The organism is Mesorhizobium sp. M0243, assembly GCF_040321775.1.
Taxonomy (GTDB): Bacteria; Pseudomonadota; Alphaproteobacteria; order Rhizobiales; family Rhizobiaceae; genus Mesorhizobium.
This window is the reverse complement of the sequence record NZ_JAMYSF010000001.1, coordinates 344,513-402,183: the sequence shown is the minus strand read 5'-3', so window position 1 is coordinate 402,183 and position 57,671 is coordinate 344,513. Positions and strand designations below refer to the sequence as shown.

Here is a 57,671-nt window from a genome sequence, read left to right as displayed (position 1 = left end):
TCTCCTCGGCCGACCGCGCTTTGGCACCTTCGGGAAATTGTTTTGCGGAGCCGCACAGAGAGCGCCGTAACAAACCTTCACACCCCTGTAGGTGGCGAGGGCCTGCAGCAAATCCGATAGAAGGTGCTCTTTCAATTCGTCCGGGACAGGCTCCGGACCGTCCAGCGACTGCAGTGCCAGTTCGACCAACTCGATCGCGCGATCGTTGTTGCCGTTCTCGTAATAGTACCGGGCGACCGCGGGATAAGACCGGAACTTAGGGCTGTCGCCTTGCGGGGGATTCAGTGCCAGAATGTGTTCGGACAGCTCCTTGCCCATCGCGAAGCGCTCAGCGGGGGGAAGGCGCGAATGGTCATTGGCCGGATGGAAAAGCTGGTCTAGCGCCGAAACCATCCAATCCTGGGAGTTCTTGTCGATCGCGTCGCGCACGAATTCGTGCATAACGGGCAAGCCGGTCCACATATCTTGTATTTTGTGAAGCAACAGGTGCGCATGAGCGAGGCGGAAATTGATGTCGTCGGGCATCAAAGCGATGCCCTCTTCGATCGCCCAGAGCGCCGTCTTCCAATCTTCTAACTTGACGGCCGCCCAGAATCTGTCATCGATCGGCTGCTTCAACGCTTGTTTGCGCGCCATGGGTTCGCTTGTGGCGATCCGCTCCGTATCGGCGGCTTTAGCTTTATCGCTGATGCGCCAGCTGCCGTTGAGCACTTCCGGCAAAACCTCATCGAGTTGGCTGGGATGACCGATAAAGGCGATATGGCCGTCTCGGTCGACCACGTACGAAGTCGGGATCCCGGCGGAAAAGCTGGGTTTCATCCAAAGCTTGTTCATTTCACCTGTGTGGTCGAACGCGATCCGATAGCTCAGATGGGAGCACTTTTCGGTCAACCACGCGTCCAACTTAGTGCGACCCTCAACGGCCGTTGGAGCGTCTTCATTAGCCGCGACGCCGACGACCTCAAGTCCGCTGTCCCTGTATTTTTCCTGGAGCCGCATCAGATCGAGCATCTCCGCCATGCATAGTTCGCACCAAGTTGCCCAAAATTCGACGATATAGACTTTGCCGGGCTGGAAGTTCGCAAGGGGCTCGCCACGCAGCCAGTCCTCCACTTTGATCGAAGGAGCCGGTGACCCCAGCTGCACTACCATGTTGCTCTCCAAAGCTGTTGCCAAAGGTTGGGTGACCTTATGCGCGAGCTTGTTCCCTCTTTGAGACGGGGCACGAGGGTTCAAGGAAGGGAGAGCATCGCTCGTCTTGCGCATCTGCGTGCAGTCAGCCTTCACTCAGTGTTGCTGACTCTCAAATCGCAAAGGCCGTGCCAACGCGCTAAGCGCGCAGTAAATGCTTGATTCCACTTTGAAAACGTCCGGGTGCCCAAGATAGCCGGTTGTATTGGACGCGACATGTTTTCTGCCGCTGTCCGGTTTTGGACACGCATCTGGCGCTTCGGGCCGGCACGAAAGCCTGGCCACGGACGACTCAACATGTATTCGGGCTGAGGGACCGAGCAGATGGACATCATGACTGCGTTGGCTGCCGCCAGGCCCGTCATCATCGTCCGCTTCAAGCCACCGGCTTGAGCGTCTTGCCGTTCCGGTCCCTCAGGCGGTGCGGATCTCGCCACTTGCGATTGCAAAGGCTGCTCCATCCGAGCGCGGCCTGTGCCCCCTCGCCCGCCTTGCGATTGAATTCCTGGCTGGCGACATGGGAATTTTTCACGACGAAGCCGGTCCAGCTTCGGCTCGCCAATACCGCCATCGTCAGCTCGAAGATTATGATCCTGGCGAAAAAGGCCAGGATGAGTGCCGGCGTGTGCGGCCGGTGAGCTCTCCGGGGTTCCTGCTTTGTGCCGATATTTTCTGTGTTCCCTGTGCTCAGGCGCTACAGGGACCGCCTGGTGCGAATGTGAGCGTTGTCGGAATTGACCAGCCTTAAGGCCGCTCGGTCGCCACGCGGTGGGCCGGGCAGACTGAAAACGCTGAAGATGCGGCCGCCGTCCTCGCCGCTAAGCCGGCTACCATCCCAGACGATGGTAACGTTATTGATGCTATCAATTCCCCCCCGACACCGGCAAGAGCCCGACCGTCCGACTCGAAGGTCGGTGCCTTGGCCGCTGCACGGTCGTTGCGGTGTTCAGCTCCCGGCCAGTGGTGAGGGAAATGGTGATAACACCAATACGATGGGGCCACGGTCCGAACGCGGCCTGCCGCGCTGAAACGACTCTCTTTCTCGACCTGACGCCGACCCGAGTATCGGTGTTTTGAGCGCATCGAGGACGCCTGGGCCTCTGCCCGGCCGTTGGTCTGCGCGTTACGGATTTTCTCGGCGAGCAGACCCCGAGCGCGCGTTAGAGGCCTCCGGTGAATGTTCTTCGCGACGGCGCTTACAAGTTGCTCGAGGAGCTTCGCGTTGCCGCGGCCTTTCTCCGACTTGGCATCAGGATAGGTGACCCAGGCGAGTAGAGCTTCGAACAACATCGGTGCTGCTTTGGAACCCGTCAGCGAGCCAAAAACAACGGCAATGACGGCTTCCCAACTATCGATCTCGTCACACCGCCGAAGAGCCGCTCGCGCAGCCGGCGATTGCCATAAGCGCCCATGACTATCATGTCGGCAGACGTGTCGATTGCGTGCTGCGCGAGCACCGTGGCTGCCGATTTTCCGGCGCTCGCCAGCAGGTCAACGGACACCCGAGCACCGTGCCGAGTGAGATAGGCAGCGATGTCGGCTCCCGGCTCAGCGCCGTTTCCGGCGCAGGTCGTCTCCGGATCGACGAGTGCGACACGAACTTCCTCAGCACCGGCTAGCAGATTCAGCGCTTCCCGAACCGAACGGGACGCCTCCACTCGCGAATCCCAGCCGACCAGCACGCGCCGTGGACACAGAGTTGCCTCAGCGCCCTCCGGCACGACAAGCACCGGCTTTCCGGTGTCGAACAGGCTGCCGTTGATAACAAGGGGACCGACGTTAATGTCGTTGAGAAGTGCGGGGCCGACGATTGTCACGTCGTTGCAGAGCGCCCGCGCTCGCACTGCGTCACCGACGCTGGCCTGATCGCAGTTGACAACATCGACATCATAGCACCGCCACGTGGCTCTCAGCAGTTTGTGAATTTGCCTAGACGTTTTTTCCAGACTGGCCGCGTCCTGTGAAAATCTCTCAATTGGCCTGTAGGGTTTTTCCCCTGCGGCAATGGCGTGTGCGCGTTGTCTAGGCCACTCGGGGATGCCATCGCCTAGCAGCGAAGGCGACACAACGAGCGGCGGAGGCGACATGATCAGGACGGACAAATGTGCGCCGACTTCGGCGCACAAGCTTGCAGCTGTTCTGACGTCACGATCGGAGTGGTCAGCTCCCGCTACACTGAGTAGGCTTTTGAAGGCCATCTGACTGCTCCCCTGAGTATGTCGCGCCCGTAGCGCGTTTCGAAGCCGCAAGACTTGCGTTCCAAAACGAAGATGGACAGTGGCACACCATCCGTTCGCTATTCAGTCGTCCGGCTTCTCGAGCGAGTAGCCGGCAGACCTGACAGTACGAATGACGCTACCTGGCGAGGCCGCCTTCAGCGCCTTTCTGATCCGGCTGATATGGACGTCGACAGTGCGTTCACCGATATGGATATTGTCCGGCCAAGCCGCGTCGATCAGCTCGTCTCGGCTGAAGACCTTGCCGGGAGCCTCAAGAAATTGCCGCAGCAGGTTGAATTCGAGAGGTCCGAGATGGATGTCGTGGCCATTACCTCGAACCCGGTGAGCATCGAGCTTCATCTCAAGGCTGCCGCAACAGAGCCAGCTGCCGTTTTTTATCCCGTTTGAACCCGGCTGTGGCAGCGCCAGCTTCGTGCGTAGACAGTCAAGCAGCTTGGCCGGTGCGAAGGGCCGCACAAAGCTCTCGTCAATACCTGCCTTCAAGAGATCGAGGTGCTGGTTCTCGGCGCCGGGCGCGATCAACGCAATGACGGGCAGGCGGCCGGTCCGGGGCTCCCCCTTGAACCGGGCGCAGATTGTGGAGCCTGCCGCGCTTGATGGCCCGCAGTCCAGCACGACCGCCTGGAGCTCCCGTTGATCGGCCAATGCAAGTGCTTCCTTGACGCCGCCTGCCGGCTCACTCGTGAAGCCGTCCACCCCCAGAATGTGGCTGAGGAACAGATACAACTCCGCATCTTGCGAACAGATCAGTACCACTGGCTTCATCAGCGCTACCCCAAGAACCACATCGGCCTCGACCGCCTCGATTGAGAGGGCTGGCCATCGCATGTCCTCAAGGCCTGACATGATCCCCGCGATCGAAAATCGGTTCCATCACGCCCGCGCCACCTCGGGATGAGCCTCAATGGCTGCGGTCGCATCGCCGGCCAGTTTGGTACCGGCCGCGGCCAGTTTCCAGAACGTCTCGAAGCCGAACCGGTGGACGTCGCGCAGGGTCTTTGACAGAACGACCAACCGCCCGGCCGTGAAGAGCACGCGCCCGAAGCCCTCATGGCTCATCTCCATCATCGGCGATGCCATCAGGCCCGTGCGCTCCTCAATTGCAAGCCCGACGGCGGTGTAGAACTTATCGAGCCTCCACAGCACGTCCGGATCGGGATCGCCGATGATTGGAATTGCACGGCGCTGTTCCCTGGTGATGATGAAGTCGCCCAGCAGCTCGGCGTCGGATTTGCCTTCCCATGACCCGTGGGAATCATTGGCACGGATCAGCCGCACGAGGCATTTGACGAACGGGGTGGCAAGGGCCGCCTCGTCCTCGGTGGCGGCAGGGCTAACCTCGGCGTCAGACATTTCGCCTTCTCCTCATTTCAGTCCTCGTCCTCGAAGGAGGGTTTCTGTTTAGCGACACCTGCCTGCGCCAGCACCTTGCGCAGCCAAGGGGGAGGACACGTCCTGAGCATCATTTGCGTGCGCAACAGCACCTCCTGGATGGTCTGGGGCTGCGGCACTTTGATCGGATGGATCTTTGCGGAAACAAGTTTGGCTGCCGAAGGTCCGCCGATCGCCAGACAAAACAGCAGATGACAGCCCTTCAGCGCCTCCACCTTCGGGGTGATGCGGTCATCGCCCTCAGTTCGGTGCTTCCCGCTCTCGTCGGAAACGTCGTCAAAGGCCACGGCTTCGACGAGATTCCACTCCTCGCGCATCACGTCGTAGACAGCAAAGCGCCTGGCCGACCCGAAATGGGCGTTGAGGTTCTTCATGTCCTGCGTGGCGATTGCCACGCGCAATGCGCCGGCTTGGCGTTCCGGCTTCGGTGCGTGAACCTCGTCAGTGACGAGCGAGAGGCGACGAACGGAGCTCATCTGGCATTTCTCGCGTAAGGAGTGGATCAAACGCCTCAGGCGTCGGCGCGCGCCGGTTGGCTTCAAAAATGTTGGCAACCTCGAAGATCAGGTCGCGGGTCCCCTGGTAGAGGATTGTGAGCTTGTTCTGGGCCCCGAGCCGGTCGAAGATCGGGAAGCCGACCCGCATGAGCGGAATGCCGAGACGCTGCGCCGCCTGGCGACCGTGGGAATGAGTAACGAGAAGATCAGCGCCGGCACCGAGAGCTTCCAAATCGCCGAGGTCGCCGATTTGAACCGACTGCGCCGGTACTTCCTCCAGAATTTTCGACATAGCGGCCGTTGTGACCGCCGCCGCGATTTCGGAGCCCATAGCGATGAAGAAGCTCGCGAGTTGGTAGAGTTGGTCTGGTTCAGCAGCGATCGCAATTTTCTTGCCTCCAAAGTGGAAATGTCCGTCGAGCAACGCGTCCTGCAACTGCGCCCGCCGACGGCGCACCCCAGCCGGCGCCGCCGCGCCCGAAATCGCACAGAGAAGCGAGACGAACCGGTCGGCGTCCTTCAATCCAGTCAGCGACCGGAACAGCACGTAAGGCACGCCGGTCAACCTCTGCAGCAGCTCGGCCGGGCGGCGCATATGCTCACCGATGGCGACGCATTGCACAGCCGTGCCAAGCTCGCGGATATCCTCGACGCTGGTGCCGCCATAGGTGGTCGTGATCCAGCGGTCGGGCACCGTACCGTCGAGCGAGCCGGAGACGTCCGGAAGAATCACCGGTTTGAGTCCAAAGCTTTCAATCATCTCACGCAAATGCTCGATATCAGCCACAGTGAGGTTCCAGCCAGGCAGGATCACGATCTTGTTGGACTGCCGCGCCTGCTCGCCGGGCCGCGTAATCCTTTCGATCATCGCGGTGACAGCCTTGGCCCAGCCCTCTTCGATCGCGCCGTCGAAATCCGGTGTGTTGGCCAGCACCACCTCCGTACCTGCGAGTTCTTCCCTGCGCTTCAGCCTGATATTGGCGATATCGCCTGCGGAGTCTTCGCCCCGGGTTTCCACCAGCGCCGTGGTGCAGACCCCGATCAGCGTTGGCTTTGTGCGGGCCTTAAGATTGAGGATCGCCTCTTCCAGATGGTCTGCCCCGCCGAGGATCGTCGCCACCTCGTCCATCGCCGTCGTCTGCAAGGGGATCGCTTCCTTGAAATGTCGCACGAACAGCACGAGCGCGAAGCTGGTGCACCCCTGGCTGCCGTGGAACAATGGCATCGCGCCGTCGACGCCAAGAAAGGCCAAGGCGGCACCCAATGGCTGCGATGACTTCAGCGGATTGACCGCCGCCGCTTTGGTCTGGGGAAGGATGCGGACCATCTGCTTTCCTCAACACTCGCCGAAATTGCCGGCCGTCGTGCCGGCGAATTCCTGGACAGCATGCAAGGTCGCGGTCTTGTTTTTCGTGCGCGGCAGTTCCTGCCTCACCGCAGGCTGGCAATCCCATGGTGCCGGTTCCCGCACCTGGCGCCAGATCGGGTTATGAATAGCGAGGTCGATCTGGCGTACGAGTTCCACCATGCCGTGATAGCCGGCGTAAGGATGTTGGCGCTCCTGGTTGATATCGAGCCAGGGTGTCTTGGCCTTCAGCGCGATGAACTGCGTGCGCCCGCCCGACAGCAGTATATCGGCCTTGCGTTCCGAGAGCATGGCGTAAAGCTCGCGCGGCGCCATCTGCTCGAACATGTGGTTGTCGTTCTTGAGGATCTGCTTGATGCGTTCCTTGTCTTCGACGGTCGACTTCTTGACAGAGGTGCCGACGATCTCGATGCCGATCTCCATCAGCGCATGGACGACCGACCAGGACTTCACGCCGCCGGTGTTGAGCAGCACGCGCTTGCCTTCGAGCCTCGGCCGGTAGGCAGCGAGCTTCTTCCAAGCGATCGCCTCCTCCTCTGCAATCAATGCCTCGGTGCGGCCGAGGATCTCCGGATCAGCACCCTGCTTCACGAGCAGCTCAGCTATGTTCCGGAGTGCATCCGAGGTATCGGTGATGCCGTAGAAGGAGCCTTCGAAGAATGGGATGTCCCATCGCTCGTCCATCTTGCGTGCCAGATTGATGAGCGCGGTCGAGCACACCATCATAGCCGCCCGGGCGCGGTGCGCGCCGGCAATGTCCAAGTAACGTGCGTCACCTGGAATGCAGGCGCGCACCCGGATCCCGAGCCGATCCAGCAGCGGCTTCACCAGCCAGAATTCGCCCGAGAGGTTGAATTCGCCAAGAATGTTGATGTCGTAAGGGCCGGCATCGTCGGGCTCGACCGCGCCGATGACATGCTCGAGCAACGCCTCGCCGGCAAGCTTGTTGCCGAGATTCTTGGAACCGACGAAGCCCGGCGCATTGACCGGTACAACGGCCAAGTCGAACTTTGCCGCCGCGCGCTTGCAGACAGCCTCGATGTCGTCGCCGATCAGCGCCGTCACGCAGGTCGAATAGACGAAGATCGCCGGCGGCCCATACGCTTCCTTGATCTCGCGGATCGCTTTGAAAAGCTTGCGCTCGCCCTGCCCCATCACAACATCGAGTTCGGTGAGGTCGGTCGTGAAGCTTGTGCGCCACAGCGTTGGCCCGGACGAAGCCGCACCGCGGTTGTCCCAGGAATTGCCCTCGCAGGCGAGCGGCCCATGGACCAGGTGTGCGACGTCGGCGATCGGCTGCAGTACGATCTTGGCGCCATCGAAGGCACAGCCACCGGCCGCCGCTCCGGGGGTCAGTGGTTTGGAACAGCCCTCCTTGCGCGCCTTGGCATCCTTGCCGCGGTTGTTTTCGCAGGCAGGCTCGTTGAAGACATCCTGGATTTTCGCTCTGAGCGAGGACATTGCGTCAGTCTCCAAAGTCCCTCGAGAAGACGACCGGCCTAACCGAAGAGCCGGCCGCCATGCTTAGCGGGTAAGGTCATACGAATAGTCCGTCACGCCCGTCTCGCTTGTCTCGCGATCGAGCTTGTCGAAGATCTTGTCGAGGATCGTCGTCAGGACGCGCAATCCGCCTTGGTAGCCCATGAGCGCAAACCGATGGTGATGGTGGCGGTCGAAGATCGGAAACGTCAGCCGGATCAGCGGCGTGCCCGTGTCGCGCTCCAGATACTTGCCGTAGGAGTTGCCGATCAACAGGTCCACCGGCTCCGTGAAGAGCAGTGAGCGCATCGCCCAGAGGTCCTTGCCCGCCCAGACTTGAGCACCCTTGCCGAAGGGCGATGATGCAAGCAGCTCCTTCAACTCCGCTTCCCATGCCGAGGTGCCGTTGGTGGCGAGGCAATGGGTGGGCTCGCCGCCCGTCTCCATGATGAAGCGGGCCATGGCATAGACAAAGTCAGGATCGCCGTAGATGGCGTATTTCTTGCCGTGCAGCCAGGATTGGCTGTCGGCCATGGCGTCAACAAGTCGACCGCGCTCAAGGCGGATTGCCTCGGGGATTTGCTTGCCGGAAATCGCGGAGACCTCCATCAGCAAGTCGTCGGTCGCCTGGACTCCAAGCGGGTAATGAAACGAGGCAGTCGCCTGCCCTACTCCCTCGCAATACTCCAGTGTTTTTCGGGTGTTGTAATGCTGTAGCGAAAGTGTCGCCTCGGCGTTGAGTGCCTTCCTCACGTCTTCGATCTTCGTGCCGCCGTCATACATGCGGTATTCGCCGTCGGACGGCGTGTCGAACTGGTCAGAGGCGTCTTGGATGAAGGTATAGGACACGCCTATCAGATCGAGCAGGCGCTTGAGTTCCCGGTTGTTGCCGACACAGAACCCGTCGAAGCCCGGAATGATGTTGATGGTTCCCTCGGCTTCAGTTCGCTCCTCGCCCTTCCAGAAATGCTCCAAAATGCCCTTGACCGCAACGTCATAGCCGTCGACATGGCTGCCGACAAAGGCCGGCGTGTGGGCGAAGGGCACGTCGAAGTCGCGCGGGACCGAGCCTTCGTCCTTGGCGTTCTCGATGAAGCTGTGCAGGTCGTCGCCAATGACCTCCGCCATACAAGTGGTCGACACGGCGATCATCTTTGGGTCGTAAAGTTGGTACGTGTTGGCGAGCCCGTCGACCATGTTCTTCAGGCCGCCGAACACTGCCGCGTCCTCGGTCATCGAGGAGGAAACCGCCGAAGCAGGCTCCTTGAAATGGCGCGACAGGTGCGAGCGGTAGTAGGCCACGCAGCCCTGGCTGCCGTGGACGAAGGACATGGTTCGCTCGAAGCCTGCGGCCGCGAACACCGCGCCGAGCGGCTGGCAGGCCTTGGCGGGGTTCACGACAAGCGCCTCGCGAGCAAGGTTCTTTTCGCGGTATTCCCACGTCTTGGTGAATTCGCCTTGGTCGGTAACGATCTGGTCCGGGTGAGGACATTCGAAATTCAGCCTCTTCTCGGCTAGCATCTGCCTGTATTCCGGCTCGCGGAACAGGGGCGCGTGGTCGAGAACTTTTTCAGCCGACTGCGGCATGGGTGGTTACCTCTTTCCATCTGGCCCGCCATAGGGCGGCACAGGGACGTCGAAACGTTTCAGGTCTCCCGCGGACAAGCGGCCACAGGCGTTCACGGCCTCCCGGCTTCCGGGAGGCCAGGGTTTCATTCGGCTGCGATCGCCGCCGACGGCTCGGCTTTTTTCTTCCAGGGGGCGTCGTAGAGGTTCCAGACCGGGTTGTTGATGGCCAGATCCATGTCGCGGGCGAAGATGGCGAAGCCGTCGTAGCCGTGATACGGGCCGGAATAATCCCAGGAATGCATTTGACGGAACGGTATGCCCATCTTCTGGACCGGGTACTTTTCTTTGATGCCGGAGCCCACGAGATCAGGACGGATCCCTTCGATGAACTTCTCCAGCTCGTAACCAGTCACGTCGTCATAGATCAGGGTGCCCTTCTTCACGTAGTGGCCGGTGCGCTGATAGTCGTCGTTATGGCCAAATTCGTAGCCAGTGCCGACGATCACCATGCCCAGGTCCTCATATGCCGTGACGACGTGACGGGGGCGCAGCCCGCCGACATAGAGCATCACCGTCCTGCCTTCGAGGCGCGGCCGGTACTTGGCGATTACGGCATCGATCAACGGCCGGTATTTGGCGATGACCGCCTCGGCCTTGGCCTCGATTTCCGGCCCGAAGTGCTTGGCTATCTTGCGCAGAGAGACTTCAGTCTGGGAGGGGCCGAAGAAATTGTACTCCATCCAGGCGATGCCATACTTTTCCTCCATGTGCCGGCAGATGTAGTTCATCGACCTGTAGCAATGGATGAGATTGAGTTTCGCCTTTGGCGCTCGCTCTATTTCGGCCAGCGTAGCGTCGCCCGACCAGTTGCCGACCACCCGCAGACCCATCTCTTCGAGCAGGATGCGCGAAGCCCAGGCGTCGCCGCCGATATTGTAGTCGCCGACCACGTTGACATCGTACGGGCCGGCCTCGAACTCGATGGCCTTTTTCTCGAACACCCAGTCGCGGATCGCGTCGTTGGCGATGTGGTGGCCGAGGGATTGCGACACGCCGCGGAAGCCCTCGCAGCGCACCGGCACGATTGTTTTTTCGTGCTGCTTGGCCTTGTTGCGGGACACGGCTTCCGTGTCGTCGCCAATCAGGCCGATCGGGCATTCGGATTGCACAGTCATGCCCTTGTTCAGCGGAAACAGTTCCTCGATCTCGTCGATGATCCGTTCGAGCTTCTTGTCGCCGCCGAAAACAATGTCCTTCTCCTGGAAATCGGAGGTGAACTGCATCGTGACGAACGTGTCGATGCCGGTCGTGCCGACGTAGTAGTTGCGGCGTTGAGACCAGGAATATTGCCCGCAGCCGACCGGCCCGTGCGAGATATGGACCATATCCTTGACTGGACCCCACACCACGCCTTTCGAGCCGGCATAGGCGCAGCCGCGAATCGTCATCACGCCGGGGATGGACTTGATGTTCGATTTGACATCGCATTCGGAAAGGACCTCGCTTTCCTCGCCAGCCTCGTCGCCGCTCTTTGCAACGCTGAGGTGCTTTTTGCGGCGCTTCGCCGACTTGTCAGGATATTGCGACAGCACCTCCTCGATAAGCTTCGCATGGAGGGCACCGTCATTTTCGTATTCGAGGCTCATGGGACCCCTTTCAAGGTTCAGGGTGACGCCTCACCGACGAGGCGCCGTTCTTTGAAAGGCGCACCAGGTAAGGCGGCGCCTCATGTCGGCAGCAGTCGCTACTGTGCGGCAGTCTTGGCCGCTTCCTTGCCCTGAAGCTCGGCAAGCATCTGCTCGTCGGTCTTCATGATGCCGAAGTCGAGCAGCATGTCCTCGAGCTCCTCCATGGTGATCGGGGTCGGGATGGTGCCCTGGCCCGAATTCCCGTGAATCTTCTCGGCCAGCGCCCTGTATTCTCCGGCCTGCTTGGAGTCCGGCGCATACTGGATCACAGACATCTTCCTGAGCTCGGCGTGCTGGACGATGTTGTCGCGCGGCACGAAGTGGATAAGCTTGGAATTGAGCCTGGAAGCCAGCGCTTCGGCGAGGTCGAGCTCGCGGTCGGTTTGGCGCTCGTTGCAAATCAGGCCGCCGAGCCGCACGCCGCCCGAATGGGCGTATTTCAGGATACCCTTGGCGATGTTGTTGGCGGCATAGAGCGCCATCATCTCGCCGGACATGACGATATAGATTTCCTGGGCCTTGTTCTCGCGGATCGGCATCGCGAAACCGCCACACACCACATCCCCGAGCACGTCGTAGGAGACATAGTCGACGTCGTCGTAGGCGCCGTTCTCCTCGAGGAAGTTGATCGAGGTGATCACGCCGCGGCCGGCGCAGCCGACACCTGGCTCGGGTCCGCCCGACTCCACGCATTTGATGCCTTTGTAGCCGACCTTGAGCACGTCCGCGAGTTCCAGGTCTTCCACCGAACCTTCCTCTGCCGCGAGATGCAGGACCGTATCCTGCGCCTTCGCGTTCAGGATCAGGCGGGTGGAGTCGGCTTTGGGGTCGCAGCCGACGATGAGGATTCTCTGCCCGAGGTCGACCAGGGCGGCGAGCGTATTTTGGGAGGTGGTGGACTTGCCGATGCCGCCCTTGCCGTAAAAGGCGATCTGACGCAAACCTGACATGTAGCTTTCCTTCCTTCGTTCCCATTCATCGCGGCTGCCGCGACTTGAATGCCGGTCGGGCAGCTCTAGCCGCCTCGCACCTAAGGATCTCAAGACTCATGCCAATTTGGCTGATCCAACCGAAGAATAATTTCATGGTTGCTTTTCAGGGGTTTAGCTTGAGTTCCAAGAAAGGATCGTCGGAACAGCCCGTGTAGCGGACGCGACATTGGCGACACAAAGCGTCGGATCGCGATCCTCAGTCACCGCATTCGGTTGAACCGCATCGTTGTATTGAGGTGGCCGAACAGCATCTCGACCCTCTGCGGGATGCTGCGAACTCTTCTGTGCCGCGAGCTGACGTGCTTGCTGAACGCGTGTCCAAGTGGACACTCCGCCCACTTTGGGCGCGATCCTAGCATACCACCGATCCACGGCCACACGGGCGAATAGTTCCGCTATATCAACCCGAGGGACTCGGTTTACTTCTCGGCGCAGGAGTTCAGTATCGGAGTCATCGCCTTCACATGTCCGTCGATCCGCTCGAGCACTTTGGCTGCGACAAGGTCGCGCTCAGGCAGATGCCACCAGTGTTCGTTGACGAGTTTGACCGTCTCGACCACTGCCTTCAGGACTGCTGGCTCCGGAAGCCGTGCACGGTTCGCAAATGCTTTCCATCGCGGTGCTGCTAGCGCCTTGAACGAACGCTCTCCTCCAAGCGACAGCGCCATGGCGTCGGCGGGAATATATGGCACGGTGGATAGGAGGTCGTAAATTGGTGCAAGCGCCGGCTGGTCGCCCTTACCGGGATAGATCAAAGACCAGTTCTTCAGGTGCATGTCGCCATTGCCGGTGATGACGGTCAGTGCCAGGCGGCGGACGAACTCGAGAGCCGCCGTAGGCGAGACGGCTACGCCAAGAGCCAAGGCGATGTCGTGATAAGCAGCTCCCTCATATTTGCGCGAGGGGTAGACACCGAAGACCTGAGCGAAATCCTCGATGTGTATCCTCTCGCCACCGGCGCCGCGATCGAAGCGTTTGACGAGAAGGACCTTGCCGTCAGATGACGTGTTGAATTCTTCGGGAACGCCCTCAAAATCGGACTTCTCGACCAGTTCGCATTCAGGAACGTCCATGCCGATTGCTGCTGCCAGCGCCAGGTTTGCGAATTCGTTCTCGGAAACGCCCGCAAAGGCCGTCGAAGGGAACTTGGCAATGTACCGGCCCTGCTCGTCGTCCATCGGCAAGGTAAGGCCGCCGCCTTTTCCAATGTTCTTCATGACCGACAGCTTCATCTGCACGCCGGCAAGCGAGAATCGTGCCTTGGGCTGATCCTTTGAAGCATCCTGCGAAACCGCTATCGCGCCGTCACTAGGCAACGCCCGTACGGCTCCCGGCAGATCGGCGCCTAATGCCGCTAAAAGATCGAAGTCATTGCCTGGCCGCACATTGCCTTCGTGGTGCCTTTCCATCGCCTCGCGCAATTTCTCCTCCGGCAGGAGGTTCGCGAAGAAAACGGGCAAGGCGCTTGCCAGAGGCTTCGGATCTTTCCGCAATCCTCCCGTCGCTGCCCGGAACGACAGGCTGAGAACCGGAAAGCCGCCCGTCGCGCGGTAGGCCTCATCGAAGTTGAATGCATTGAAATCGCCCGGCGTCCTGACGATTGTGCCGATCTTCACTGCGTTCAAGAGCACGTCGAGCGACGGGATCGTCTTAGGTGCGCGAAAGACTGGGGCCATGATCGTCATCGTCAGGTTGAGAAACAAAGGCGGGTCGATCGTCATCATCATGCGGACGCAATAGAGCCTGGACAGCCGGCACCATGAATTGCGGAACCAGCATCATTTCCAGGCCGAGCGCGCGAGCGATATTCATGAGCGTTGTTGCACGCGCGGCTGCGGCTCCCGTTTCGATGTCGCGATATCGGGGACGGGATATACCCGCCAAATGAGCGACCTGCTCCTGCGTCATGGCAGCGGCCAGCCTCGCCTGCCTGAAAAGCCCGCCGATTTCGCGCAGAATATCTGATTGAGAGTCCATTATGATACGTATACGACCCATTTCAATGCACGATGATATGGCAGGGTATCTTATCCAGCGATCGAGTCAACAACTTATGATCTGTTAGCATATCTACCATAGGTACAATGATACGCAAAGAGATCAATCTTCCTGCCTTAGCGTCCCCCGACCGTGGAGGCCGTCCGAAGCTGACGCCCGATCAGCGCTCCGAAACATCGGAATGTTAAATCAAGAGGTCCGGCGGCTGAAATCGCTCGTCTCTTCTGGTTCATACGGCCGGCCGCGCTGACTGGGGGTCAATGTGATCGCCACTCCTTGATGGCAATGGCTTTGTACCATCTGCTCCTGCCGGTCTCCCGCCGCACCTGGTGTTCCGACCCTTTTAGGGGCTTCTCGCTCTGCGTGACCGGTCACCCTGATCAAGCATCGACATAGCCGTCGAATACCGCTTTACTCTCGGCTGTCCGTTCGGGGCATGGCGGGGTGCCTCCCCGATCACGATGCAGCACCCGAACAACCCCGCGACCAGGCAATCCTCCCGCTTCCGAGACTTTCTCACTCAGTAAGACTAGCGCCCGCCGCACGTACGGGCGCCGCCGGCGTCAACCGGTGGGCAGGTGCGCCGAGGGCAACAAGCGCGCCTGACGCAACGCCACCAGATCAGCCGAGCCGGTGCAGAAGCAGGCGACGGCCAACTGGCGGATAACGATCTCGAAATGCGCGACAACCGCCTCGCTGGATTGCGTAGCCGCGCGCAGCACGCCGGCTGCCTGCCCGGCGATGTCCGCGCCCAAGCGGATGGCCTTGGCCACGTCGACGCCGTCGCTGATCCCGCCCGACGCGATCAGCTTCACCGCTGGCAGCGCCCGACGTACCGCCTGCACGCTGGCCGGGGTCGCAATCCCCCAATCCGCGAATGCCATTGCCACTGCGCGGTCGGCGGCATCGGGAGCGCGCTCGCCCTCCACCGCGGCCCAGTTGGTGCCGCCGGCGCCGGCGACATCGATCACCGCCACGCCCGCCTCGACGAGCGCACAGGCCACCGAGGCGGACAGGCCCGACCCCACTTCCTTGGCTACGATCGGCACGCCGACGCTGCGCGCGGCGCGAGCGATCTGCGCCAGGACGCCGCGCCAGTCGCGGTCGCCCTCCGGCTGTACTGCTTCCTGCAGCGGATTGAGATGGACGATGAGTCCATCGGCCTCCAGTGCATCCACCGCCCGGCGGGCAAGGTCCAGGCCGTCGGGCTGACGCAGTTGCGCGGCGCCGATATTGGCCAGCAAGGGAACGTCTGGGGCCAGGCGGCGCAGCGCGCGCGTCAGCCCCTGGGAGTTGCGGGATTGCAGGCTCACGCGCTGCGAACCGACGCACATGGCGATCCCCAAGGCTTGCGCTGCCTCGCTCAGATGGCGGTTAATGGCCTCGGCACGTGGCATGCCGCCGGTCATGGAGCTGATCAGCAGAGGCGCGCGCATGGTCTTGCCCAGCAGCGAGGCGCTGAGGTCGATCTGCGTCAGGTCCAACTCAGGCAATGCACAGTGTTCGAAACGAATGTACTCCCAGCCAGCGGCCTTGGCCCGTGCCGTTCGCCGATCCAGCACGATGTCCAGGTGGTCGTCCTTGCGCCGGCTCAGGTTGGTGTCGCTGATGCTCGCTCCTTCCGCGTCATCGGGCGAGGGCGTTGCGTCGGATCGGACCGACGGCAGCGCGCGGACGCCGCCGTCTCCCGCGCGTTCAGGCCGGCGCACGCTCGCCTCCGCCCGCAGCGTCGCTGCGGTAGCGACTGGTTGAGGTCTCGTAGTACTGCGCGCGGATGGCCGCCATGGCTTCGATCAGCGGTCCCCACGGCGGGGGAAAGCGTTCTTGCGCCATCACCCGGTGCAGCATGCGTGTGTGGCCGGCCAGCTCGTCGTTGAGGAACTCCACCACAGGCATGGCCGGATAGCGCTGCAGCAGCAGGATCGCCGCGTTGTCGGCCTCGCCGGCCGATCTATCCTTTTCGCGTCCATGCAGGTCGTTCTGCAAGCGCCCTATCGCGGAGATGAGCCGCAGAACCTGGCGAAACGCCGGACGCGCGCGCAAGGTCGCCATGTCCAGCCCCCACAGCAAGGACAGGCAACAGAACACGTTCGTGTAGGCGATCGAATCGATGCCGTTGTGCAAGTACTCGGCGTAGGACCAGCGCTGCGCCCCTGCCGCCTGCGCGTGTCCGGCGCGCAGCGCCGCGCAGTAGCACCGGGTATCGTGGAGAAGCTGAGCATAGTCGCGACGATCGTAGGCGAGCGCGGCGAGCGAAGTGCGCAGCACAGCACAGCCCTCGAATCCGGGAAGCGCGCACGGCACACCCTGCCCCAGCGCCTGCTCCACCGCGGCGAGCTGCTCCGGCGCGATCAGGCCAAGGTCGTTACAATCGTCGAGCCAGAAGAGCAGCGCCAGTTCGCGATAGAACGCCACGATCAGCGTTTCGTCCAGCGGATCGCGGCCGGTGCGGGCGCTGGTGTCGCGCAGGCTCGGCTGGATGCGCTGCAGGATGTACTGGCCGCCCCTGACCGCTTCTATGGCATGCTCGTCGGCGAACCCGGTCAGGGAACGCCCCCACTCCAGCACCTGCTGCAGCGCGCGATCGGTCTGGATCATGGCCCCGCTCCTGCTCCCTCGGCCGAGACGTGCCGCCCCCAACGAAGCGCCAGCCACAACCCGGCGAGTTCGGCCACGCGCACCACCCGAGTGGGGCAATACAGTTCCTTGCCGATCCACAGCGGTGTCTGGGGCAGTGCGTGCGCTGCGTGGCGGGCGAGCATCCACTTGAGCGCACGCGCCACCGCCTGCGCAATGCTCCGGCGCCCTGCCGGCTCTTCGCTCCCGTCCATCACGTGGAACGCGAACAGCGCATACGCGGTTTCCTCGAATGTGGACGCGCGACCAGCGCCCCAGCCGCCGTCGTCGCGCTGCGTCCGCAGCAGCCCGGCCAGCGCGCGCTCGTCGCGCCAGTGGGGGTTGCCTTGCGCGAGCGCAGCGACCGCATGCGCGGTTGGATACAGCCACGAAACGTGCCATTTTTCGTTGTCCCATACACCGTGGGCGTTGCGATTGGCCTGGACGTAGGCGCTGGTGCCGGCCGCGGGTTTTCCCAAGATTCGCAACGCATGCAGGGCATGGATGTTGGTCGACACCGAGGCATTGCGCTCGCCCGGGAAGGTGACGAACAGCTCGCCGGTGTCGAACTGGCGCAACGCGTCGGCCGCCGGGTCGCGGCCTGCAAGGCGAAGGACGCACAACGCAACGGCGGTGTCGTCCGCATCGGCCGCGAAGTGCAAGGCAGGGCCCAGACCGCGGACTCCGAGGCGGGCGTCGAGTTGCGCGATGATCACTTGCACCGCCTCGGCGAGCGCGGGATGCGCGAACAGACCGGCCAGATGCAGGGTGTACAGCGACCAGCATGGCTCGAACACATTGATCGGCCAGACGTTGGGAACGACACCTTCAATGCCGGTGCGCGTTGCCCGCGATGCAGCCTGCAGATACCCGTCGGTGCGCCCGACGTGCGGCGTTCTTCCCTGTGTCACGGCGTGCGCACGCCACGCGGCGGTGGCCGCTGGACTGATGCCAATGCTGCCGTCGTCGTCCGGGCATGCGGTGGCCGGCGACGTCCCCCAGGCTTCCCAGGAGTGCAGCAATGGATGGCCGCTCGGCAACGTCCCAACTGCCCCCAGCTTGGCCAGGCGTGCTTGCCGCAACGGCAACAGCGCCGGGTGGCGCGGAAACGCCACGCCACCCAGCAAGGATGCGGCCTCGTCCCACAACTGCTGCAGGATCAGCTCCGCGCCGATGGGCGCGTCTTCCGGCACCGCATGCGCGTAGGGATCGGGCTGGCGCTCGAGGAACCGGGTTGCAGCGTGGACTGCGTCGGCAGCGCCAGGAAGAGGATCGGCACGCTGCAATGCCAGCAACGCCGCCCAGGTAGGCGCATGGCGAAACAGCGGGAAGTCCGCACTTCCCCATCCGCCATCGGCCTGTTGCTGCGCGATGAGCCACGCGTATGCGTCCTGCCGACCGGTGACGTTGCCGTGGAACTGCAGAGCTCGCGCCGTATCGTAGACGGACGGACCGACACTGCCGCCGTCGCTCATATCGCTCAGCAGGTGGCGCATTTCGGAAAGGATCTGTTCGGACAAGTTCACGCGGGATGTTCCTTCTGCAGAAGGCTAACGAGAACAGAAACGGGCAGACGCCGCGCACGTCGCCGCCGACACGGACACAGCGCAGCATGCAGCGCCCGCCGGCCGATCGCAGCAGCACAGGGGCGAGTCCTTACGGATGCGCACGCTCATGCGTATGGCGCGGACAGATAGAGGTTGGCCCGCTGCAGCATCTGCGCCAACCCTTCCGCACGCGGCCCCAGAGGGGCGATGGCCTCCCCGGCGTCGTGCAACAAGTACAGGGCGAACTGGCGCGCAGCCTGCAGCCCCATGATCGACGCGCAGGTCGGCTTCTGCGCCGCCGCGTCCTTGCCGGGGGTCTTGCCAAGAGTCGCGGTATCCGCCGTCGCGTCGAGAATGTCGTCGGCCACCTGCAAAGCCAGGCCGAAACAGGCGGTGTAGCGATCGAGCGCATTATACAGCGCAGCGTGCGCGGCATCCTCCGCGATGGAGTATAGCGCGCCCATGCGAACCGACGCGCGCACTAGCGCTCCGGTTTTCATCCCATGCATCGCCAGGATCCTGTCCAGCCCGGCAGGCTTTCCGACCAACGACAGATCGATGGCCTGCCCGCCTGCGGCACCCTCGGCGGACACCGCCCGCGCCAGTTCGCGCACGAGCGCGATACGGTTGTCGCCCGGCGCATCCAGGCTCGCCAGGGTGAGGAAGGCGTGGGCCTGCAGCGCATCGCCGACCAGGATCGCAGTGGCTTCGCCAAACTTTACGTGCACGGTCGGAAGGCCGCGGCGAAGCACGTCGTCGTCCATCGCGGGCAGGTCGTCGTGGACCAGGGTACAGGCGTGCATCATCTCGATGGCGGCGCAGACGTCGTCGAGCATGTGCGCCGGCGTGCCCGCCAGTGCGCCGGCAGCCAGACAGAGCAAGGCGCGGGTGCGCTTCCCGCCATGCAAGGTGGCGTAGCGCATGGCCGCCATCAGCTCTGTCTTACCGTCGTCTTCGGCGCAGAGCAGACGCCCCAGAGCCTGTTCGACCCGCTTTGCGCCGTCCTGCATCCAGATCTCCGGGAGCAGCCCGCCAGAGGCGCCGCGCGCCTGCGCGCCCAATCCGCCGAATGCGGAAACGCCAATTCGGTCGCGTGGAGTGGAACCGGTCTGCATGTTGTTGATGTCCTTGTAGCTGAGACGGCCACGGCGAGCGCAAGTCGTCACGGTGTTGCCGGCGTCACACGAGTGCGTGCGCTGAGTGCAGCAATGCCGCGCCCCGCCGGCGCCGCTGCCTTGCCACACAGGGCATGCGATGCCAGCTCATGAAAAGCCTATTCGAATTTTCATTGACGGATGTGCGGTCGGGTAATAGCGCCGGCCCTTTTCGACGTCGCTCAGCAACTGCGGCCGCACCCCGGCCTTGTGCATGGTCAGCGCCAAGGCGATGCAGAACTGCACCATTTCCAGCCATACCAGGTGGTAGCCGATGCAGACGTGTGGGCCGGTACCGAACTGCAGCATGTCAACCGGCCGGATCGGCTCCGTGCGTAGCAGCCACCGCGCCAGGCGGAACTGATCAGGCGCCTCGTGCAGCAGCGCCGAGGTCGAGAAATGCAGCAGCGGGATGCATAGATGGGTGCCCGCGGGAATGCGCCGTTGGCCGAGTTGCAATTCCTGCAGCGCGCGACGCGGCAGGAGCGTGGTCGCCGGATGCAGGCGCAGTGTCTCGCGAAACAGCGCCTCGGCGACCGGACACTGCGCCAGGTCCGCGTGCAGGGTCGGCACCGCGCCCACGCGTTGCGCCTCCTCGACCAGGGCGTCCCACAGCACAGGCTGCCGCGCCAGCTCGATCACAATCCAGGCCATCGTCGAGGCAGTGGTGTCGTGACCGGCAAGCAGCAGCAAGCGAATATTCGCGATCAGGACGTCATCGGAGAGCGGACCGTCGCTGCGGTCGAAGGCGCTCACCATGTCGTTAATCAGCCCGGTGCGCGCGGCATGCGCGCGCGCATCGCGGACGAACCGGCGCAACTGCGCGTCGATCCAGTCGCGGGCGGCACGGCCGCGCCGCAAGGGCAGTCCGGGCAGGTCGACCGGGGGGGCTACGATCAATTGCAGCAATTGCCGGTACTTGCGATGCCATCCCGGCAGATCCTGCGCGGGGATTCCCATGAGGCTGAAGATGAGCTTCAGCATCAGGTCCCCGGTTTCGCGCAGGATGGTTACCTCGCCGCGGGCGCGCCACGCCTGCACCCGCGCCTGGATGACGGGCGCGAACAGGTCGCCGATCCCGGCCTGGGTCAGTCCCTTGGGCAAGAACGCTGCCTTGATGGCATCGCGCGCCTGCCGGTGCGCGCCGCCGTCCAGGGCAACCAACGTTCCGCCAAGCAATTCGGGCGCGATCTCTTCGATCAGCGCCGAGGACACGTCCTTGTGCTTGAGCAGTGAGAAAGCGTCCGGATCCACACAGGTCATCAGATGTCCGGCAGGGCCGAAATCCAGCCAGAAGTGGCTGCCCAGCGTCCGTTCTGCTCGCTGCAGCAGCCGCGGCAGGTCGCAGACAATGGCGGGAAGATGCCCGACCAGGGGGAAAGCGCCAGGCATGACCGGGATGTCGCACCGCAGCCGGTGCCGACGGTTCAGCGGGTTGAGCAGCATGTCCATCAGCAGCGCGCCGCCGCCGCCGATTCGGTGTCGCCGGCAGGGCGCGCGGCGCAGCTGTTGCCACCGTCGGCGTATGTCGGCACATGCGCCAGCATGCCGCCGTCGATGCACACGACCTGGCCGGTGATGAACGCAGCATCGTCGGAGAGCAGGAACGCCACGAGTGCGGCAACGTCCTCGGGACGGCCGACGCGCGGCAGGAGCTGGTGCCGGCGCAGATGCCGTTGCATGCACTCGTCCAGCTTGGCGAGGAGACGCTCGGTCATGATAAGACCCGGCGCAACCGCGTTGCAGCGGATCTGAGAGTGACCGTACTGGGTGGCGAGCGAGGCCGACAGCATGTTCATCGCCGCCTTCGACGCGGCGTAGGACGTCTGCGCCGTGTCACCGCTGAGCCCCTGGCACGACGACATGTTGACGATCGCGCCACCGCCGCGGGCGATCATCCGTGGGATGGCCTGCCGGCAGCAGAGCAGCGTGCCGCGCAGATTGGTCGCCATGGTCTGATCCCATACCGCCAGGTCCAGGTCGAGGATGGCGCGGTCGCGCGGGGTCAGATGCATGGCGCTCGCATTGTTCACCAGCAGGTCGACCCCCCCGAAGTGCCGCTCCGCCGTCTCGAACAGCGCTGCCACCGCCTGCTCATCAGCGATATCCATGGCTATGGGCAGCGCGTGGCCTGCTTCGGCCGCGATCTGCGCGGTGCAGGCGATGGCCGCCGAGCCATCAATGTCGGCCACCACCACTCTGCCGCCCCCGCGCGCGATGGCGAGAGCGCATGCCTTGCCGATGCCGGCGCCGGCGCCGGTCACCACGGCCACCTTGCCTTCAAACCGTCCCATCGTGTCTCCTGAATTGCACTGGTCTTTCGCAGCATGCCGCTCGGCCTCCACCGGAGAAGGCGCAGGGTCGGCGCTGGCGCGCTCGTCATGGCCAGCGTCGCTCTCGATGACACGAATGGCGGCGACCGGGCACTGGTTGGCCGCAAGCCGCACGGCGGCGTGCAGCGCCTGCGGGACCGTCGCCACGCACACTTCGGCCACGCCGTCCGGTTCGCGCTGGCGAAAGGTGCCCGGCAGCGTCAGCACGCACTGCCCGGTCGTTCCGCACAGATCCTGATCGACTACGACGCGCATCTCAGCCCTCCTGCCCATGCAGCCGTACCGGCAGCGCGCGGAATGTCCTAAGGAACGCGGAGGGCTCCCGGGTCGGCTGCTCGGCCAATGCCAGCGTGGGGAAGCGCGCCTGGATCCGCGGCAGGCTTTCGGCCAACTGCACCCGGGCCAGTTGGGCACCAAGGCAGAAGTGGATGCCGTGGCCGAAGGTCAGCATGATCTTCCCGTCGATCGACATGCCAGGACTGGTGCCGTAGAACCGCACGGGATCGAAGCGATCGGGATCGGCGAAGGCGTCCGGGTCGCGATTGCCGGCCGCGATGAGCACGCGCACGTCCGCGTTCTTCGGGATCACCACGCGGCCCAGTTCGATGTCGCGCTGGGCGATACGCGGAATGGAGCTGAACATGGCGGGCGCGTCGTAGCGCAGGGCTTCTTCGACGAATGCCTTCACCCCCACGGCATCTCCCTTCAGCCAATGCCGCTGTTCGGGATACGCCAGCATCGCCAGGACCGCATGGCCGATGGCCGCGGCAGTGGTGGCGAAGCCGCCCAGCAGCATGCCCCAGAGCATGCTGATCAATTCCGCATCCGACAGCATGTCGGAATCGTCGTCGTGTGCGCCGACCAGCATTGACACGATGTCGTGGCGGGAATCTGTACGCTTGCGCTGTATGAGGTCGCCGAAGTAGGCCTGCACCCTGGCGCTGGCCGCGTCCCCCGCGGCGAGCTGCGGATCGCTTGCGTGCGGGCTCAGGCCTTCCAGAATGGCGCTGATGCCGCCGACGAGCCCCAACATGTCGTCCGGGGGCATGCCGAACAGTTCGCCGAAAACCAGCATGGGCAAGGCCAGCGCGAATTCCCGATGCAGGTCTACCGCCTCCCCGCGTTCCAGCGCGGGCGCCATGCCGTCCAGGCGCGCTGCGACGATGCGAGCAATGGTCGGCCTCAGCTTGTCGATCTGGCTCATGGTGAAATCGCGTGAGATCAGCCGGCGCAGACGCGTATGCGTTGGTGGTTCCTTCATCGCTAAAGTGGACGCCAGCAAACTTAGCGACAGGCTGGTCGCCGCCCGCGGGAAATAGCGCGCCAGTTCGCCTGGCGCCGGCCCCCGAAAAGCATCGCCCGTGGCCTTGAGCGCCCAGTAGATGTCGGCGTGGCGGCTCAACAGAAAGAGGCCCGACGCCGCGCGATGTACCGGATCGTGCTCGCGCAACCACCGCATGAATGGGTACGGGTCCTGAATGCACGCTGGCGACGCCAGTTCGGCGAAGGCGTCCCGGCATGCTACCGTGGTATCTTGCACGTCCATCTTGGTCACCTGTTGGCTGGCTGATCTGATCGGCGCGCGGCAGGCGCGCCGGCAACTCGAGAACGTCGCGATTCCTGGTGGCGTCCCCGCATCACCAGAGCACCGGGAACTCCTCGAACCCGCCAGTGATGATCTCCTTGCGCAACTTCAGTTCTTCGGGCGCCACGGCCAGGCGTAGCGCGGGAAAGCGCTGGAAGATTGAACCGAACACCGCCTTGAGTTCCAGCCTGACCAGCGCCAAGCCGACGCAGTTGTGCGGCCCATAGGAGAACGCCAGGTGCGGGTTTTCGTCACGTCCGATGTCGAAGATTTCCGGGTCGTCGAAATGGCGCGGATCGAAGGACGTCGCCGGCAGGCCGACCAGCACCTTGCTCTCCGCGGGAACATGCACGCCCGCAATGGTCACGTCGGTCCTCGGATAGCGCATGATGCCGTCCCAGCCCGCGCCCGGCGGGTACATGCGCAGGATTTCCTCCACCGCCTTGTCCACCAGGGATGGATCGCCGACCAGGCGTTCGCGCTGTTGCGGATGGCGGAACATGGCCAGCAGGCCGAATTCGATCTGCGCGACGGTGCTCTCGTGACCCGCCACGAGCATGCCCGCGGCCAGGCCGATCGCCTCTTCCTCGGTCGCCTTGCCCTGGTCGACCGCCGCGAGCAGATCCGTCAGCAGGTTGTCGCCCGGATCCTGGCGCTTGTCCCGCATCTTGCCGCGAATGTAGGCGCGGAGTTCTTCCCAGGCCAAGCGCGACGCGCTTCGCGGGCCGCTTTCATGCTGGTGCGTCATCACCTCGTCGGACAGCCCGGCGAAAAAGGCGTGATCCTCGTAGAGCACGCCCATCAGCGCGCTGATGACCATGGCCGGAAGCGGAAAGGAGAGGTGGCGCCGCAGATCGGCGGGCTGGGGCTGGGCCGCCAGCGTGTCGAACAACTGCGCGGCGATCGCCTCGACCTGCTGCGCGAGCAGCTTCACCCTGCCGTTGCTGAAGGCCGGCGCCACGATCGTGCGTAACCGCGCATGCTCGCCCCCCTCGTGCGAGACCAGCCATCCTGGCGAACCGAGAATCACCGAATCCGGGGTGAATGCCGCCGGCGGCATTCCCGCGGGCCGGAACGCCGCGTCGGACAACACCGCCTTGGCCTCGTCATAGCCTGTCACCCACCAGCCTTCGTGCCCGGACGGGAAGCGCACGCGGTGGATCGGACCGTTGGCCCGTAGCGCCAACATCTCGGGCGAGGGCTCAATGTGATCGACGCGCCACATCGGCAGCGTCGGCAAAGGTTGTTCGGACATGCTGGCACTTCACTCTATAGCGATGGGAAGGGCGGAAGGTGGCCGGCGGGTGCTGCGGCAGCGAAGACCTAAGACGGCATGTAGACGACGTCGTCCGAAAGCAGACCGATTATCAAGATCGGCCAACGTGTAACTGTCTAGGCACACCGCGCGGCGAGATGCAGAACTTTATCGTGCACCATCGATTTCAGGATAAGGTCGGTGTGGTGGGCCTTTGAGCCGCCGCCGGCCAAGATTTCCTGCGCAAGGGTCGACAAGGGCGGCGAGCTGTTGGGTAAGGGCGGTTTCGCCGAGGACCCCCTGCCCATAGACGCTATCCGACGCGGATTTGACATTTTGCTTTTCTTTCTTCGTTCCATTCGTGCCATCCACGAAATGAAAGTCGGTCGGCGGGTCCCGGCCCGCAACGAAGGTGCTTCAAAACTCGTGCCAATTTGGCCGACCGAAGAAAAAAATTTGTGATGCTTTCAGCGGCTTAGCCTGAGGCCGGAGAAGAGCTCGGCGAAATAGGCCGGCGTCGCGGACGAAACGAAGGCGACAGAACGTGTCGGATAGTACGCGCTGGTCGACCTTTCGGTCGGGCTTGCGACATTCTGGTCCAGTTTCGAACATAAGAGGGCGGCAAACAGACACGATTGGGGAATTCGATCCTCACGGGGCCAAGGCGCTTGCCCAAGAGCGCGCGCTCATGGTTGCCGCGACAGGCGCATGTTCGCGATAGGCGTGCCTGCGCACCCAAGAACGCTAGCGGCACACGCTACGCAATGACTGGAGTGCCCGCCAGCCTCAGGTAGTGCATCGGCTCGGCTTCCGGTTCGTCTTTGCCCAGCTAGGGCTGAAGCGCCAAATATCCGCACCATACAGCATCGTTGTTGCCTATGACACGAGGCGGCATAGCGCGCGCCCGATCTTCTAAGACACGGCCTCCGAGAAGAAGGGGCGGTCCGACAGCACCTCTATTTGAAATGGCACGCCGCTTGCTGCTCCTGGTTAGAGCACTGTCAAAAACGATGAAAGCGACTTGCACCATGCCCGACACGCGAAGCTCTAGACCGTGGCCTGAGGAGACGGTGCCCGCGCCCGTTGAACATCGGGACATCGTCTCCTCCGGAGGTCCTTGCTGGGTAGCCGCTTTGCGCATGGCTGGTCCGATGCCGGCACGCCAACACGGGGCGCTGGCGCAATTGCCGTTTCCCGGTTCTGTTCAGCATGTGAGTGCCGAAGAGTCCTCAAGGGGTCACCCAAGCCAAGGTCGGCGGGTCACTGCCACATATCGACAACACGCTGTACCAGTCCAGTAACGCGGGTCTGTTGCGTAATACATTCGAGGCCTGCACATGCTTGCGATATTGGCTACTTCCGGCCGCTATCACTTTTCCCCGGGAACGAGCGCGAGTGATCGATCCCGCTTGCGGCGCCATAGCCGTGGAAAGCATGCGGCTCGACGGTCACCAGCTCGCTCAGATCGATTGCGTTCGGGTGGCAAAGACCAGCAGCCAAGACGTTCCCCGGCATGGAAAAGGAGGCTGCTAACCGCGAGGTCCTCACTCCGTGCCCGGCATACGAGCCTTAGCTCGGTATTGCGCCAGCCTCTGCCAGAATTCAGCGCGCCAGTTTCTACTTTTGCAGGAGCAAGTTAATGACAGTTCAAAAGAAAGTTCCCTTCGTCACCTTTCTCACGCGTGTTCACGATAAGTCAGTCCAGGGGCCAAATCCATATCGCTGGGAAGAAAAGACATCTGACGACTACTTTGACGGCAAGCGGGTCATCCTGTTCTCGCTGCCTGGCGCCTTCACCCCGACCTGCTCGACCTACCAATTGCCCAAGTTCGAAGAGCTCTATGATGAGTTTGCGAAGCAGGGAATTGACGCGATTTACTGCGTCTCAGTCAACGATGCCTTCGTCATGAATGCGTGGGGGAAGTCCTTGGGCCTGAAGCAGGTCGAGCTCATCCCCGATGGCTCAGGCGAGTTCACACGCAAAATGGGCATGCTGGTCGCCAAGGACAATCTCGGCTTCGGGATGCGCTCCTGGCGCTACGCCGCCCTGATCAACAATGGCGTGGTGGAGCAGTGGTTTGAGGAGGAAGGTTTCTCCGACAACTGCGAGGCCGACCCGTATGGCGTCTCATCCCCGCAAAACGTTCTCGAAACGCTGAAAGCCGCCGCATGACCTAGCAAACGTCCCATTGGTGCCATTGCCGGCCCCAAGGGGCTCCTCGACAGGATTATCCCGCTCACCATGCAATCCTCAGCAAGCCTGCTTCAGCGCCAGAAGCAATCCATGGTCGCATCGCCTCAACTGATTGAGTCGATTCGCTTGCTGCAACTGGCGCATCCTGAACTGCATCAGTTCGTGGAGCGGGAAATCGAGAAGAACCCGCTCTTGGAATCTGCATCAAACGATGGCGGGCCTTTTGACGACGTTTCGATTTCGGGAGCGGATCAGCCTGTCGGCCCTTTCGCAAACGCCGTTGAAGGACCGACCGGGGCAGGTTCGCCTGAACGGCTCGGGCAATGGAAATCCCTTCGCAACACGACCAACAACCCGCCGGGCAATGGGCCTTCCCTCGACGAGTTTGCCACCCTCGCCGAAACATTGCACGACCATGTCGCTCGTCAGATCGCCCTCACTGCGTTCACACCACAGGAGCGGCTGATCGCTGGCCAGCTTGCCGCCGATCTGGAAGACACTGGCTATCTTCGGGCAAACCTTCTGGAGCTGGCCGAGAGCCTGAATGTCCGTGAGGCTGTTGTGGAACGGGTTCTCGGGACGTTGCAGCAATTTGATCCACCGGGAGTTTTTGCGCGAAATCTCAGAGAATGCCTCGAGATCCAGTTGCGCCAGCGAAACCGGCTCGACCCAGCAATGGCAGCTTTGGTTGCCAATCTTGAAATGCTCGCGCGACGCGATTTTGAGGCGCTGAAGCAGCATTGCGGCGTCGATGAAGAAGACCTTCTCGACATGATGCATGAGATTCGGGCGCTCGATCCCAAGCCTGGGAACAGATTCCAATCCGGTGCGTCTGAATCAATCATACCCGACGTCTGGGTCACGCCCTCGCCGCAAGGCGGGTGGCAGATCGAACTTGATCCCGCCACGCTGCCGAAGCTGCTGATCAACCAAACCTACTATGCCGAAGTCACGCGTCAAACTGCCCAAAATTCGAAAGACCAAGCATTTCTCGACGAATGCTTGCAAAATGCGAACTGGCTAATCCGCAGCCTCGATCAGCGCGCCAAGACCATTGTTAAGGTTGCGGCTGAAATCGTGCGTCAGCAGGATGCCTTTTTGGAACATGGCGTCGCCCACCTGCGGCCTCTCAATCTTAGAACAGTCGCTGATGCGATCGGCGTGCACGAGTCAACGGTAAGCCGGGTGACCTCGAACAAATACATGCTTACCCCGCGTGGAGTCTTTGAGCTGAAGTATTTTTTCACCGTCGCGATCGCGTCCTGCCAAGGCGGCGATGCGCACTCCGCTGAAGCTGTCCGGCATCGGATCAAAGCGATCATTGCCGCAGAATCTCCCGGCGACGTGCTTTCCGATGAGGACATCGCTGTCCGGCTGAAGGAAACCGGCATCGATGTTGCGCGCCGCACCGTCACAAAATATCGCGAAGCAATGAACATCCCCTCCTCCGTGCAACGCCGCCGGGAAATGCGCTTGTGTTTTTAGATTTGGGTCAAGGCAGCCAACATCACGTTGCATTGCATCAAAGTGGAGAATTCGTTCATGACCCAATCCGCAGCAGGTGTCATGGACGCTGTTCTGCGCGACCCAGAAAAGCCCGTCCCACCGTCTGGTCCCGCATGGGGTGCGGTCATTTCGCTTTCCTTGGGCACCTTCGGGCTGGTCACGGCAGAGTTTCTGCCTGTCAGCCTGCTCACGCCCCTCGCGCATGATCTCGGTATCAGCGAGGGAGCGGCTGGACAGGCGATGACGGCGACAGCTATCGTCGGGGCGATCTCGGCGCCGACGGTGGCCATTATCACAAAGCGCCTGGACCGCAGGACCGTCATGTGGACCATGACGCTGCTGCTGATCCTGTCGGACGTTCTTGCGGCCGGCGCGTGGTCGCTGGCGGCTCTCCTGACTGCACGCGTCGTGCTCGGCATAGCGCTCGGAGGCTTCTGGTCGATGTCGGCAGCACTGGCGATGCGGCTCGTTCCAAGCCACCTCCTGCCGCGCGCTATGTCGATCATCCTCACCGGCGTTTCCGTAGCTACCGTCTGCGCAGCTCCAATCGGCGCTTATGTCGGCGATATCTGGGGATGGCGAAGCGCCTTTATGCTCGCCGCAGCCGGTGGCGCCGCTACACTGCTCGTGCAACTCATAACCATTCCGAGACTGCCTCCGATTGGAGTGGCTAGCTTCCGCAGCCTGCTGGATGTAGCCAAGATTCCGATGGTCAAAATTGCGCTTTTGGTCGTCCTGCTGGTCGCTTCCGGCCACTTCGCCGGAATCACCTATATCCGCGCCTTCCTCGAGAAGATTCCCGCGCTGGATGTAGAGACGATCTCGCTTGTGTTGCTTGCTTTTGGCATCGGCGGATTCTTCGGCAATTTGGCCGGCGGGCTTCTGGCCGAGTACAGTCTCAAGGCAGTCGCGGCCCTTGCACCGCTGCTCATAGCGATAGCCGCTGTTTCGCTGCTGACGGCGGGAGCATCGGCCTTGGCCTCGGCGATTGCTGTTGCCGCGTGGGGGTTTGCCTTCGGCGCGGTGCCAGTGGGATTGCAGACGTGGATGGTAGGGAGGGCCGTTCCCGAGCAGGCCCAAAGCGCCGGTGTGCTGCTGGTCACAGTATTCCAAGTGGCAATCGCAGCCGGCGCGATTTTCGGCGGACTATTGGTGGAGAATGCGGGGATTACCAGCGCCATTGCCTACAGTGCTGTTGCCACGTTCGTCGCTGCCCTCATAGTGTTCCTGCTCGGCCCGAAGCGCGAAACCTAGACCGCCTGACAGAAGAGGCCTCAGCAGCGCAGCGGGACGAGAGATGCGATGCACAGCGCGGCGCGGCGCGGTCCTCCGCACGATTACGCATGGACCAGCGTAAGCGCCTCGCCGGCTTCACCTCCGGGCCAGGGACCTTCCCCGCCAGACACGCGAACCCTCGCCGGCACCGGTTTCCATATTTGGCGACGGTGAGCGCTGCCGGCGCGATGGAACCCTTGCTGGCGGTCATATCCTTCACGACAAGCCGGGATTCTGGGCAAGCGACAGCTACGCGCCGGCCATGCCCGTCAGAACGCCGGTGACGATGCCGCTCGATAGCGCAGACAGGTCGCGAATTGCCAGTCGTGTCAACGGCGGCCGGATTATCGTCGACCGCGCGTACCTTGTTTCGGCCGCAGACTATCGTTCGGCAGCTTGATGATGTTGACTACATAGCCTAGGAGCTATATATGACTTGGGAAGTCGTTTTTGGCGATGAGTTCGATGGGGAGTTCGAGGCGTTGCCCCAGACAGTCCAAGATGAGCTATTGGCTTCGGCTAAGCTGCTCGGTGTGTTCGGGCCCCAGCTGGGGCGACCGCATGCGGATACCTTGAATGACTCGTCGTTCGCGAACATGAAAGAACTTCGCTTCGACGCTGATGATGGTGTCTGGCGGGTTGCGTTCGCATTCGATCGGAAGCGGAAGGCGATCCTGCTCGTCGCCGGCGATAAGTCGGGCGTGAGTGAGAAGCGCTTCTATAAAAGTCTAATCGCCAAGGCGGACAAGCGCTATCAAGGGCATCTCGACCGTTTGGCGGCGGCGAAGAAGGAGAAGAAGTGATGGGACGCAAGCTTGATGACCTAATCGCTGCGCTCCCCGAGGATCGTCGGGAGCGGGTCGACGCGCGTTTCGAAGAGTTAAGGGGAGAAGTCGAGAGTCTCGGCGATTTGCGGCGTGCCGCTGGAAAGGCCCAGGCCGAAATCGCTTCGGTCCTCAAGATCAAGCAGCCTTCGGTCTCGAAGATCGAGAAACAAGCCGACATGTACTTGTCTACTCTTAAAAGCTACGTCGAGGCGATTGGGGGGCAACTCGAACTCGTCGTTCGCCTTCCCTCGCGCGCGCCCCTCCGTATAGAGCGGCTCGGCGACGTCGTGGCTCCCAAAGCCGTCTCCGTGCGTAGCGTTAAAAGAGCGGCAGGTGGACGTAATCGCACAAAGGCCGCACGCGCCGGCTGACCTCACTCTGTTTCGGCTAAAGACTACCGATGGTGCGAGATGGTCTCGTCGATGCAAGGGGCGGTAGCTCATCGCTCAATCAGCTTCGCGCCATCACATGGCACGGCTTACTTGGGCAATGCGGGGGGTTCCTGCGCCAGTCAAGTGCCGATTCTGGACGATATGCTCGGAGCCGATCTGGCAGGCGTTCATGCTGCCAAGGTTGCATTTGCGGCCAACAAGTCCAACCGACACGCCCTGGACGAAATGCGGATCTCGCATGTCCACGAGTACCGCGTCGTACTTACGACCATTGGCACCGAAGACGCCGAGGCCGTTTTAATACGTTGCCTCCTTGTCCGGGAGCCGAAGCTGCCGTCGGGCTGCAAGTGATCTGGCAGCAGCGGCACGAGCCGATGCCGGAGGGCAAGTTCGGCAATTGGCCCGACTTTGCGCGCGCTGCTGCAAACCGCTCCAGAGAGCGAGCCCAGACGTGCGATATTGCCGAAGTTCTCATAGCGGCTGCCCACACAGTCAAGGAGGAAGATTCCCCTAATGACCTGGTACGCGTCGCGCGGTTTGTTGGATGTGCCGTCCTCATGCCTCATGGCGATCGAGCCGCAGAGTTCAATGAAATTCTGATTGGAAACATTACCCATGGTGTAAAGGCGCGAGCTAGCGCAACGCATGGTCGTTGGTGGCCTCGTTGTTCCTGCCGACACGATCTTGAGTGGGCTTGAAGCGGTGATGGCCGAATATGGCGATCGTAAATGGATAAGAGACCACGAGCTGCCCGCACTTTTCGCTTGGGTTGAGTTGCTGCCGATGTCGGACCGACCAACGGCCTTCTTCGTGGGGCTGGATATGCTCGGGACAAAATTCGATTTCAACAAATGGAATGTACGCAATTTGTTGAGCAGCGCGCGCTATCTCGAGGAGGCCCAGCGGATCGAGTTGCTGCGAGGTCTCGTGACGCGCTATCCTTCTCTGACTACCTTGAGCGAATTGACGCCGAGGGGGACGCGGAAGGCGGTTTTGACGCCGGGCCCCGTCACCCGGACATCTCGTCTGGTTTGCCGTGGCCTCTCGTCGCCAGTTCAAGTCTCAGTATTGTGAACGGCCTTTCGCCGCTCACCGCTACCCGACGGCAGCGATGCGGCGCGTTCCTGACATTCGGCCTAGGGCCGGATGGTGACCCGCAGCTTTCAGCAGCAACCGTGAGGCGTAGCCGCCGTTCGCTGGAGGCTCCTTCGGCAGCGATCGTCTTGGAAGAACTGCCTCGTCTCGGACTCTGCCGTATATTCGGCCACGAATCTGCAATTATTGATGTTGAAACCGATTCAAGCTCCCTAGCCGATGGCGCGGCCCATCTTGTGCGCTTGGTTCAGGCATGCAAAGTACTCCATTCGTTCGCGCGCTTCCGGCGTTCGCAGATTACTGCGGCTGACACCATCTTTACATGGATTGACGATGAGACTTTCAACCGTCTATGCGCGCTTCTACAAGTCGTTTAACTTCGATCATATCCGCAAGGCGACGCCCCATGCCCAGCCCAAGGGCGATTGGGAAATGTTTCGTGACGCCTGGTATCCCTACGTTGAGGTCGAGTTCGACAGTCGGATTACGACCATCGTCGGCGCGAACGAATCTGGGAAGAGTCACCTTCTGAGTGCGGTCGAGAAGGCCGTGTCAGGGATTGGCTTCGAGCAGCGCGATCTCTGCCGCTACTCGCCTTTCTTCAGCGTGGAGCGGGAGGCGACCTGCTGGCCGCACCTTGGCCTCGGTTGGAGTATGGTCGAGTCGGATGAGGCGGAAGCGATCGCCAACGTCGCCGGCGCAAAAGATGTAAAGTTCGACCGCTTCATGATGTTCAGGGAGACGCCCGAGGCGCTCGACATTTGGATCCCAGACCCCGACGAAGGGTGGAAGAAGCACGTGGTCGAGGCGTCCTCAGTGGCACAACCGCTCGCCGACATCCTGCCGAAGCCCTTCCGTATCATGCCGGACGTCGCCTTACCCGCAGCGGTCCCCCTGCACTGGCTGGCGAATGGGGACGCCCAGCCCAGCAGCATCTCCGACCGCAGACAGCGCACAACGCTGCTCGAAGTCGCCGGCAGCTTCGCGGAGATGCTGGGAGATGATAAGATATTCGCCGCCAACGCTCCCAATATACGGCTGGCACTGTCACCAATCGCGAACGCCCTCCGCGAGGCTCGCCGCGTAGATGGCGCGGAGAAGTCGCTCGCTCTCGCGCGCGATTTGCTCTTGAAGCTCGGCAACGTCGAGCCGGCCAGGCTGAAGGATCTGCGGGAGGCGATCGCGGACGGCAAGGAGGGCTACGCCAACGCGCTAGTGGAAGCCATTAACGAACAACTGGAGCGCTACCTCAACTTCAAAAAGTGGTGGGTCCAGGACCGTGACTTCTCGCTGAAGGTCACACCGCGCGAACACGAGTTGGTATTCACGATCAGGGACCGTACGGGGACCGAGTATACCTTTGACGAGCGCAGCAGCGGCCTCAAATACTTCCTCTCATATCTCATCCAAGCCCAGTCGCACCGTCCACAGACTGAGCGCGAAAGCCTCTTACTAATGGACGAACCAGATACCTACCTCTCCGCCGAGGCTCAACAGGACCTCATGAAAGTCCTCCAGGATCTTGCCGACCCTCAGGACGGCCGTCCACCGGTGCAGGTGATCTACGTCACGCACTCGCCGTTCCTGCTGGACAAAAACTACGCCGAGCGTATCCGAGTGCTCGAGAAGGGGCGCGGCTATGATGGCACCCGGGTTGTTCGAAACGTTTCGCGAAACCACTATGAGCCCCTTCGCTCTGCCTTCGGTGCGTTCGTCGGCGAGACGGCCTTCGTGGGGTCAGTCAACTTGCTCGTCGAGGGGATCACGGAGCAGGTGCTTCTCGCCGGAGCCGCCCGAATCATGCGGCAGAGGCGGCCTGGCGTAACGGCCGAGACCCTCGACCTCAACAATCTAGTAATTGTGCCTTGCGGATCGGCGAGCGAGATCCCTTACATGCTCTACCTGATCAGAGGTCGGGATACCGACAAGCCGCCTGTTGTCGCCCTCCTCGACTCTGACCCCGCAGGCAACGATGCGGCCAACCATATGCGGACGGACAAGAAGGCGAAGCGCCTGATCGACAGCCAACATGTCTTGCAGCTGGGAGCACTTGAACTCGCAGACGGCGTCGAGGTGAAGGAGATTGAGGACCTGATCCCCGTTGAACTCGCCACCGCCGCGATGAACGCGTGCATCGGCGAGATCACGCGGTTTCGCGATACGGAAGCTCCTACCATCTCCCTGCAAAGCATTCAGGCCCAGATTGAAACCGGCAAGTCGATGTTCGCCGCCATTCAGGCGGTCGCCAAGGCAGAGAGCGGACATATCGAGAAGCTCGGCTTCGCACGCGCCGTCGTTGAGACAATCGAGCGAGATAAGGGTGAGCTCCAGGGACCTATCGACATCTTTCTCGAGCGCATGTCCAGCCTCTTCAAGGCTGTAAACAAGGCGAGGCGGCAGGCACAGCGGGAAGCGACCCGCGAACGCCTCGGGGCAATGATCATGCGCTATCACAGGATCTTCATCCGCGATCACAAGGGCAGCGGGACTTGCGAGCAGGGTGCCGAGATCCTCGAGGAGATCCAGAGCCAGCTCGACGACACGCCGCAGTCCGACGACGTCCGCATCCGCATCCAGGTCATCCGCCGCGAGTTCGCCCTGGACGAGGATCCTTCAGCGGCGATACCTCACTTCGAGGTGTTTGTGGAGAGTCTAGCGAATCTCAGATTGCCCATGCAGGAGGTTGTCGAGCCTGACACGACGAGCAAGACCAAAGTGGCCGCATCCATATCGAGCCTGTTCAAGGGCGAGGCCGCCTCAACTGAGGCAGTTGAACTCTTAGCCGAAACTAGCCCTTCTGAATTGGTCCAGCCGCCGGCGACTGCTACAACAAAGGCTGCTGCCGGGCAGGCTCCGCCCGCTTCGACGGCTGCCTGACTCGCCCGTCAGATCGAGAGGCGCTGCTGTTCAGCATGGCTCGTGCGTCGGACTGAACTGAAAAAACGTCAGGTTTCCGGATCCGGGGTTGGCGAGTCCAGCGTCCGAGATTGTGGCGCATAGCTGCCAATAAGACACGTAGAGTTAAACGCCTTCGTGCTGCCGTGAACGACCTGCGAGGTCGCGAGCGTTAGAAATTCGAAGCCTCCTGAATCTATCCTAAATCCGAATCTAGTGACCTTGTCCAACAAGCACACGCAATTCGGGTTGAGGCGTGATCCAGAAAGTTCGAAAAGCTTCCAGGAACCCCATCGCGCGCCCTGCCGGAACCTGGCCGAGAATGATGGCGGAGCCGGCAGCAACGAAATTGATGGCCACGCCGGAGACAATCTGGCCGCCCCAATGGGTGATCGAGGCGAAACTGTGCACCAGCGAGAACAATGACGGCGGTGAACCGCGGCCGCCCAGGCGCCGCAACCGCCAGGCAGGCGAGCAGCAACGACCCGGAGAACAGCAGTTGCTCGGCGGCGATGGTGCGGGTCGGGTCCTGCACGGCCATGATGGCAGCGCCCGCCGAAGCGAGCATCGGGAGCAATCGGACAGCAGGCACAGCATTCAAATCCTCGAAGGCGTCCGTCGACATTCGACAAGAGATTGGCGCGGCGCGAGCGCTGGCGCTGTACGACCGACGAAAAGTGGCTCTCAATCCGAGGCGATGCCATTCTTGATCCGTGTGAGGCGGATTTCGCCTTCCTCCGGGCCGAAGCAGCTTTCGAAATCATTGCATTCCCGGCAACTGGGAGCGCTGCACAGCGAAAAACCTTCGGCCTCGCAGAGCTTGCGGTAGAAGTACTTCTTCCATTTCATGTTTTGGGTGTTGCCGGCCGCCAGCGTCGGAAAATGCGAGGCGAGCAGGCGGCCGAGGTCGGTTCGATCAAAAAGGCCAAGGTCCTGCCAGAGGTGGTCATTGTGCATGGCACGCCGGGCGATGATCCTGGCGAAGCGGGCGCTCGCCTTGTCGCCCGGCCGGGCATGCGCCAGCAGCAGTCCATGCAGAAGTTCTTCCTCCGGATCCGGCTCGGGCTCGCTCACCTCTTTCAAGGCAAACGCGTTGATAGGAAAAGCAGGGAAACAGCGGACCAGGACATAGCGCAACTCGGCGCGCGAAAGTCCGGTTGCCTCCGTCGCCGTCGCCTCGCCGGCTTGGATCTCCTCGAGCGCACGTGAAAGCACACAGGCAAGCACATGCTGGTCGAACCTCCTCTCCAGCTCAATGTGCGGCCATTGGCCGGTGCTGAGCCGGGCATAATGTTGGGCAAATATGGTGCGTTCTCCTGCTTTCGTCCTATCAAATCATGCAGAGACCCGGCCTGCCGCAACATGGGTCGGGCATTTCTTCGGTATGGCACTCCGGGTCGCCTCGTGTCGAGTAGTTCGGCAATTCTCGTCTGGTCCATCGGCTCTGACGCAAATTCTGTGATTGGAAGAGGTGTTCGCGAACCCCTGCCCTGCCCATTTGCGCCTCACGGGGAACACTGGCGCCGGAAATGCCCCCGCAGAGTTGGACGTGGACCGTGCAGGACAAACGGCGCGTGCTGAGTGCGGCCACATGGTCGGCCCCATTCAAGCCCGCCAGACTCACGGTTGAATGACGTCTGATTCAGAGCGTCAGCGAGTGAGTTCCAGCGCACGTTCAGGACAGGATCGCGCGCCTCGCGATGCAGGCAGTTCCTCCCCTTCCGCAACTTCAATGTCACCAGGCAGGACATAGCCCTCGTCATCAAGCTTGAAGATGTCCGGCGCTTGCGCCGCGCATCGCGCGTGACCCTGGCATTTGGCCTTTTGGACGATGATGCGCATGGCGCTGCCTCCATTGTCTGTGCCCCGGCTCGGGGCGGGCCTAAGACCAGTCCAGGATCAAATTTTCGATCCCGAACACATGGCCGCCAGAAGTTATCGGCGCCGTACCCTGCTTGATCCTGAAAGCCGGGACGCGCGCCAGCCACTCCTCCAGGCCAATGACAATCTCCCGCCGGGCAAGGTGTGAGCCAAGGCAACGGTGGGGACCATAGCCAAACGCTGCGTGGCGGTTGTCCTCCCGCTCTAAATCAATCGTGTTGGGGCATTCGAATTCCGCCGGGTCACGATTGGCAATCATCGTGGCGCAGGAAACATAGTCCCCCTTCCGGATCGGCGCGCCTTCGAAGTCGATATCTTTCGTGGCCACGCGGATCAACTGAATGGGCGGATAGGCCCGCAGTAATTCTTCGGTTGCGAGCGGGATGCGGTCCGGTTCGCTCCGCAGCAATTGCTGATCTTTGAGGTTGCGTGCGAGGTACGCCAAGTCAAAGCCTATAGCTGCTGCGACCGTGTCGAGCCCAGCGACGAAGACAAGCACGCCGATGCCGCGGACTTGGGTGTCCGTCAGCCGGCGGCCCTCGACCTGTGCCTGCACGATAAAGGTCATGAAATCGTCAACCGCCTCGTCGCGGCGCATCGCTGCAAGTTCGTCGATGAATGCCACGATCGTCCGGGCAGCCACAGGTCGTTCCTTATCGTCGCCGTGGAGCAGATCTTTCCCCCAGCCGACGAATGTATCGAGTCGGTCATCAGGCAACCCCAGAAAGCGAAGAAAGGTGCTCACCGCGAAAGGAAAGGCAAAATCCTTCATCACGTCGCAGCTTGTGCCCGACGCGGCGATCCTTTCGATCAGCTCGACCGCCCGTTCGCGGACAGCCGGTTCCAAAGCCAACACCCGCTTTGGCGAAAGCAGCGGATTGAGCAGTGAGCGAAAGACGCCATGGGCCGGTGGATCGAGCTCAAGCGGGATCGTCGGCCAGTTTTCACCCAGTATGGAGGAGAAGATGCTGCGATGGCTGGAAAAAGTCTCTGCGTCCTGCAGCACCCTCCGCTGGTCCGCGGCACGGGTGATGACCCAGGTACCCCGGCCATCTTGCGTGTTGTAGCGGGAGTAAAAGATCGGAGGCCCGTCATGTACGCGAGCGACAGCTGCGTGTGGATCCCCGTTGGGTGTTGGTGGCATCCCTGGCGATGTAAACAGGCTGAAGTCCCTCACCATTTCGGGTGGGACATGATCTGGAACGGGGTTGGTCGCCATTTTGTTTTCTCTACATTGGCGTTCATGGCTCGATTGAGATTGCACGGCTGTTCATAAAGTCGATTTCCAGCATGGGCACGTCTCTTGTCGGGCGCCTTCTAGATTCTGTCGCCTGATACAGCCCACCTGCACCAGCGCGGATGAGATCGGTTGCGAAGTCGATCAGAAGGGGCATCTCCGCCGCTCTGCGGTCATGAAGCAAAGCCGCCGCTATTCCCGTTGGGGTTGAGAGGCTGGTCAATCACCGCTGAGCTCCGTGACGCACTGCTGATGCCCTGCTGATCAAATCGTCGAAGCAAGTCGCGTGCCGGATAGGCGTACCCATGGCGCTGCACCAAGCAATGCCAGCCTGCACTGGGCCCGCCGCTGGGATCACCTGTCCATCATTCTTAGGACAACGTCCGACAACCGACATCCGTGGTCGGTTTTGTCGAGTCCGCGACATCAAGCTGTTCGGTTTGGCTGCTGCTGCACAGCCTTCCGGTCGACGAGCGAGGAGATCGCTCGCACGGCCCGGATTGAGCAACGACGCGATCCAGCGCAAGGATCGACTGCGGTCCGACAAGACCCGACGGCGCTTGCGCGCGATGATCGGAATATCAACAAGGTCGAGCCGCGCTTCGGTTCGGCGTTGATGGCGTATGCGTTTTATCGCTCGCAGGCGCTGCAAGGATTTTCGGTCAGACGGCGATGCACTCGTGCGCACCGGTCCGGCCGGCGACCAGCTTGACTGTATCGATGCGGTCCATTCCGGCGTGCATCACCTGACCGTGCGCATCCGCTACGACGGCAAGCCTTTCCGCTCATGGACCTAAATTTCCTCGCGAGCCGCTGTCGGAACGTGGTGCCGAGTCCTATAGCGGCCGGTTCAATCCGAGGGCCTGTCGGCACACTCTATATATCCCTGTCGCTCGGACCGGGAATGCGTGGCAGACTCTCGGCCAGAAACCGCCAGTCGCTGCGCTCGCGTTCGCCTTCCTTGCGCGTGCCGAAGAACTGGATGATCATCTTGCCGTCGGCGCCATAGGCTTCAATGGACGTGACGTGACCGTCCCTCGTCGGCTTGCGCACGGCCCAGACCTCGCGGATGTGATGGGTCCTCAGATGCAGATGGAAGGTCTCGTCGAGCACATTGATCCGCGGCCCGATCTGCTTGACCGACTTGATTGGGCCGGAATGGATCTGGATGCAACCACGATTGCCGACAAAGCACATGATAGGCATCTCGTCTTCGGCCGCCTGTTGGAACAGGGCGCCAACGGCATCATTGTCGAGCAGCCAAGCGTAATCTTCGTCGGCCATACGCATTGCCTGGCAGCGGCTGAGCTTCAGTGTCTTCAACATATGGTAGAACTGATGCACGTCGCTCAGCCGGCTCCAGTGCTCGCGTAGGTCGTCGGCCGTGGCGGCTTGGTCTGGACTCACTGCGTTATCGCGCGCACCGCCCGCTTCGACCGATATGATCGGCTCCTGGTCGTAGGATACGAGCTCTGCCGTCAGATCCTGATAGGCGTGCAGGTTCGAGGCGGGCCTGAGATGTACTTTGTGCATCGCCTCGCCGGCGGCATCAAAGAATTGCAGGCTGCGGCGGATCTCGGCTCCCTCGCGCTTCTCGAAGGCGAAGCCATACGCCCACGCTTTCGGGAAGATGCGCAGGTCGATGTCGTCGCCGAGCACCATGGCATGCTGGTTGCCGGTGACCACTTTGTCGTAGACGCCGATCTTTTGGTGCACGGCACTTTCGTTGCGGGTGAGCGCCATCACCTCGCCGACCGCTTCGAGGCCCATCAGCAGATCATCGACGCGCGGCTCGATGCGCACCGCGCCGTGACCACAATGCGCCGCGACGAATTCGGCTTCCGAAATGCCCAATCGAGCGGCGAGATCATGCTCCCGGATTTTCGGATTGTCTTCGCACGCCCACCGTATTTCATCCGGCGACGGTTTCTCGCGCTGGTCCATGTCTTACCCCTGGTTCTACCTACGTGTAAGGATCAGCTGCCCTGCCGGGGAATCTTCAGCCGATAGGGCGGCCGTAATGCTCGCCCCTGATCTGCTGCTGGCCCATGAACAAAGTGTCGCTGGACAGCGTGCATACGGCGTCGCACCCGCGCGAAAACCGGCGAGCAGGCACATGCCGATGGCATCCCGTTGAGCCGGTCGGCGGCTAATGGGCGGTGGTGAGCGAGTGTGGGTGTTGTCGCAATCGGCCAAGCGGGCATTCGGATGCCACGGGCGGCGCTGCTTTGCCCAAGCGAGGCGTATCTGACCCGGTCCTGACATGTTGCTCCCTTGCTTCGCCCCATCCATCGCGAGGGCACCCACGGCATGATTGCGGATCGGCATGCTCTTGCCGCCTCGCCAAACGGAGCCTCAAAAACCGTGCCAATTGCGCCGAAGCAAGCTCAGAAGACGTTCTGTATTTGCTGATGTGAGTTCAACCAAGAACTCAGGCCCAAGATCCCTCGTGGCGATCCCGACAAACCCGACAGTACGTGTCGGTTGGCCGACAGCTTCGCAGCAATGCACTCACAAGAAGCACGGCAGTGTCAGAGATGCCGCGCTGTGTTGAAACGTTTTTTTTCGCTTTGGCACGGTGCATGCGACGTGATGCGCAAGCAGGTCCCGGACTGAGGAGAATGGAGCCATGATTACGCTCACCGACAACGCTGTTGCCGCCTTCAAGACTGCTCTTTCCCGCGCCAGCGAGCCGGCGGAAGGCTTTCGCATTGTGGTCGAGGCCGGCGGCTGCGCCGGCTTCAAATACTTAATGGGCCTGGAGAGCGTGCCGCGCGAGGGCGACGCGATCACTGACACAGATGGGATCAAGCTGTTCGTGGACGCGGGCTCCCAACCCCATGTCGCCGGCATGACCGTCGACTTCCTCACCGGGCTCGAATCCTCCGGTTTTGTCTTCGATAACCCCAATGCGCGCGAAAAGTGCGGCTGCGGCAAGTCCTTCAGTTAAACGCCCGAAGCGCCTGTGCGGCCGAGAGACTGATTTTGCGGCAGAGGAGACTTATATGGCCGGCACGACAGATGTCCCCGTCCTAAAGAACAAGGTAAGGTCAAAGCCGATCTCGGGACAGCCATTCGCTTCCCTAGGATGCAAAGAACGTCGCCTCCCGAAACAGCTCGGGTCCTGGTGTCACCCGAGCTGCTTGCGGACAAATCGCGCCGCTGCGCCAAATTCGGCTCATCGAAGACCTTATCGCGTTCGGGCCGTCCTTACCTGCGGGCTGACGACGGGCACTGCGAACATGTCACCGGTCTACGTCAAACACTCCAGGCGTCTGCGGCGGCTGCCAGTTCAGGCCCATTATCATCAACGGCATGCGCCAGAGGCTCAACGAGTGGGTCCGCGCCGCGTCATTCTGGTTAACTGAGGATCGCACCTATGAAGCCTGTCTACCTCGACAACAACGCGACCACACGGGTCGATCCTGCGGTTCTGCAAGCGATGTTGCCGTTCTTTAGGGATCAATTCGGCAACCCTTCGTCGGCGCACGCTCTTGGCGCCTCAGTCAGTGCCGCGGTGAGAAAGGCGCGGAGGCAGTTGCAAGCGCTGATCGGCGCGGAGTTCGAGGATGAGATCACCTTCACCTCGGGTGGGACAGAAAGCGACAATGCAGCGCTCCTTTCAGCGCTCGAGGCGGCGCCCAACCGAACCGAGATCGTGACGTCCGCGGTCGAGCATCCCGCCGTGCTGACGCTCTGCGCGCATCTTGAGAAGACCCGCCGCGTCAAGGTGCACAGGATCCCGGTGGATTGCCGTGGCCGGCTCGACCTCGACGCCTATATGGCCGCCCTGACCCCAAGGGTGGCAATCGTTTCCATAATGTGGGCGAACAATGAGACTGGTGTGATCTTCCCCGTGGCCAGGCTTGCCGAGTTGGCCAAGGAAGTGGGCGCCCTATTCCATACCGATGCTGTGCAGGCGGTCGGCAAGCTTCCGATGGACCTGAAGTCGACCGCAATCGACATGCTGTCGCTCTCCGGCCACAAGCTGCACGGGCCGAAAGGGATCGGTGCGCTTTTCGTAAAACGTGGCGTCAATTTCCATTCGCTGATCAAGGGGGGCCACCAAGAACACAACCGGCGTGCTGGCACCGAGAATACGCCCGGCATAGCCGGGCTCGGCACGGCGGCCGAACTCGCATTGAAATTCATGGACGACGAGACCACTCGGGTAAAGTCGCTCCGCGATCGCCTGGAGGGCGGGATCCTCCAGCGCATCCCAAGCACCTGTGTCACTGGTGATCCCCTGCAACGGTTGCCCAACACCGCAAACATCTCCTTCGAACATGTCGACAGTGATGGAATTCCACTTCTCCTCAGCCGCATTGGCATCGCGTGTTCCTCTGGCTCGGCCTGCACCTCCGGCTCTCTGGAACCAAGCCATGTCCTAAGCGCGATGAAAACGCCGCACGCGGCAGTCCGCTTCTCCTTGGCGCGGGACAACAGCGAAGAGGATATCGACCGGGTGCTCGAGGTCATGCCGGCAATCGTGGGGAAGCTGCGCAGCTTTTTCGGTTCTGGGCCGGGTAATCCGGTCTATGCGTGAGCGGCAGAAGAACAGGCTGCCGGTCATGACCCGTCATGTCTCTCTCAACGATACGACCTTGCGCGATGGCGAGCAGGCGCCGGGCGTCGCCTTTACCACGACGGAAAAGCTGGAGATCGCTGAGTCTCTTGCGGCGGCCGGCGTGACAGAGATCGAGATCGGCACGCCGGTCATGGGCGTCGACGAGATCGAAACAATTCGCGCCGTGGTCGCGCGGCGTCTTCCGGTTCGCCTCATGGCCTGGTGCCGGATGACGTCGTTGGATCTCGATGCAGCGATCGAGAGCGGCGTCCAAGCCGTCAATTTGTCGCTGCCTGCGTCGGACATCCAACTTGCCGCCAAGCTCGGCCTCGACAAGGCGGGAGCGCTCCAGGTCATCGATCATATGGTCAGGCGCGCCGCCGCCGCCGGCTTCTTCGTCGCGGTGGGCTGCGAGGATGCCTCGCGGGCCAATCGGGATCATCTCGCCCGCGTCATCGAGACGGCCGCACGCGCCGGCGCAAGCCGCGTCAGGCTAGCCGACACAGTCGGTGTTCTCGACCCGTTTTCGACCTTTGAACTTGTCGTCCAGCTCGTGGCGCAGTCTCCAATCGACCTTGAATTTCATGCGCACAACGATCTCGGACTTGCTGGCGCCAACACGCTAGCCGCGATCCGCGCAGGCGCGCGCCATGCCTCCGTCACCGTCCTGGGGCTCGGCGAGCGTGCGGGCAATGCCGCGCTGGAAGAGGTGGCCGCCGCGATGGCGGTCTTCGGCGGCGCAGATACCGGCATCGAGCTGACCGCATTGCCCGGCCTCGCTGCCGAGGTGGCCTGGGCCGCCCGCCGGCAGACCGCGGCCACTAAGCCGGTCGTCGGCGCCGATGTTTTCACCCACGAATCCGGCATTCACGTCGCAGGGCTGCTGAAGGACTCGCGTACTTATCAGGGGCTTGATCCGGCTCTCGTGGGCCGCTGCCGGCGGATCGTCATCGGCAAGCATTCCGGCGCCACTGCGATTGCCCATGTGCTGAGCGAAAGCGGTCGCGATCTCGACCCGGATCTGGCAGCCGCGATGGTGGCCCGCGTCCGGCGCGAGGCGGCCGAGACCAAATCGACGCTCACTGCAACTCAACTGGTCGAGCTCTACGATAAAATGTGCAGCGAGGCGTCCCTGTTCGAGCTGTGCGGGTCCAGGTCAGCCGTGCGCGCGCGCGCAAAGGCCACAGTTTTGCGACCAGGGAGAATGCAATGAATTGTTCCGCTGACAGCCGCCCCATCGATGTCACAGACATCCTCGCACGACTGAAGCGCCTGTCGGCCGCGGAGGAGTTCTTCTCAGTCCTTGGCGTCTCCTATGACCCCAAGGTGCTGAATGTCTCGCGGCTCCATATAATGAAGCGCGTGGGCCAATACCTTGCCGAAGAAGATTTCTCCGGTCTGCCCGACCAGGTGATTGCCGCGAGGGTGCGCGCGACGCTCGAACGCGCTTACGAGGACTTTGCGATTTCCTCGCCGCTCACGCATCGGGTCTTCAAGGTGCTCAAGGACCACGATCCGAACAAACCTGCCGCGCCGGGTCACACCTTTGTCCCGTTCGACTCGGTACTGAAGCGGTTCGGACGGGAATGAGCGGCGACAAGGGTGCGACGCGACAATGTCGAGCAGCCGACAAATCCGGTCATCACCACAGCGCCGTCAGAAGCAACCAGCCGAAGTTGTAGGAAAGGGGGCAGCGCAAGAGACTTGGCACGAATTATGCGGATCAAGGAGATAACCGACAATGCCCGCACCCGGACAGGAGCCTAGAGAAACCGCCAATGCACATCGTAATCTGCATCAAGCAGGTGCCGGACTCGGCACAGATAAGGGTCCATCCGGTGACGAACACAATCATGCGCCAGGGTGTTCCGACCATCATCAACCCTTACGACCTGTTCGCCCTCGAAGAAGCGCTCAGACTGCGCGATGCCTATGGCGGCGAAGTCACTGTGCTCACCATGGGTCCGCCCATGGCAGAGGACGCGCTGCGCAAGGCGCTCGGCTACGGCGCCGACCGAGCGGTGCTCTTGACCGACCGCTATTTTGCCGGCTCCGACACGCTGGCGACCTCGTTCGCCCTTTCCCAGGCAATCGCGAAGGTCGGCGAGACGTTCGGCACGCCAGACCTCGTCTTCACCGGCAAGCAGACGATCGATGGCGACACCGCCCAGGTCGGGCCCGGCATCGCCAAGCGCCTCGGACTCCTGCAACTGACCTATGTCGCGAAGATCCCCTCTGTTGACCTTGCTGCAGGCGAGATCAAGGTCGAGCGCCGCTCCGAAGGCGGCACACAGATGCTGAAGAGCAGGCTGCCTTGTCTCATCACCATGCTAGAAGGCACAAACGAGATCCGCCGGGGCTCGATCCACGACGCCTTGTGCGCCGCGCGCAGCCAGGTCTTGAAATGGAGCGCGGCCGACGCCGGCATTGAGGATCTCACCAAATGCGGCCTGCGCGGCTCACCGACGGTCGTCAAGCGTGTTTTCGCCCCTCCTGCTCGAGCTGACAAGGCGGCACTAATCGACACCGCCGAGAAGGCCTTGCGCGATGTCGCTGACGAACTCATCACCGCAATCTTCACCCGCCAGCCGGCGCTGGAACATGAGCTCGCCTTCAACGGCGGCGCGTGACGGCAAGGAGCAAAACGATGTCGACCGCGAACCGAGAAACCCCTCGCCCTGCCGCCGGCCGCGCCGGCATAAAGAAGGAGCTGCCCGCCCATTTCAAGGACTACCGGCACGTCTGGGTCTTCATCGAGCTCGAACGCGGCCAGGTCCACCCCGTATCATTCGAGCTGCTCGGCGAAGGCCGCAAATTAGCAGACAAGCTTCAGGTCCAGCTTGCAGGCGTCGTGCTCGGACCGCCGGGAGAGGCCGTCGGGAACGCCGTTGCCGAAGCATTCGCCTATGGTGCTGACCTTGTCTACATCGCCGAGGCGCCCCTGCTCGCCGACTATCGGAACGAGCCTTTCACCAAGGCAATGACGGATCTGGTCGATACCCACAAACCCGAAATCCTTCTTCTCGGTGCCACCACACTCGGCAGGGATCTTGCCGGCTCCGTGGCGACGACCTTGCAGACAGGGCTCACGGCCGACTGCACCGAACTCGATGTGGATACCGACAGTTCGCTCGCCGCCACGCGTCCGACTTTCGGCGGTTCCTTGTTGTGCACGATCTATACGCTCAATTTCCGCCCTCAGATGGCGACAGTGCGGCCAAGGGTCATGCCCATGCCGCAGCGGACGGATAAACCGGTCGGGCGTGTCATCCGGCACAAGCTCTCGCTTGCCGAGGACGAGATCGCTACCAAAGTCCTCGGCTTCCTGCCGGACAATCAGTCGGCAAAGGCAAACCTTGCCTATGCCGACGTCGTGGTTGCGGGAGGCCTTGGTCTTGGCGCGGCGGAGAACCTGCAGCTTGTGAAGAACCTCGCGCGAGCAATCGGCGCCGAGCATGGCTGTTCGCGCCCGTTGGTCCAGAAGAGCTGGATGCCAGCTGATCGGCAGATCGGCCAGACTGGCAAGACCATCCGGCCGAAGCTTTACATAGCGGCCGGGATTTCCGGCGCCGTCCAGCATCGGGTTGGCGTCGAGGGGGCGGATCTCATCGTGGCCATCAACACCGACCCGAACGCGCCGATTTTCGATTTCGCTCACCTCGGAATCGTCACCGACGCGATCCGCTTCCTGCCCGCACTGACGGAAGCCTTCACCCGGCGGCTGTCGCCCCACAGTCGCGATAAGCTTGCGAGCTAAGGGACGGACATGATCGAGGAAAACTTCGACGCCATTGTTGTTGGGGCAGGCATGTCCGGAAACGCAGCTGCTTACACCATGGCCAGCCATGGCCTAAAGGTGCTGCAGTTGGAGCGCGGTGAATATCCGGGCTCCAAGAATGTCCAAGGTGCCATCATGTACGCGAACATGCTGGAGAAGATCATCCCGGATTTCAGGGACGATGCGCCTCTCGAGCGGCATTTGGTTGAACAGCGGCTTTGGGTGATGGACGACACATCCCATACCGGGATTCACTATCGGTCGGACGACTTCAATGAGGCCAAGCCCAACCGATACACAATCATCCGTGCCCAGTTCGACAAATGGTTTTCGCGTAAGGTGCGCGAGGCAGGCGCGACGGTTCTGTGCGAGACGACCGTGACGGAGCTCATCCGTGACGCCAAGGACAGGGTGGTCGGCGTCCGCACAGATCGGGCCGGCGGAGCCATCTACGCGGACGTGGTCGTTCTCGCAGAAGGTGTCTGCGGACTGCTTGGCACGCGAGCCGGCCTGCGCCAGATGCCGAAGCCACAAACCGTGGCGCTCGCCGTTAAGGAAATGCATTTCCTGCCCGAAGAGGTCATTGAGCAGCGGTTCGGCGTCAAGGGCGATGAAGGCTGCGTGATCGAGGCGGTGGGCACGACCTCCCGCAGCATGGCCGGGCTCGGCTTCCTCTACACCAACAAGGAGTCGATCTCACTGGGCATTGGCTGCCTCGTCTCCGATTTTGCCGCGATGGTCGAGAGCCCCTACGTTCTCCTTGATGCCTTAAAGAGCCATCCTTCGATCCGGCCGCTGATCGCCGGCTCGGAAGTGAAAGAATATTCCGCACACCTCATTCCCGAAGGCGGCTACAAGGCTATTCCGCAGCTGTTTGGCGATGGTTGGGTCGTGGTCGGCGATGCCGCGCAACTGAACAACGCCATTCACCGCGAGGGTTCGAACCTCGCCATGACCTCCGGCCGCATCGCGGCTGAGGCAATCATCGAGGTCAACAGCCGCAACGCTCCTATGACCAAACGAAATCTCGCTCTTTACAAAGCCATGCTGGACAAGTCCTTCGTGGTCAAGGACCTAAAGAAATACAAAGATATGCCGGCCTTGCTCCACACCAATTCCTGCAATTACTTCACAACTTATCCGCGGTTGATGTCGCAAGCCGCGCAGAACTTCATGCGTGTCGACGGCACGCCGAAGATCGAGAAGGAAAAGGCGACCACGGCGGCCTTCATCAAGGCGCGCTCGCGTTGGGGGCTGGTCAGCGACGCGGTCCGCCTTGCATTGGCGTGGCGCTGAAGGGAGACGAAATGACGATCGCAGTGACAAAGTCACGTGTCGAGGACAAGCTTTACCAGAACCGCTACTTGGTGGATTCCGGCCGCCCGCATATCAAAGTGCGACCGCACGAGAGGCCAAGCGCGAACTTGCTCGCGCTTACCCACGTCTGCCCGGCGAAATGTTATGAGTTGAACGACAAAGGTCAAGTGGAGATCACTGCTGACGGCTGCATGGAGTGCGGCACCTGCCGGATTTTGTGTGAGACCAGTGGCGAGATCGAGTGGAACTATCCACGCGGCGGTTTCGGAGTCCTCTTCAAATTCGGATGACCGACGCACGCACGTACTAAGAGGGTTGATCTTGATACAGTTTAGGTCTCGCCCAATGCCAAGTCTATTTTCTTTGCTTCGATCGTCGCTTTGACGAAGAGAAGCTCGTGAATACTGTGCTTTCAGAATTCAGATAAAAAAGGAGGAGCACTCTGGACGACAACCCCTGAGGTGTTTCCATGACCCACGGACCGCAAGATCGGGTCGACGAGGTTGGACCTCGGGAGACCCGCCCTGAACCGCCCATCAAAAGCATGCCCCAATCAGATATCGCGCTCAGAGGACTCTACGAGATATCGAAGGTGCTGACCGCCCCCAGCGAGCTGGAGATTACGCTCGCCAATGTCGTGAACGTACTGCCTTCATTTCTGCAGATGCGTCACGGAGCAATCGTCGTCCTGGACGCTGAAGGAGAGCTGGAGATTGCCGCGACTGCCGGCAATACCCACGTACGTCAATCAGGCACTCGCCGCGTCATACCACAGGCCGTAGCAGATCAAATCGTCGCTACGGGGACGCCGCTCTTCATACCGGACGTGCGCAAGTCCCAACTATTTCAGGCTGACCTTCAAACGTCTTCGAGCATCGGAACCATCCCAATTGCCTTTATCGGTATCCCGCTAAAGGCTGATCATGATATCCTTGGGACATTGTCGATCGACCGCGCCGGAGACGGCGCCACCGACTTTCGCGACGACGAGGACATTTATTTCCTGACGATGGTCGCCAACCTTGTCGGCCGGACCATCCGCCTCCATCGCGCCCTGAGTACAGATCGTCAGCGGTGTGGCCATGAGCAATCGGGACCGGAGAAATCGCCCAACGAGGGGAGGACCTACGACCCTGCCCGGCATGCGGATGCCAAAATCGACGGGATCATCGGGGAAAGCCCCGCACTCAAGCAGGTGCTCGAAACCGTCTCGGTCGTAGCAGGGACCAATTCCACCGTGCTTCTGCGGGGTGAAAGCGGCACCGGCAAGGAATTCTTTGCGCAGGCCATCCATAAGCTCTCACATCGGAGGAAGAAGTCTTTCGTCAAATTGAACTGCGCCGCACTGTCTGAAAGCGTTCTGGAGTCAGAACTGTTTGGGCATGAAAAGGGCGCTTTCACGGGTGCTATCTCCCAGCGCGCCGGTCGTTTTGAATTGGCAAATGAGGGAACGCTGCTACTTGATGAAATCGGCGAGATTTCGCCGGCCTTTCAAGCCAAGCTGTTGCGTGTCTTGCAGGAAGGCGAGTTGGAGCGAGTCGGCGGCACCAAAACGCTACAGGTCGACGTGCGCCTCATATGCGCCACCAACAAGGACCTCGAGACGGCCGTCATAAAAGGGGAGTTCAGGGCCGACCTTTATTACCGCATCAATGTCGTGCCAATCATCCTGCCTCCGCTCAGAGAGAGAACCGGCGATATTCCACGCCTTGCGAACGCCTTCCTCAACCGGTTCAACAAGGAGAACGATCGCGCACTAGCCTTCGCGGCGCCGGCGCTTGACCTGATCTCGCAATGTTACTTCCCTGGTAACGTCCGCGAGCTGGAGAACTGCGTCCAAAGGACGGCCACACTTGCGCGCTCAAGGACGATCACTCCATCCGATTTCGCCTGTAAGAAGGGCCAGTGCCTTTCCTGGCTCCTCTGGAAGCGAGCCGACCGATCGAATGGCGGCAATGCCATCGACGATCTCGCACGGGTCAACGCAGTGCCGGTCGGATTGCGGCTGCCGGCCAGTTGCATCGGTGCCTCCGCAGCCAAGATATCTCCCTTTACGGCCGGCGATCCGAACGATCCCACTTGTCCCCCGCGTCTGGCGGAACGCGACCGGGTGATCGACGCGATGGACAAGGCCGGTTGGGTTCAGGCCAGGGCGGCTCGTATCCTCGGCCTCACGCCGCGGCAAGTCGGCTACGCCCTGCGCCGGCATGGTATCGTGGTGAAGAAATTCTAGACGTCGTGATGACGTCAACCGTAAGCAGCCCGGAGTGGTCTCGTTCACACTTTGCGCGCCCAAGGCTGCTAGCCTCGCGACCCTATTTGCTTGTCCACTGTCGTAAGCCCGACAAAGGTGTGTCGGAGCAATCCGAAGGAATCTGACACGACAAGCCTATTCGTGAACCGAAACAGCTCTTTGAGCTGGCATAGCTCTTGCGCTTTGAACTGCGACATCACGCAGCAACGGAGCCGTTCATGTCTGCACCGGCAATTTCGCTTGAGAGCCTCAGCACGACATTCGGTGACCAGTTGCTTGGCACCATGAAACCCGGTGGCTGCGCGTCATCCTGCGGCTCGTCGACAAAGCCCGACGACACGGATCCGGCTGTCTGGGAGAAGATCAAGGATCACCCCTGCTTTTCAGAAGAGGCGCATCACTATTTCGCGCGCATGCACGTCGCGGTCGCGCCGGGCTGCAACATCCAGTGCAACTACTGCAATCGCAAATATGACTGCGCCAACGAAAGCCGGCCTGGGGTGGCCTCTGAAAAGCTGACGCCCGACCAGGCGCTACGCAAGGTGATCGCGGTCGCCAGCGAGGTGCCGCAGCTTTCCGTGCTCGGCATCGCCGGACCGGGCGATGCCTGTTACGACTGGAAGAAGACGAAGGCGACCTTCGCCAGGGTCGCCAGGGAAATCCCAGACATCAAGTTTTGCATCTCCACGAATGGGCTCGCGCTACCGGACCATGTCGATGAGCTTGCCGACATGAATGTCGATCACGTGACGATCACCATCAACATGGTCGACCCTGAGGTCGGTACAAAGATATATCCTTGGATCTTTTACGACCATCGCCGCTACGTCGGCCTCGAAGCCGCCCGGATGCTGCACGAGCGGCAGATGTTGGGCCTGGAGATGCTGACCGCGCGCGGCATCCTCACCAAAATCAATTCGGTGATGATTCCTGGCGTGAACGATGAGCATCTGATCGAGGTGAATAGATGGGTCAAGGAGCGAGGCGCGTTCCTGCACAACCTCATGCCGCTGATTTCGGACCCGGCGCACGGCACGCACTACGGACTGAGTGGGCAGCGCGGCCCAAACGCAATGGAGCTGAAGGCTCTTCAGGATCGTCTCGAAGGCGGCGCCCAGTTGATGCGCCACTGCCGGCAGTGCCGGGCAGATGCCGTCGGCATGCTTGGCGAGGATCGTGGCCAGGAATTCACGGCCGACCGGATTCCCGGCGAGGTCACCTACGATGCCAGCAAGCGTAACGCCTATCGGGAGCTGGTCGCGCAGGAGCGCCGTGATCACGTGGCGGCCAGAAGTGAAGCGATCGGATTGGTCAAGGCAGCGAGGCCCGGCAAATCCGTCCTCTTCGCGGTGGCGACCAAGGGCGGCGGCCGCGTCAACGAACATTTCGGCCATGCGAAGGAATTCCAGGTTTACGAAGCCTCGCCGAGAGGGATCAGCTTTGTCGGGCATCGCAAGGTGGAGAAGTATTGCCTCGGCGGCTTGGGCAAGGAAGCCGCCCTCGATGGCATCATCGCAGCCCTTCAAGGCATAGATATCGTGCTGTGCGCCAGGATTGGAACTTGCCCGCAGGATCAGCTCGCGGACGCTGGAATCAGAGCCACCGACGCTTGCGCCCATGACTATATCGCGACGGCAATCAGCGCGATTTACACCGCCGCGTCAGGGGCCCCCGCACTCGCGGCGACGGCCTGAGCTGTCTCATCCATTCGGACCAGGAGTTAAAATGGCTTTCAAGATCATCGCATCCCAATGCACCCAATGCGGCGCCTGCGAATTCGAATGTCCTTCCGGCGCGATCAAGTTCAAAGGCGAGAGCTACGTGATCGAGTCACAGAAGTGCACCGAATGCGAGGGGGTCTTCGATGCGCAGCAATGTGCCTCGGTATGTCCCGTGCCGAAGACCTGCGTTCCTGCGTGACCACATGGCTGCCGACATGGTTGGGGCTGCCTACGCAGGACGCCTGGAACGCACAACCTGCAGCCGCAAGAGAAATCAGGGAACGGACATGTCGCTCGGACGCGAAGAGGAGATCGAAATCCGCAGGCCGCCACGCTTCATGCCGGGAGAGCGGGTACGTGCTACTCGCCACATAAAGAATGACGGCACCTATCCTGGCAGGGAGATCGGCGAAAATCTCGTGCGCAAGGGCGACGAGGGATATGTGCGCGACATCGGCACCTTTCTCCAGCAGTTCTTCATCTATGCGGTCGAGTGGATCGACCGTGGCACCGTCGTCGGCATGCGAGCGCGTGAACTGATGAGCCTCGAGAAAGCCGAGTCCTGCAGTGCTGAAAGCAATACCAATGAAGGGACGGCCAGATGAAAGTCATGATCCGCAGGACCGATGCTGGCTTGTCGGCCTATGTCCCCAAAAAGGACCTCGAAGAGCCGATCATCAAGCTCGAGAAGGAAGAGTTGTGGGGCGGAACTATCACGCTCCGGAACGGGTGGCGGCTCGTCTTACCCGATCTCCCACGGGATACGCGTCTGCCGATCACTGTCGAGGCAAGGAAGGTTTCCGAAGAGGACTGATGCTGCCGCTAAGTGCGTCGCGAGGAAACGAGCATGAATACGATCCTGACATCGGGCCACCTTGTCATAGTGCGGGACAGTTTTGCCGATAAGCTGCTTGACCTGGCGAAGGCAGCGCTCGCCGCCGATGAGGTGATCCCCTATCTCGGTCCGGGTCTTCTTGGGTTCAACTGTGCGGAACCGCCTGTGCCGCATACTCCGGAGGTCGTTGCCGCGGCACTCAATGCACGGGCGCCCGCCCCTTCCAGGATCCGCACCAATATGTGGTCGGTTGCGCAGTTCATCGAACAGCGCCGGCATCGCCGGACGCTTCAAGCTTGGATGACCGAGATATTCGCAGCGCCGGTGAGGCCAACCCTCCTCCACGCCTGGCTCGCAAGGCTGCCGCTCTCCCTCATCATCGACAGCTGGTATGACAGCGCGATGCGCACGGCTCTCGTGGAGACCGGCCGAACGGACGTCGTTGAGATACAAGGCGTCACGCGGGCGAACGAAATCGGCAACATTTGGACAAAAACCTACGATTTGTCCGGGAGGGAGCTCGACGCCCGATCGGGGGCAAAGACGGTCCTCTATGCACCTCACGGGAGTAGTAGGCCCTCGCAAAACTTTCTCGTCGCAGATTCCGACTATGTCGAAGTCCTGACCGAAATTGATATCCAGACACCTATTCCTGACGTGGTGAAGGAACGGCGCATCACCCGTGGATTTTTCTTCGTTGGCTGCCGCTTCAACGATCAGATGCTGCGCACCTACGCCAGACAGATCATGAAGCGCTCCCGCGGTCCCTATTGCACCGTAATGGACGCGGAAACCCTGACCAGAAACGAAGCGCGTTTCCTTGCGGCAAGCGGAATCACGGTGATCGACATGCCACTTAGTCAAGCGGCGGCTCGGCTTCTGGGAACGGGCAAGGCTGCAGGTTGTGGACAGGATTAAAATGGCGGTCGCCTTTGATGATGCGTCCTTCGGCTTTCCTCGAAGGCGCAAAATGCAGTCGGGAATACACCCGTGAACAGTGATGCTGTCGGCAGCGCAACGAGCGCTCTGAATTCGTTGACCCATGTTGAAGCGGCGCGCTGGGGCCGGGATTTGAGTACGCTGTTGCGCATAACGCGCATGAATTTTCGGCATCCCTGGCAGGTCGCCTTCGCTATGGGCTCGACGATCATGGCGGCAATCCTCCAGTTGCTCATTCCCCAGCTTCTCGGCCGGGCTGTCGACCAGGCCCAGACAGCCATCGGGGGCGGTGTCGCCGGGAGCGCGGCAGGACAAGCGCTCTGGACCCCGGCTCTCCTGCTGCTCGCCGTCAGCGCGCTACGCGGCCTTTTCACGATGGCGCAGAACTATTTTGCCGAAGCCGTCGGGCATCATGTCGCGTACGAACTGCGGCTCGCCTACTACGACAAGATCCAGCGTCTCAGCTTTTCCTTTCACGATCGGGTCCATTCAGGCGATCTGATCACCATCGGAATGCTCGATCTCCAAGGCGTGCGGATGTATTTTTCCACCGCGCTCGTTCGCGTGGTCCTGCTCACCATGCTGATCGGGATCGGCGCCTACATGATGATCTCGATCGATCTCATGCTCGGCCTGGTCGCGCTGAGCTTCGTGCCTTTTGTCGCCTGGCGCTCATCGACCACACAGCTTAGGCTGCGCGCCACCTGGCTCGACCTCTATGAGCGCCTTTCGGTACTAAGCCGCGTGATGAAGGAAAATCTCGCAGGCATCCGCGTGGTCCGCGCTTTTGCGGCTCAATCCTATGAGATGCTGAAGTTCGACCGCGCTTCCAAGACCGCGCTCGGCCTCGCCAACGATCTCGTTGACATCTACGTACCCAGCACGTCGGCGATGACCTTGTCCTTCTTTTTCGCAATGGGATTGGTGCTTTGGATCGGTGGCAACAAGCTCATCGCTGGCGAGATCAGCGTCGGAACGATGGCGACCTTCCTGACCTTCATGACCATCCTGCAAATGCCAGTCCGCCAGATCGGCCTCATGGTCAATGCCTTTGCCCGCGCTTCCAGCTGCGGTTCGCGGCTTTTCGGTCTCCTCGATCAGGAGATCACGATCAGGGATGCTCTCGAGGCCAGACCGCTTGAGATAAGCGACGGCACTCTGCGCTTCCACAATGTCTCATTTGCGTACCCCAATGTCGAAAACCGCGCCATTCTGAAGAACCTCAGCTTTGAGGCCCGGAGAGGCGAGACGATCGCAATCGTCGGTCCGCAGGGTTCCGGCAAATCGACGATGGCTCATCTGATCCCCCGCTTTTACGACGTGACCGGTGGCGCCATCACGTTGGACGGCCAGGACATACGCAATGTCACCCTCGAGAGCCTTCGCAAGGCGGTTGCCGTTGTACAGCAGGATGCGTTCCTGTTCACCACCACGATTGAGAACAACATCGCTTATGGCGACCCCTGGGCGAAGAGACAGCGAATTGAACGCGCTGGCGAATTCGCCCAGCTCCACAACTACATCCTCGGGCTCCCAGCAGGGTATGAGACGGTCGTGGGCGAACGCGGCGTCTCTCTCTCTGGCGGCCAGCGCCAGCGTCTCACGATTGCTCGCACCATGATGCTGCGCCCTTCTGTCGTCGTTTTCGACGACTCGATGGCCGCGATCGATGCCGGCACCGAGCAGCGCATTCGCGCGGCGACGCGGCGCTTCGCCAAGGATCGGGTGACGATCATCATCGCGCACCGGCTGAGTGCGCTTATGCATGCCGATCAGATCCTTTTTGTCGATAACGGCGAAATCGTAGAACGCGGCACGCATGAAGAGCTTCTGGAGAAGCGGGGACGCTACAGGGCCCTTTACGATCTCCAGACGCGCCCAGGTGATAGCATATGACCCAGTATGGGGGCGCCCGCTGATGGACCAGGGCCCCGGCGAACTCGAAGCCGAACGTGACGACGGCAGACGCCCTCCGCGCGCGGTCGTCGGCTCGCACCGGATCGAGGAGGAGATGTTCGGCCGGGCTTTCGACAAGAGCATCCTCCGCCGGATCTGGGGCTTCGTCCACCCCTATCGGGCAAAGGTAGTTGTCACGATTGTCGCGATGCTGATCTTCACCGGGACGCAGCTTCTCATCCCCTTGATCATCCGCTACGCGATCGACAACGGCATGAACCCGGCAGGGACCGATCGCTCAGCCCAGCTTGCGGCAGTCGGCGCGTTCCTTTCGGCGATTTTGGTCAATTTCGCCGCCGGTTACATGCAGGAAACCTTGGATGGGAAAATTGCCGAAACTGTCCTGTTCGACATCCGCCGCGCCATGTTTGGCCATCTGCAAAAGGTTTCGCTCTCTTTCATGGACAAGACTGAGGTCGGACGCCTGATGTCGCGGCTGCAAGGCGACGTTAACTCCATACAGGAGTTCCTGGAAACCTCGGTATATTCCCTAGGTGATGTTGCGCTTCTCTTCGGCATCGTTTTCGTAATGCTGTGGCTCGACTTTCGCCTCGGCCTCCTGACGCTGTCGGTTCTGCCGATCCTGGTGATCGTCCGCATTGTCTGGCTGCCGCGTGCCCGCGACGCCTTCATGGCTGCGCACGAAACCAATTCCGTCGTCAATGGCGCGCTGGCCGAAGCCATTCACGGCGTGCGGACCATACAGTCGATGGATCGCCAGCAGGTGAATTTCATTCTTTTCGACGACCGGGCCCATGCCAACCTCAGGACCCAACTGATCGCTGCCAGATATGCACTGGTCATGGTGCCTATCGTCGATGGCCTCACGGGCCTCGCCTTGGCCGCCGTTATTGTGGTCGGCGGCTCGATGGTCGTGAATAGCCGTATAGATGTGGGCGTGTTGGTAGCCTACCTGTTTTACATCCAGCGCTTCTTTGACCCGATCCGCTCACTCACCCTGCAATATTCGATCATGCAGCGCGCCATGGCCTCAGGCAAGCGCCTGACCGATGTGCTCAATGTCAAGATCGATGTTCAGGACAAACCCAATGCGGAGGTACTTTCGCCCGAAATGGACGGCTCGGTCGAGTTTAGGGACGTCACATTCGGCTACGATCCGAACCGTTCGGTTCTGAAAAATGTCTCCTTCAGGGTCAACCCCGGCGAGACGGTCGCACTGGTCGGACCGAGCGGTTCTGGCAAATCGAGTGCGATGGCCCTGGTCCACCGCTTCTATGATGTTCAGCAGGGTCAGGTGCTGGTCGGCGGGCATGATGTGCGCGACCTCACCCAAGAATCGCTCGGCCGCCAGGTCGCCATGGTGCTGCAGGAGCCATTCCTGTTCACCGGGACGGTCTTCGAGAACATTCGATACCAGAAGACGGAAGCCACGCACGACAAGGTGATCGAGGCGGCGATGGCGGTCGGCGCGCATGACTTCGTCATGAGCCTCGCCGACGGGTATGAGACCCAACTTGGCGAACGCGGCGACAACTTATCTCTCGGCCAGCGCCAGCTTATCAGTTTCGCCCGCGCCCTGGTCGCTGACGCCAAGATCCTCGTGCTCGACGAAGCTACCGCCAACATCGACAGCTACACGGAATTGCAGATTCAGAAGGCTCTGATCAAGCTGCTTGAAGGGCGGACTGGCCTCGTCATCGCCCACCGTCTCGCCACGATCCGGGGGGCCGACCGCATCATCGTGCTTCAGAATGGCCAGGTTGTTGCGACTGGCAACCACGATGAGCTAATAGCCATGGGCGGCCTGTATTCCAAACTCTACTATCTCAACTACGCCTCCTTCGACGACATCCCCGAACACGAGACCACCGTCCAAGCTGGCTCCCAGACCTGAGTTTTGGGCGGCCTTGTGGTAGTGGCGTTGACTTTCGGGCGTGTCGGCGGACCACTCAGGCCACCGCAGACGGCCAGCAGGCAGCATTCAAGGACAAGCACTCCTCGCAGTTCGTGAAGACCGGCTGCGAACGATTTCCTCCAGCATCGTATCCCGACCGCGGTGCACCCCCATCATCGGGCGAGCTCGCTCCCGTTGGTGGCTGGGCGCAGCAAAGCCGCTCGCGAGCGCGCCCTCAACAGCGC

Annotated in this window: 50 protein-coding genes and 3 pseudogenes (1 of these 53 cut by a window edge); 26 read left to right on the top strand and 27 right to left on the bottom strand. The window is 61.5% G+C overall.

All coding sequences use genetic code 11. From position 1 onward, the window contains the following. The 22 genes and pseudogenes from NKJ11_RS01835 to NKJ11_RS01730 form a co-directional block, all read right to left on the bottom strand. Positions 1–1,152, bottom strand: the 5' portion of a protein-coding gene (locus tag NKJ11_RS01835; RefSeq protein ID WP_352792572.1) for a TlpA disulfide reductase family protein. It extends 18 nt beyond the left edge of the window; only the first 1,152 of its 1,170 coding nucleotides appear in the window; it begins with the start codon at positions 1,150–1,152; the stop codon falls past the left edge of the window. 415 nt (positions 1,153–1,567) lie between these two features. Beyond that, complete coding sequence (locus tag NKJ11_RS33800) at positions 1,568–1,762, bottom strand: FixH family protein (RefSeq protein WP_502895865.1); 195 nt, start codon at positions 1,760–1,762, stop codon at positions 1,568–1,570. Between the two features lie 739 nt (positions 1,763–2,501). Next, complete coding sequence (locus NKJ11_RS01825) at positions 2,502–3,389, bottom strand: universal stress protein (RefSeq protein WP_352792571.1); 888 nt, start codon at positions 3,387–3,389, stop codon at positions 2,502–2,504. Between the two features lie 102 nt (positions 3,390–3,491). Beyond that, complete coding sequence (locus NKJ11_RS01820; RefSeq protein WP_352535979.1) at positions 3,492–4,277, bottom strand: winged helix-turn-helix transcriptional regulator; 786 nt, start codon at positions 4,275–4,277, stop codon at positions 3,492–3,494. Between the two features lie 27 nt (positions 4,278–4,304). Then, positions 4,305–4,784 (bottom strand): NifX-associated nitrogen fixation protein, encoded by a 480-nt coding sequence (locus NKJ11_RS01815; protein WP_352566278.1) that lies wholly within the window; start codon positions 4,782–4,784, stop codon positions 4,305–4,307. 17 nt (positions 4,785–4,801) lie between these two features. Next, positions 4,802–5,299 (bottom strand): nitrogen fixation protein NifX, encoded by a 498-nt coding sequence (gene nifX, locus NKJ11_RS01810; RefSeq protein ID WP_352792570.1) that lies wholly within the window; start codon positions 5,297–5,299, stop codon positions 4,802–4,804. Beyond that, a complete protein-coding gene (gene nifN, locus NKJ11_RS01805; protein ID WP_352792569.1) occupies positions 5,265–6,647 on the bottom strand; it encodes a nitrogenase iron-molybdenum cofactor biosynthesis protein NifN in 1,383 nt (460 codons plus the stop codon). Before nifN ends, nifX begins: the two co-directional genes overlap by 35 nt. 9 nt (positions 6,648–6,656) lie before the next feature. Next, positions 6,657–8,147: a nitrogenase iron-molybdenum cofactor biosynthesis protein NifE gene (nifE, locus tag NKJ11_RS01800; RefSeq protein ID WP_352792567.1), complete on the bottom strand. Its 1,491-nt coding sequence runs from the start codon at positions 8,145–8,147 to the stop codon at positions 6,657–6,659. Between the two features lie 63 nt (positions 8,148–8,210). After that, positions 8,211–9,752, bottom strand: a complete 1,542-nt coding sequence (gene nifK, locus NKJ11_RS01795; protein ID WP_352792566.1) for a nitrogenase molybdenum-iron protein subunit beta — start codon at positions 9,750–9,752, stop codon at positions 8,211–8,213. A 125-nt stretch (positions 9,753–9,877) separates the two neighbouring features. Next, a complete protein-coding gene (gene nifD / locus NKJ11_RS01790) occupies positions 9,878–11,380 on the bottom strand; it encodes a nitrogenase molybdenum-iron protein alpha chain (RefSeq protein WP_352792564.1) in 1,503 nt (500 codons plus the stop codon). 98 nt (positions 11,381–11,478) lie between these two features. Beyond that, the gene (nifH, locus tag NKJ11_RS01785; protein ID WP_352657338.1) at positions 11,479–12,372 is read right to left on the bottom strand and encodes a nitrogenase iron protein; all 894 of its coding nucleotides are present in this window, start codon (positions 12,370–12,372) and stop codon (positions 11,479–11,481) included. 461 nt (positions 12,373–12,833) lie between these two features. Beyond that, positions 12,834–14,090 carry a type II toxin-antitoxin system HipA family toxin gene (locus NKJ11_RS01780; protein ID WP_352792563.1) on the bottom strand — a complete coding sequence of 419 codons (1,257 nt, stop codon included), beginning with the start codon at positions 14,088–14,090 and terminating at the stop codon, positions 12,834–12,836. Further along, a complete protein-coding gene (locus NKJ11_RS01775; RefSeq protein WP_352792562.1) occupies positions 14,065–14,391 on the bottom strand; it encodes a helix-turn-helix domain-containing protein in 327 nt (108 codons plus the stop codon). The genes NKJ11_RS01780 and NKJ11_RS01775 overlap by 26 nt, the downstream gene beginning before the upstream one ends. Before the next feature lie 584 nt (positions 14,392–14,975). Continuing rightward, positions 14,976–16,079 carry a type 2 isopentenyl-diphosphate Delta-isomerase gene (fni, locus tag NKJ11_RS01770; protein WP_502905781.1) on the bottom strand — a complete coding sequence of 368 codons (1,104 nt, stop codon included), beginning with the start codon at positions 16,077–16,079 and terminating at the stop codon, positions 14,976–14,978. 28 nt (positions 16,080–16,107) lie between these two features. Further along, entirely contained in the window at positions 16,108–17,010 is a 903-nt protein-coding gene (locus tag NKJ11_RS01765; RefSeq protein WP_352792561.1) for a terpene synthase family protein, read from the bottom strand. Further along, the gene (locus NKJ11_RS01760) at positions 17,007–18,524 is read right to left on the bottom strand and encodes a hypothetical protein (RefSeq protein ID WP_502905780.1); all 1,518 of its coding nucleotides are present in this window, start codon (positions 18,522–18,524) and stop codon (positions 17,007–17,009) included. The genes NKJ11_RS01765 and NKJ11_RS01760 overlap by 4 nt, the downstream gene beginning before the upstream one ends. A 176-nt stretch (positions 18,525–18,700) precedes the next feature. Beyond that, positions 18,701–19,690 (bottom strand): polyprenyl synthetase family protein, encoded by a 990-nt coding sequence (locus NKJ11_RS01755; protein WP_352792558.1) that lies wholly within the window; start codon positions 19,688–19,690, stop codon positions 18,701–18,703. Between the two features lie 147 nt (positions 19,691–19,837). Continuing rightward, on the bottom strand, positions 19,838–21,181 hold the full coding sequence (locus tag NKJ11_RS01750; RefSeq protein ID WP_352792557.1) for a cytochrome P450: 1,344 nt from the start codon (positions 21,179–21,181) through the stop codon (positions 19,838–19,840). Continuing rightward, positions 21,181–22,023 carry an SDR family oxidoreductase gene (locus NKJ11_RS01745; protein WP_352792614.1) on the bottom strand — a complete coding sequence of 281 codons (843 nt, stop codon included), beginning with the start codon at positions 22,021–22,023 and terminating at the stop codon, positions 21,181–21,183. Before NKJ11_RS01745 ends, NKJ11_RS01750 begins: the two co-directional genes overlap by 1 nt. Before the next feature lie 168 nt (positions 22,024–22,191). Next, positions 22,192–22,317 (bottom strand): annotated as a pseudogene (locus NKJ11_RS01740) (ferredoxin); the annotation flags it as partial. Between the two features lies 1 nt (position 22,318). Further along, entirely contained in the window at positions 22,319–23,608 is a 1,290-nt protein-coding gene (locus NKJ11_RS01735) for a cytochrome P450 (RefSeq protein ID WP_352792555.1), read from the bottom strand. Between the two features lie 91 nt (positions 23,609–23,699). Next, positions 23,700–24,902, bottom strand: coding sequence for a cytochrome P450 (locus NKJ11_RS01730; RefSeq protein ID WP_352792554.1), 1,203 nt, complete (start codon positions 24,900–24,902; stop codon positions 23,700–23,702). Positions 24,903–25,103: 201 nt separating this feature from the next. On the opposite strand from NKJ11_RS01730, the gene NKJ11_RS01725 reads away from it, so the two are divergent. The 9 genes from NKJ11_RS01725 to NKJ11_RS01690 all read left to right on the top strand — a co-directional run bounded on the left by NKJ11_RS01725 (position 25,104) and on the right by NKJ11_RS01690 (position 35,068). Further along, positions 25,104–25,364, top strand: a complete 261-nt coding sequence (locus tag NKJ11_RS01725) for a hypothetical protein (RefSeq protein WP_352441406.1) — start codon at positions 25,104–25,106, stop codon at positions 25,362–25,364. Between the two features lie 1,177 nt (positions 25,365–26,541). Beyond that, a complete protein-coding gene (locus NKJ11_RS01720; RefSeq protein WP_352792553.1) occupies positions 26,542–27,075 on the top strand; it encodes a peroxiredoxin in 534 nt (177 codons plus the stop codon). 69 nt (positions 27,076–27,144) lie between these two features. After that, positions 27,145–28,581 (top strand): RNA polymerase factor sigma-54, encoded by a 1,437-nt coding sequence (gene rpoN, locus NKJ11_RS01715; RefSeq protein WP_352792552.1) that lies wholly within the window; start codon positions 27,145–27,147, stop codon positions 28,579–28,581. A 57-nt stretch (positions 28,582–28,638) separates the two neighbouring features. Then, the gene (locus NKJ11_RS01710) at positions 28,639–29,856 is read left to right on the top strand and encodes an MFS transporter (RefSeq protein WP_352792551.1); all 1,218 of its coding nucleotides are present in this window, start codon (positions 28,639–28,641) and stop codon (positions 29,854–29,856) included. A gap of 452 nt (positions 29,857–30,308) precedes the next feature. After that, positions 30,309–30,680, top strand: coding sequence for a type II toxin-antitoxin system RelE/ParE family toxin (locus NKJ11_RS01705; RefSeq protein ID WP_352554126.1), 372 nt, complete (start codon positions 30,309–30,311; stop codon positions 30,678–30,680). After that, positions 30,680–31,075 (top strand): XRE family transcriptional regulator, encoded by a 396-nt coding sequence (locus NKJ11_RS01700; RefSeq protein WP_023801991.1) that lies wholly within the window; start codon positions 30,680–30,682, stop codon positions 31,073–31,075. The genes NKJ11_RS01705 and NKJ11_RS01700 overlap by 1 nt, the downstream gene beginning before the upstream one ends. A 666-nt stretch (positions 31,076–31,741) precedes the next feature. Continuing rightward, positions 31,742–32,170, top strand: a complete 429-nt coding sequence (locus NKJ11_RS01695; RefSeq protein ID WP_352792550.1) for a hypothetical protein — start codon at positions 31,742–31,744, stop codon at positions 32,168–32,170. Beyond that, a complete protein-coding gene (locus NKJ11_RS33795; RefSeq protein ID WP_502905779.1) occupies positions 32,059–32,568 on the top strand; it encodes a hypothetical protein in 510 nt (169 codons plus the stop codon). The genes NKJ11_RS01695 and NKJ11_RS33795 overlap by 112 nt, the downstream gene beginning before the upstream one ends. After that, entirely contained in the window at positions 32,525–35,068 is a 2,544-nt protein-coding gene (locus NKJ11_RS01690; RefSeq protein WP_352792549.1) for an AAA family ATPase, read from the top strand. The genes NKJ11_RS33795 and NKJ11_RS01690 overlap by 44 nt, the downstream gene beginning before the upstream one ends. 330 nt (positions 35,069–35,398) lie before the next feature. On the opposite strand, the pseudogene NKJ11_RS01685 reads toward NKJ11_RS01690, so the two are convergent. From NKJ11_RS01685 to NKJ11_RS01670, 4 genes and pseudogenes are all read right to left on the bottom strand, one after another. Further along, positions 35,399–35,506 (bottom strand): annotated as a pseudogene (locus NKJ11_RS01685) (ABC transporter permease); the annotation flags it as partial. A gap of 264 nt (positions 35,507–35,770) precedes the next feature. After that, positions 35,771–36,391 (bottom strand): nitrogen fixation protein NifQ, encoded by a 621-nt coding sequence (locus tag NKJ11_RS01680; RefSeq protein ID WP_352792612.1) that lies wholly within the window; start codon positions 36,389–36,391, stop codon positions 35,771–35,773. Between the two features lie 345 nt (positions 36,392–36,736). Then, on the bottom strand, positions 36,737–36,928 hold the full coding sequence (locus NKJ11_RS01675) for a ferredoxin (protein ID WP_352752785.1): 192 nt from the start codon (positions 36,926–36,928) through the stop codon (positions 36,737–36,739). A 40-nt stretch (positions 36,929–36,968) separates the two neighbouring features. Then, entirely contained in the window at positions 36,969–38,186 is a 1,218-nt protein-coding gene (locus tag NKJ11_RS01670; protein ID WP_352792548.1) for a cytochrome P450, read from the bottom strand. Positions 38,187–38,613: 427 nt separating this feature from the next. On the opposite strand from NKJ11_RS01670, the pseudogene NKJ11_RS01665 reads away from it, so the two are divergent. Then, positions 38,614–39,001, top strand: a pseudogene (locus tag NKJ11_RS01665) (hypothetical protein). A 79-nt stretch (positions 39,002–39,080) separates the two neighbouring features. Here NKJ11_RS01665 and NKJ11_RS01660 read toward each other — a convergent pair. Next, positions 39,081–40,148 carry a hemin-degrading factor gene (locus NKJ11_RS01660; RefSeq protein ID WP_352792547.1) on the bottom strand — a complete coding sequence of 356 codons (1,068 nt, stop codon included), beginning with the start codon at positions 40,146–40,148 and terminating at the stop codon, positions 39,081–39,083. A 685-nt stretch (positions 40,149–40,833) separates the two neighbouring features. On the opposite strand from NKJ11_RS01660, the gene NKJ11_RS01655 reads away from it, so the two are divergent. The 16 genes from NKJ11_RS01655 to NKJ11_RS01580 all read left to right on the top strand — a co-directional run bounded on the left by NKJ11_RS01655 (position 40,834) and on the right by NKJ11_RS01580 (position 57,426). After that, positions 40,834–41,154, top strand: a complete 321-nt coding sequence (locus NKJ11_RS01655) for a HesB/IscA family protein (protein WP_023736304.1) — start codon at positions 40,834–40,836, stop codon at positions 41,152–41,154. 429 nt (positions 41,155–41,583) lie between these two features. Beyond that, positions 41,584–42,750 carry a cysteine desulfurase NifS gene (gene nifS / locus NKJ11_RS01650; RefSeq protein WP_352792545.1) on the top strand — a complete coding sequence of 389 codons (1,167 nt, stop codon included), beginning with the start codon at positions 41,584–41,586 and terminating at the stop codon, positions 42,748–42,750. Between the two features lie 25 nt (positions 42,751–42,775). Further along, entirely contained in the window at positions 42,776–43,984 is a 1,209-nt protein-coding gene (gene nifV, locus NKJ11_RS01645) for a homocitrate synthase (RefSeq protein ID WP_352792611.1), read from the top strand. Then, on the top strand, positions 43,981–44,361 hold the full coding sequence (nifW, locus tag NKJ11_RS01640; protein ID WP_023736300.1) for a nitrogenase stabilizing/protective protein NifW: 381 nt from the start codon (positions 43,981–43,983) through the stop codon (positions 44,359–44,361). Before nifV ends, nifW begins: the two co-directional genes overlap by 4 nt. Positions 44,362–44,549: 188 nt before the next feature. Continuing rightward, positions 44,550–45,401, top strand: a complete 852-nt coding sequence (locus tag NKJ11_RS01635; RefSeq protein ID WP_352792544.1) for an electron transfer flavoprotein subunit beta/FixA family protein — start codon at positions 44,550–44,552, stop codon at positions 45,399–45,401. Between the two features lie 17 nt (positions 45,402–45,418). Beyond that, positions 45,419–46,528: an electron transfer flavoprotein subunit alpha/FixB family protein gene (locus tag NKJ11_RS01630; protein ID WP_023766900.1), complete on the top strand. Its 1,110-nt coding sequence runs from the start codon at positions 45,419–45,421 to the stop codon at positions 46,526–46,528. A gap of 9 nt (positions 46,529–46,537) precedes the next feature. Then, positions 46,538–47,845 carry an FAD-binding protein gene (locus NKJ11_RS01625; protein WP_023784677.1) on the top strand — a complete coding sequence of 436 codons (1,308 nt, stop codon included), beginning with the start codon at positions 46,538–46,540 and terminating at the stop codon, positions 47,843–47,845. Between the two features lie 11 nt (positions 47,846–47,856). Continuing rightward, entirely contained in the window at positions 47,857–48,156 is a 300-nt protein-coding gene (locus tag NKJ11_RS01620; RefSeq protein ID WP_023678245.1) for a ferredoxin family protein, read from the top strand. A gap of 179 nt (positions 48,157–48,335) precedes the next feature. After that, a complete protein-coding gene (nifA, locus tag NKJ11_RS01615; protein ID WP_502905778.1) occupies positions 48,336–50,099 on the top strand; it encodes a nif-specific transcriptional activator NifA in 1,764 nt (587 codons plus the stop codon). A 239-nt stretch (positions 50,100–50,338) separates the two neighbouring features. Beyond that, positions 50,339–51,814: a nitrogenase cofactor biosynthesis protein NifB gene (gene nifB, locus NKJ11_RS01610; RefSeq protein ID WP_352554114.1), complete on the top strand. Its 1,476-nt coding sequence runs from the start codon at positions 50,339–50,341 to the stop codon at positions 51,812–51,814. A gap of 31 nt (positions 51,815–51,845) precedes the next feature. Continuing rightward, on the top strand, positions 51,846–52,040 hold the full coding sequence (locus NKJ11_RS01605) for a 4Fe-4S dicluster domain-containing protein (RefSeq protein WP_023672218.1): 195 nt from the start codon (positions 51,846–51,848) through the stop codon (positions 52,038–52,040). Positions 52,041–52,128: 88 nt separating this feature from the next. Then, the gene (locus NKJ11_RS01600) at positions 52,129–52,446 is read left to right on the top strand and encodes a nitrogen fixation protein NifZ (RefSeq protein WP_352554113.1); all 318 of its coding nucleotides are present in this window, start codon (positions 52,129–52,131) and stop codon (positions 52,444–52,446) included. Beyond that, a complete protein-coding gene (nifT, locus tag NKJ11_RS01595; protein ID WP_023813715.1) occupies positions 52,443–52,655 on the top strand; it encodes a putative nitrogen fixation protein NifT in 213 nt (70 codons plus the stop codon). The genes NKJ11_RS01600 and nifT overlap by 4 nt, the downstream gene beginning before the upstream one ends. A gap of 33 nt (positions 52,656–52,688) precedes the next feature. After that, positions 52,689–53,594: an SIR2 family NAD-dependent protein deacylase gene (locus NKJ11_RS01590; protein WP_031213722.1), complete on the top strand. Its 906-nt coding sequence runs from the start codon at positions 52,689–52,691 to the stop codon at positions 53,592–53,594. 72 nt (positions 53,595–53,666) lie between these two features. Further along, entirely contained in the window at positions 53,667–55,511 is a 1,845-nt protein-coding gene (locus NKJ11_RS01585) for an ABC transporter ATP-binding protein (protein ID WP_352792543.1), read from the top strand. A gap of 22 nt (positions 55,512–55,533) precedes the next feature. Continuing rightward, complete coding sequence (locus NKJ11_RS01580; protein WP_352792542.1) at positions 55,534–57,426, top strand: ABC transporter ATP-binding protein; 1,893 nt, start codon at positions 55,534–55,536, stop codon at positions 57,424–57,426. Positions 57,427–57,671 lie beyond the last annotated feature (245 nt).

What these genes read in the sequence shown, in the direction of transcription:
- NKJ11_RS33800 (WP_502895865.1), bottom strand. Translation starts at nt 1,762, where the DNA reads ATGGCGGTATTGGCGAGCCGAAGCTGGACCGGCTTCGTCGTGAAAAAT.
- NKJ11_RS01825 (WP_352792571.1), bottom strand. Translation starts at nt 3,389, where the DNA reads ATGGCCTTCAAAAGCCTACTCAGTGTAGCGGGAGCTGACCACTCCGAT.
- NKJ11_RS01820 (WP_352535979.1), bottom strand. Translation starts at nt 4,277, where the DNA reads ATGTCAGGCCTTGAGGACATGCGATGGCCAGCCCTCTCAATCGAGGCG.
- NKJ11_RS01815 (WP_352566278.1), bottom strand. Translation starts at nt 4,784, where the DNA reads ATGTCTGACGCCGAGGTTAGCCCTGCCGCCACCGAGGACGAGGCGGCC.
- nifX (WP_352792570.1), bottom strand. Translation starts at nt 5,299, where the DNA reads ATGAGCTCCGTTCGTCGCCTCTCGCTCGTCACTGACGAGGTTCACGCA.
- nifN (WP_352792569.1), bottom strand. Translation starts at nt 6,647, where the DNA reads ATGGTCCGCATCCTTCCCCAGACCAAAGCGGCGGCGGTCAATCCGCTG.
- nifE (WP_352792567.1), bottom strand. Translation starts at nt 8,147, where the DNA reads ATGTCCTCGCTCAGAGCGAAAATCCAGGATGTCTTCAACGAGCCTGCC.
- nifK (WP_352792566.1), bottom strand. Translation starts at nt 9,752, where the DNA reads ATGCCGCAGTCGGCTGAAAAAGTTCTCGACCACGCGCCCCTGTTCCGC.
- nifD (WP_352792564.1), bottom strand. Translation starts at nt 11,380, where the DNA reads ATGAGCCTCGAATACGAAAATGACGGTGCCCTCCATGCGAAGCTTATC.
- nifH (WP_352657338.1), bottom strand. Translation starts at nt 12,372, where the DNA reads ATGTCAGGTTTGCGTCAGATCGCCTTTTACGGCAAGGGCGGCATCGGC.
- NKJ11_RS01780 (WP_352792563.1), bottom strand. Translation starts at nt 14,090, where the DNA reads ATGGCCCCAGTCTTTCGCGCACCTAAGACGATCCCGTCGCTCGACGTG.
- NKJ11_RS01775 (WP_352792562.1), bottom strand. Translation starts at nt 14,391, where the DNA reads ATGGACTCTCAATCAGATATTCTGCGCGAAATCGGCGGGCTTTTCAGG.
- NKJ11_RS01765 (WP_352792561.1), bottom strand. Translation starts at nt 17,010, where the DNA reads ATGATCCAGACCGATCGCGCGCTGCAGCAGGTGCTGGAGTGGGGGCGT.
- NKJ11_RS01760 (WP_502905780.1), bottom strand. Translation starts at nt 18,524, where the DNA reads ATGCGCCACCTGCTGAGCGATATGAGCGACGGCGGCAGTGTCGGTCCG.
- NKJ11_RS01755 (WP_352792558.1), bottom strand. Translation starts at nt 19,690, where the DNA reads ATGCAGACCGGTTCCACTCCACGCGACCGAATTGGCGTTTCCGCATTC.
- NKJ11_RS01750 (WP_352792557.1), bottom strand. Translation starts at nt 21,181, where the DNA reads ATGGACATGCTGCTCAACCCGCTGAACCGTCGGCACCGGCTGCGGTGC.
- NKJ11_RS01745 (WP_352792614.1), bottom strand. Translation starts at nt 22,023, where the DNA reads ATGGGACGGTTTGAAGGCAAGGTGGCCGTGGTGACCGGCGCCGGCGCC.
- NKJ11_RS01735 (WP_352792555.1), bottom strand. Translation starts at nt 23,608, where the DNA reads ATGGACGTGCAAGATACCACGGTAGCATGCCGGGACGCCTTCGCCGAA.
- NKJ11_RS01730 (WP_352792554.1), bottom strand. Translation starts at nt 24,902, where the DNA reads ATGTCCGAACAACCTTTGCCGACGCTGCCGATGTGGCGCGTCGATCAC.
- NKJ11_RS01720 (WP_352792553.1), top strand. Translation starts at nt 26,542, where the DNA reads ATGACAGTTCAAAAGAAAGTTCCCTTCGTCACCTTTCTCACGCGTGTT.
- rpoN (WP_352792552.1), top strand. Translation starts at nt 27,145, where the DNA reads ATGCAATCCTCAGCAAGCCTGCTTCAGCGCCAGAAGCAATCCATGGTC.
- NKJ11_RS01710 (WP_352792551.1), top strand. Translation starts at nt 28,639, where the DNA reads ATGACCCAATCCGCAGCAGGTGTCATGGACGCTGTTCTGCGCGACCCA.
- NKJ11_RS01705 (WP_352554126.1), top strand. Translation starts at nt 30,309, where the DNA reads ATGACTTGGGAAGTCGTTTTTGGCGATGAGTTCGATGGGGAGTTCGAG.
- NKJ11_RS01700 (WP_023801991.1), top strand. Translation starts at nt 30,680, where the DNA reads ATGGGACGCAAGCTTGATGACCTAATCGCTGCGCTCCCCGAGGATCGT.
- NKJ11_RS01695 (WP_352792550.1), top strand. Translation starts at nt 31,742, where the DNA reads ATGGTCGTTGGTGGCCTCGTTGTTCCTGCCGACACGATCTTGAGTGGG.
- NKJ11_RS01690 (WP_352792549.1), top strand. Translation starts at nt 32,525, where the DNA reads ATGAGACTTTCAACCGTCTATGCGCGCTTCTACAAGTCGTTTAACTTC.
- NKJ11_RS01675 (WP_352752785.1), bottom strand. Translation starts at nt 36,928, where the DNA reads ATGCGCATCATCGTCCAAAAGGCCAAATGCCAGGGTCACGCGCGATGC.
- NKJ11_RS01670 (WP_352792548.1), bottom strand. Translation starts at nt 38,186, where the DNA reads ATGGCGACCAACCCCGTTCCAGATCATGTCCCACCCGAAATGGTGAGG.
- NKJ11_RS01660 (WP_352792547.1), bottom strand. Translation starts at nt 40,148, where the DNA reads ATGGACCAGCGCGAGAAACCGTCGCCGGATGAAATACGGTGGGCGTGC.
- NKJ11_RS01655 (WP_023736304.1), top strand. Translation starts at nt 40,834, where the DNA reads ATGATTACGCTCACCGACAACGCTGTTGCCGCCTTCAAGACTGCTCTT.
- nifS (WP_352792545.1), top strand. Translation starts at nt 41,584, where the DNA reads ATGAAGCCTGTCTACCTCGACAACAACGCGACCACACGGGTCGATCCT.
- nifV (WP_352792611.1), top strand. Translation starts at nt 42,776, where the DNA reads ATGACCCGTCATGTCTCTCTCAACGATACGACCTTGCGCGATGGCGAG.
- nifW (WP_023736300.1), top strand. Translation starts at nt 43,981, where the DNA reads ATGAATTGTTCCGCTGACAGCCGCCCCATCGATGTCACAGACATCCTC.
- NKJ11_RS01635 (WP_352792544.1), top strand. Translation starts at nt 44,550, where the DNA reads ATGCACATCGTAATCTGCATCAAGCAGGTGCCGGACTCGGCACAGATA.
- NKJ11_RS01630 (WP_023766900.1), top strand. Translation starts at nt 45,419, where the DNA reads ATGTCGACCGCGAACCGAGAAACCCCTCGCCCTGCCGCCGGCCGCGCC.
- NKJ11_RS01625 (WP_023784677.1), top strand. Translation starts at nt 46,538, where the DNA reads ATGATCGAGGAAAACTTCGACGCCATTGTTGTTGGGGCAGGCATGTCC.
- NKJ11_RS01620 (WP_023678245.1), top strand. Translation starts at nt 47,857, where the DNA reads ATGACGATCGCAGTGACAAAGTCACGTGTCGAGGACAAGCTTTACCAG.
- nifA (WP_502905778.1), top strand. Translation starts at nt 48,336, where the DNA reads ATGACCCACGGACCGCAAGATCGGGTCGACGAGGTTGGACCTCGGGAG.
- nifB (WP_352554114.1), top strand. Translation starts at nt 50,339, where the DNA reads ATGTCTGCACCGGCAATTTCGCTTGAGAGCCTCAGCACGACATTCGGT.
- NKJ11_RS01605 (WP_023672218.1), top strand. Translation starts at nt 51,846, where the DNA reads ATGGCTTTCAAGATCATCGCATCCCAATGCACCCAATGCGGCGCCTGC.
- NKJ11_RS01600 (WP_352554113.1), top strand. Translation starts at nt 52,129, where the DNA reads ATGTCGCTCGGACGCGAAGAGGAGATCGAAATCCGCAGGCCGCCACGC.
- nifT (WP_023813715.1), top strand. Translation starts at nt 52,443, where the DNA reads ATGAAAGTCATGATCCGCAGGACCGATGCTGGCTTGTCGGCCTATGTC.
- NKJ11_RS01590 (WP_031213722.1), top strand. Translation starts at nt 52,689, where the DNA reads ATGAATACGATCCTGACATCGGGCCACCTTGTCATAGTGCGGGACAGT.
- NKJ11_RS01580 (WP_352792542.1), top strand. Translation starts at nt 55,534, where the DNA reads ATGGACCAGGGCCCCGGCGAACTCGAAGCCGAACGTGACGACGGCAGA.